The 52,051-nt window shown below is 65.5% G+C and carries 52 protein-coding genes and 7 pseudogenes; 23 read left to right on the top strand and 36 right to left on the bottom strand.

Going from position 1 to position 52,051, the window contains the following annotated elements:
- The first annotated feature begins 76 nt into the window (after nt 1-76).
- Complete coding sequence (locus tag GNX96_RS40615) at nt 77-913, top strand: IS66 family transposase (protein ID WP_279582799.1); 837 nt, start codon at nt 77-79, stop codon at nt 911-913.
- Between the two features lie 115 nt (nt 914-1,028).
- On the opposite strand, the gene GNX96_RS59020 is transcribed toward GNX96_RS40615, so the two are convergent.
- From GNX96_RS59020 to GNX96_RS40585, 7 genes are all read right to left on the bottom strand, one after another.
- On the bottom strand, nt 1,029-1,565 hold the full coding sequence (locus GNX96_RS59020; RefSeq protein WP_279582798.1) for a hypothetical protein: 537 nt from the start codon (nt 1,563-1,565) through the stop codon (nt 1,029-1,031).
- Nucleotides 1,553-2,341: a polymorphic toxin-type HINT domain-containing protein gene (locus GNX96_RS40610; RefSeq protein WP_163572938.1), complete on the bottom strand. Its 789-nt coding sequence runs from the start codon at nt 2,339-2,341 to the stop codon at nt 1,553-1,555. The genes GNX96_RS59020 and GNX96_RS40610 overlap by 13 nt, the downstream gene beginning before the upstream one ends.
- 1,935 nt (nt 2,342-4,276) lie before the next feature.
- Nucleotides 4,277-4,576, bottom strand: coding sequence for a polymorphic toxin-type HINT domain-containing protein (locus GNX96_RS66160; RefSeq protein WP_390624277.1), 300 nt, complete (start codon nt 4,574-4,576; stop codon nt 4,277-4,279).
- Nucleotides 4,507-4,767, bottom strand: a complete 261-nt coding sequence (locus tag GNX96_RS66155; RefSeq protein WP_390624276.1) for a hypothetical protein — start codon at nt 4,765-4,767, stop codon at nt 4,507-4,509. Before GNX96_RS66155 ends, GNX96_RS66160 begins: the two co-directional genes overlap by 70 nt.
- Complete coding sequence (locus tag GNX96_RS40595; protein ID WP_163572936.1) at nt 4,689-6,503, bottom strand: RHS repeat-associated core domain-containing protein; 1,815 nt, start codon at nt 6,501-6,503, stop codon at nt 4,689-4,691. Before GNX96_RS40595 ends, GNX96_RS66155 begins: the two co-directional genes overlap by 79 nt.
- A gap of 61 nt (nt 6,504-6,564) precedes the next feature.
- On the bottom strand, nt 6,565-8,475 hold the full coding sequence (locus GNX96_RS40590; protein ID WP_279582797.1) for an RHS repeat domain-containing protein: 1,911 nt from the start codon (nt 8,473-8,475) through the stop codon (nt 6,565-6,567).
- Complete coding sequence (locus GNX96_RS40585; protein ID WP_163572934.1) at nt 8,406-10,424, bottom strand: hypothetical protein; 2,019 nt, start codon at nt 10,422-10,424, stop codon at nt 8,406-8,408. Before GNX96_RS40585 ends, GNX96_RS40590 begins: the two co-directional genes overlap by 70 nt.
- A 255-nt stretch (nt 10,425-10,679) precedes the next feature.
- Here GNX96_RS40585 and GNX96_RS40580 point away from each other — a divergent pair, with 255 nt between their 5' ends.
- Complete coding sequence (locus GNX96_RS40580) at nt 10,680-10,907, top strand: hypothetical protein (protein ID WP_279582796.1); 228 nt, start codon at nt 10,680-10,682, stop codon at nt 10,905-10,907.
- Nucleotides 10,908-11,173: 266 nt separating this feature from the next.
- On the opposite strand, the gene GNX96_RS40575 is transcribed toward GNX96_RS40580, so the two are convergent.
- Complete coding sequence (locus GNX96_RS40575; protein WP_279582803.1) at nt 11,174-11,581, bottom strand: LamG-like jellyroll fold domain-containing protein; 408 nt, start codon at nt 11,579-11,581, stop codon at nt 11,174-11,176.
- A gap of 372 nt (nt 11,582-11,953) precedes the next feature.
- Here GNX96_RS40575 and GNX96_RS40570 point away from each other — a divergent pair, with 372 nt between their 5' ends.
- The gene (locus GNX96_RS40570) at nt 11,954-12,148 is read left to right on the top strand and encodes a hypothetical protein (RefSeq protein ID WP_163572902.1); all 195 of its coding nucleotides are present in this window, start codon (nt 11,954-11,956) and stop codon (nt 12,146-12,148) included.
- A gap of 47 nt (nt 12,149-12,195) precedes the next feature.
- Here the strand turns inward: GNX96_RS40570 and GNX96_RS66150 are convergent.
- The 6 genes and pseudogenes from GNX96_RS66150 to GNX96_RS40550 form a co-directional block, all read right to left on the bottom strand.
- Nucleotides 12,196-12,375 (bottom strand): annotated as a pseudogene (locus tag GNX96_RS66150) (hypothetical protein); the annotation flags it as partial.
- 67 nt (nt 12,376-12,442) lie between these two features.
- A complete protein-coding gene (locus GNX96_RS59015; RefSeq protein ID WP_279582795.1) occupies nt 12,443-12,925 on the bottom strand; it encodes a hypothetical protein in 483 nt (160 codons plus the stop codon).
- A gap of 584 nt (nt 12,926-13,509) precedes the next feature.
- Nucleotides 13,510-14,693, bottom strand: a protein-coding gene (locus GNX96_RS40565; protein ID WP_163572932.1) for an ISAzo13 family transposase whose coding sequence is annotated in 2 segments (ribosomal slippage) — nt 13,510-14,561 and nt 14,561-14,693 — 1,185 coding nt in all. Because the reading frame shifts where the segments join, the coding sequence is not laid out codon by codon here.
- A 53-nt stretch (nt 14,694-14,746) separates the two neighbouring features.
- On the bottom strand, nt 14,747-15,820 hold the full coding sequence (locus tag GNX96_RS40560; RefSeq protein WP_163572931.1) for a hypothetical protein: 1,074 nt from the start codon (nt 15,818-15,820) through the stop codon (nt 14,747-14,749).
- Between the two features lie 133 nt (nt 15,821-15,953).
- Nucleotides 15,954-16,253: a LamG domain-containing protein gene (locus GNX96_RS40555; RefSeq protein ID WP_163572930.1), complete on the bottom strand. Its 300-nt coding sequence runs from the start codon at nt 16,251-16,253 to the stop codon at nt 15,954-15,956.
- A 252-nt stretch (nt 16,254-16,505) separates the two neighbouring features.
- Nucleotides 16,506-17,423: a TrmB family transcriptional regulator gene (locus tag GNX96_RS40550; RefSeq protein WP_279582794.1), complete on the bottom strand. Its 918-nt coding sequence runs from the start codon at nt 17,421-17,423 to the stop codon at nt 16,506-16,508.
- Between the two features lie 155 nt (nt 17,424-17,578).
- Between GNX96_RS40550 and GNX96_RS40545 the strand changes: the two genes are divergently transcribed.
- From GNX96_RS40545 to cspE, 10 genes and pseudogenes are all read left to right on the top strand, one after another.
- On the top strand, nt 17,579-19,507 hold the full coding sequence (locus tag GNX96_RS40545; protein WP_279582793.1) for a putative Ig domain-containing protein: 1,929 nt from the start codon (nt 17,579-17,581) through the stop codon (nt 19,505-19,507).
- Between the two features lie 113 nt (nt 19,508-19,620).
- Nucleotides 19,621-21,207 (top strand): ATP-binding protein, encoded by a 1,587-nt coding sequence (locus tag GNX96_RS40540; RefSeq protein ID WP_163572929.1) that lies wholly within the window; start codon nt 19,621-19,623, stop codon nt 21,205-21,207.
- Nucleotides 21,147-22,436 carry a LuxR C-terminal-related transcriptional regulator gene (locus GNX96_RS40535; protein WP_279582792.1) on the top strand — a complete coding sequence of 430 codons (1,290 nt, stop codon included), beginning with the start codon at nt 21,147-21,149 and terminating at the stop codon, nt 22,434-22,436. Before GNX96_RS40540 ends, GNX96_RS40535 begins: the two co-directional genes overlap by 61 nt.
- A gap of 59 nt (nt 22,437-22,495) precedes the next feature.
- Nucleotides 22,496-23,308, top strand: coding sequence for a hypothetical protein (locus GNX96_RS66145; protein WP_163572927.1), 813 nt, complete (start codon nt 22,496-22,498; stop codon nt 23,306-23,308).
- Between the two features lie 729 nt (nt 23,309-24,037).
- On the top strand, nt 24,038-24,136 hold the full coding sequence (locus GNX96_RS66140) for a hypothetical protein (RefSeq protein ID WP_390624275.1): 99 nt from the start codon (nt 24,038-24,040) through the stop codon (nt 24,134-24,136).
- Nucleotides 24,133-24,348, top strand: a pseudogene (locus GNX96_RS67485) (methyltransferase family protein); the annotation flags it as partial. The gene GNX96_RS66140 and the pseudogene GNX96_RS67485, both read left to right, overlap by 4 nt.
- A 214-nt stretch (nt 24,349-24,562) precedes the next feature.
- Nucleotides 24,563-25,093, top strand: coding sequence for a methyltransferase (locus tag GNX96_RS40520; protein ID WP_163572941.1), 531 nt, complete (start codon nt 24,563-24,565; stop codon nt 25,091-25,093).
- Nucleotides 25,094-25,159: 66 nt separating this feature from the next.
- Entirely contained in the window at nt 25,160-25,768 is a 609-nt protein-coding gene (locus tag GNX96_RS40515; RefSeq protein WP_163572926.1) for an SGNH/GDSL hydrolase family protein, read from the top strand.
- Complete coding sequence (locus GNX96_RS40510) at nt 25,765-26,097, top strand: hypothetical protein (RefSeq protein WP_279582790.1); 333 nt, start codon at nt 25,765-25,767, stop codon at nt 26,095-26,097. The genes GNX96_RS40515 and GNX96_RS40510 overlap by 4 nt, the downstream gene beginning before the upstream one ends.
- Before the next feature lie 402 nt (nt 26,098-26,499).
- Complete coding sequence (cspE, locus tag GNX96_RS40500) at nt 26,500-26,703, top strand: transcription antiterminator/RNA stability regulator CspE (protein WP_163572923.1); 204 nt, start codon at nt 26,500-26,502, stop codon at nt 26,701-26,703.
- Nucleotides 26,704-26,915: 212 nt separating this feature from the next.
- On the opposite strand, the gene GNX96_RS40495 is transcribed toward cspE, so the two are convergent.
- Nucleotides 26,916-27,938, bottom strand: a complete 1,023-nt coding sequence (locus tag GNX96_RS40495; RefSeq protein ID WP_163572922.1) for a threonine aldolase family protein — start codon at nt 27,936-27,938, stop codon at nt 26,916-26,918.
- 84 nt (nt 27,939-28,022) lie between these two features.
- Here GNX96_RS40495 and GNX96_RS40490 point away from each other — a divergent pair.
- Nucleotides 28,023-28,788: pseudogene (locus GNX96_RS40490) on the top strand (dioxygenase family protein).
- Between the two features lie 43 nt (nt 28,789-28,831).
- Entirely contained in the window at nt 28,832-29,278 is a 447-nt protein-coding gene (locus GNX96_RS40485) for a GNAT family N-acetyltransferase (protein ID WP_279582789.1), read from the top strand.
- Here GNX96_RS40485 and GNX96_RS40480 read toward each other — a convergent pair.
- The 9 genes and pseudogenes from GNX96_RS40480 to GNX96_RS40440 all read right to left on the bottom strand — a co-directional run bounded on the left by GNX96_RS40480 (nt 29,275) and on the right by GNX96_RS40440 (nt 36,626).
- Nucleotides 29,275-30,635 (bottom strand): annotated as a pseudogene (locus tag GNX96_RS40480) (class II 3-deoxy-7-phosphoheptulonate synthase). The gene GNX96_RS40485 and the pseudogene GNX96_RS40480 overlap by 4 nt on opposite strands.
- A gap of 535 nt (nt 30,636-31,170) precedes the next feature.
- Nucleotides 31,171-32,196: a 6-phosphofructokinase gene (locus tag GNX96_RS40475; RefSeq protein WP_163572920.1), complete on the bottom strand. Its 1,026-nt coding sequence runs from the start codon at nt 32,194-32,196 to the stop codon at nt 31,171-31,173.
- A 64-nt stretch (nt 32,197-32,260) separates the two neighbouring features.
- The gene (locus GNX96_RS40470) at nt 32,261-32,779 is read right to left on the bottom strand and encodes a polyadenylate-specific 3'-exoribonuclease AS (protein WP_163572919.1); all 519 of its coding nucleotides are present in this window, start codon (nt 32,777-32,779) and stop codon (nt 32,261-32,263) included.
- Nucleotides 32,780-32,883: 104 nt separating this feature from the next.
- A complete protein-coding gene (locus tag GNX96_RS40465) occupies nt 32,884-33,519 on the bottom strand; it encodes a response regulator (RefSeq protein ID WP_163572940.1) in 636 nt (211 codons plus the stop codon).
- Between the two features lie 13 nt (nt 33,520-33,532).
- Nucleotides 33,533-33,847, bottom strand: coding sequence for an ATP-binding protein (locus GNX96_RS40460; protein ID WP_279582788.1), 315 nt, complete (start codon nt 33,845-33,847; stop codon nt 33,533-33,535).
- A complete protein-coding gene (locus GNX96_RS40455; RefSeq protein WP_279582787.1) occupies nt 33,844-35,025 on the bottom strand; it encodes a DUF5931 domain-containing protein in 1,182 nt (393 codons plus the stop codon). The genes GNX96_RS40460 and GNX96_RS40455 overlap by 4 nt, the downstream gene beginning before the upstream one ends.
- Nucleotides 34,953-35,609 (bottom strand): DUF5931 domain-containing protein, encoded by a 657-nt coding sequence (locus GNX96_RS40450; protein WP_279582786.1) that lies wholly within the window; start codon nt 35,607-35,609, stop codon nt 34,953-34,955. Before GNX96_RS40450 ends, GNX96_RS40455 begins: the two co-directional genes overlap by 73 nt.
- A gap of 28 nt (nt 35,610-35,637) precedes the next feature.
- A pseudogene (locus GNX96_RS66135) lies at nt 35,638-35,784 on the bottom strand (hypothetical protein); the annotation flags it as partial.
- A gap of 110 nt (nt 35,785-35,894) precedes the next feature.
- Complete coding sequence (locus tag GNX96_RS40440; RefSeq protein ID WP_163572915.1) at nt 35,895-36,626, bottom strand: lysophospholipid acyltransferase family protein; 732 nt, start codon at nt 36,624-36,626, stop codon at nt 35,895-35,897.
- A 953-nt stretch (nt 36,627-37,579) separates the two neighbouring features.
- On the opposite strand from GNX96_RS40440, the gene GNX96_RS40435 reads away from it, so the two are divergent.
- From GNX96_RS40435 to GNX96_RS40425, 4 genes are all read left to right on the top strand, one after another.
- Nucleotides 37,580-38,362 carry an alpha/beta hydrolase gene (locus tag GNX96_RS40435; RefSeq protein ID WP_163572914.1) on the top strand — a complete coding sequence of 261 codons (783 nt, stop codon included), beginning with the start codon at nt 37,580-37,582 and terminating at the stop codon, nt 38,360-38,362.
- On the top strand, nt 38,359-38,793 hold the full coding sequence (locus GNX96_RS59005) for a hypothetical protein (RefSeq protein WP_279582785.1): 435 nt from the start codon (nt 38,359-38,361) through the stop codon (nt 38,791-38,793). Before GNX96_RS40435 ends, GNX96_RS59005 begins: the two co-directional genes overlap by 4 nt.
- Nucleotides 38,768-39,193: a hypothetical protein gene (locus GNX96_RS59000; RefSeq protein ID WP_279582784.1), complete on the top strand. Its 426-nt coding sequence runs from the start codon at nt 38,768-38,770 to the stop codon at nt 39,191-39,193. Before GNX96_RS59005 ends, GNX96_RS59000 begins: the two co-directional genes overlap by 26 nt.
- A 96-nt stretch (nt 39,194-39,289) precedes the next feature.
- Nucleotides 39,290-39,685 (top strand): hypothetical protein, encoded by a 396-nt coding sequence (locus GNX96_RS40425; protein ID WP_163572913.1) that lies wholly within the window; start codon nt 39,290-39,292, stop codon nt 39,683-39,685.
- Nucleotides 39,686-39,984: 299 nt separating this feature from the next.
- Here the strand turns inward: GNX96_RS40425 and GNX96_RS40420 are convergent, their stop codons facing one another.
- The 5 genes and pseudogenes from GNX96_RS40420 to GNX96_RS58985 form a co-directional block, all read right to left on the bottom strand.
- Nucleotides 39,985-40,578 carry an endonuclease/exonuclease/phosphatase family protein gene (locus tag GNX96_RS40420; RefSeq protein ID WP_279582801.1) on the bottom strand — a complete coding sequence of 198 codons (594 nt, stop codon included), beginning with the start codon at nt 40,576-40,578 and terminating at the stop codon, nt 39,985-39,987.
- 20 nt (nt 40,579-40,598) lie between these two features.
- Nucleotides 40,599-41,031: pseudogene (locus GNX96_RS40415) on the bottom strand (SRPBCC family protein).
- A gap of 107 nt (nt 41,032-41,138) precedes the next feature.
- Entirely contained in the window at nt 41,139-41,519 is a 381-nt protein-coding gene (locus GNX96_RS58995) for a metallophosphoesterase family protein (RefSeq protein WP_279582783.1), read from the bottom strand.
- The gene (locus tag GNX96_RS58990) at nt 41,426-41,785 is read right to left on the bottom strand and encodes a hypothetical protein (protein ID WP_279582782.1); all 360 of its coding nucleotides are present in this window, start codon (nt 41,783-41,785) and stop codon (nt 41,426-41,428) included. The genes GNX96_RS58995 and GNX96_RS58990 overlap by 94 nt, the downstream gene beginning before the upstream one ends.
- 177 nt (nt 41,786-41,962) lie before the next feature.
- Nucleotides 41,963-42,217 (bottom strand): hypothetical protein, encoded by a 255-nt coding sequence (locus tag GNX96_RS58985; RefSeq protein WP_279582781.1) that lies wholly within the window; start codon nt 42,215-42,217, stop codon nt 41,963-41,965.
- A gap of 266 nt (nt 42,218-42,483) precedes the next feature.
- On the opposite strand from GNX96_RS58985, the gene GNX96_RS40400 reads away from it, so the two are divergent.
- The 3 genes from GNX96_RS40400 (at nt 42,484) to GNX96_RS58980 (ending at nt 46,313) form a co-directional block, all read left to right on the top strand.
- Nucleotides 42,484-44,292, top strand: coding sequence for an AMP-dependent synthetase/ligase (locus GNX96_RS40400; protein WP_163572911.1), 1,809 nt, complete (start codon nt 42,484-42,486; stop codon nt 44,290-44,292).
- A gap of 183 nt (nt 44,293-44,475) precedes the next feature.
- Nucleotides 44,476-45,069 carry a hypothetical protein gene (locus GNX96_RS40395; RefSeq protein ID WP_163572910.1) on the top strand — a complete coding sequence of 198 codons (594 nt, stop codon included), beginning with the start codon at nt 44,476-44,478 and terminating at the stop codon, nt 45,067-45,069.
- Nucleotides 45,069-46,313 carry a helix-turn-helix transcriptional regulator gene (locus GNX96_RS58980; RefSeq protein ID WP_279582779.1) on the top strand — a complete coding sequence of 415 codons (1,245 nt, stop codon included), beginning with the start codon at nt 45,069-45,071 and terminating at the stop codon, nt 46,311-46,313. The genes GNX96_RS40395 and GNX96_RS58980 overlap by 1 nt, the downstream gene beginning before the upstream one ends.
- Before the next feature lie 235 nt (nt 46,314-46,548).
- Here GNX96_RS58980 and GNX96_RS40385 read toward each other — a convergent pair.
- Together GNX96_RS40385 and GNX96_RS40380 are read right to left on the bottom strand one after the other, a co-directional pair.
- Nucleotides 46,549-47,621 (bottom strand): annotated as a pseudogene (locus GNX96_RS40385) (glycosyltransferase family 4 protein).
- Between the two features lie 171 nt (nt 47,622-47,792).
- The gene (locus GNX96_RS40380) at nt 47,793-48,527 is read right to left on the bottom strand and encodes a M48 family metalloprotease (protein ID WP_279582800.1); all 735 of its coding nucleotides are present in this window, start codon (nt 48,525-48,527) and stop codon (nt 47,793-47,795) included.
- A 44-nt stretch (nt 48,528-48,571) separates the two neighbouring features.
- Here GNX96_RS40380 and GNX96_RS40375 point away from each other — a divergent pair, with 44 nt between their 5' ends.
- Nucleotides 48,572-48,721 (top strand): hypothetical protein, encoded by a 150-nt coding sequence (locus GNX96_RS40375; RefSeq protein ID WP_279582778.1) that lies wholly within the window; start codon nt 48,572-48,574, stop codon nt 48,719-48,721.
- Between the two features lie 145 nt (nt 48,722-48,866).
- On the opposite strand, the gene GNX96_RS40365 is transcribed toward GNX96_RS40375, so the two are convergent.
- From GNX96_RS40365 to GNX96_RS40340, 5 genes are all read right to left on the bottom strand, one after another.
- Nucleotides 48,867-49,610, bottom strand: coding sequence for a hypothetical protein (locus tag GNX96_RS40365; RefSeq protein WP_163572907.1), 744 nt, complete (start codon nt 49,608-49,610; stop codon nt 48,867-48,869).
- A gap of 1 nt (nt 49,611) precedes the next feature.
- Entirely contained in the window at nt 49,612-49,995 is a 384-nt protein-coding gene (locus GNX96_RS40360; RefSeq protein WP_163572906.1) for a hypothetical protein, read from the bottom strand.
- Nucleotides 49,996-50,326: 331 nt separating this feature from the next.
- Nucleotides 50,327-51,328 carry a C40 family peptidase gene (locus tag GNX96_RS40350; RefSeq protein WP_163572904.1) on the bottom strand — a complete coding sequence of 334 codons (1,002 nt, stop codon included), beginning with the start codon at nt 51,326-51,328 and terminating at the stop codon, nt 50,327-50,329.
- 19 nt (nt 51,329-51,347) lie between these two features.
- Nucleotides 51,348-51,593, bottom strand: coding sequence for a hypothetical protein (locus GNX96_RS58975; RefSeq protein WP_279582777.1), 246 nt, complete (start codon nt 51,591-51,593; stop codon nt 51,348-51,350).
- A 124-nt stretch (nt 51,594-51,717) separates the two neighbouring features.
- Entirely contained in the window at nt 51,718-51,969 is a 252-nt protein-coding gene (locus tag GNX96_RS40340; protein ID WP_163572903.1) for a hypothetical protein, read from the bottom strand.
- Nucleotides 51,970-52,051 lie beyond the last annotated feature (82 nt).

Below are 52,051 nucleotides of genomic sequence, written 5' to 3'. Positions count from 1 at the left end.
GCGGGTTGCCGCCAGTTTCTGTCAAAGAAGCGCACCGCGACCGCGCTGTCGGACTTGTTCGGCACACCGGTCTCGGGTGGAACGGTCGCGACGATGGCGCAGCGGGGCGACCGGGCGTTTGGGTGGGTTCATCGAGATGGTGCGGGAGCGGATCGCCGCTGCTGCGGTCGCGCATTTCGACGAGACCGGATTTCGAGTCGCCAGCCGGCTGCGGTGGGTGCATTCGGCATCCACCGGGAAATACTCGCTGATCACCGTGCACGACAAGCGCGCGGTCGAAGCGATGAACGCCGCCGGTGTGCTGCCGACCTTTACCGGTGTCGCTGTCCATGACGCGTGGGCACCCTATGACACGTACATCGACGCCGTACATGCGCTGTGTGGAGCGCACGTGCTTCGGGAACTGCAAGCTATCTGTGAACAAGCCGAACCGGGCGCCTGGTGTTGGGCCGGTCAGGCAGCACAAGCTTTGCGGGACATCAAGACTCTCGTGGATTCGCAACTGGCTCGCACACCGGGGTCGCTCGCAGGGATGGACCCTGTCGCATTGGCCGAACTCGCGCACCGGTTCCGGTCCGCGGCGGTAATCGGTGCGAATGACACTCGGTCGCGTTCGACGACCCTGATGGCCAAGGCGCATGCCCTGGCCCGCCGGCTAATCGACAGGGAAGCCGATTACCTCCGTTTCACCACCGATCCGCAGGTGAACTTCGACAACAACGCCGCCGAGCGTGAAATCCGCATGACCAAAATCCGCCAGAAAGTCTCCGGCTGCCTACGCACACTATCTGGTGCGGAGCAATTCTGCGCGATCCGCAGCTACCTCGCGACCGCAGCAAAACACGGAGTACATTTCTTCGAGGCACTCACCCGACTCGCCGAAGGCAATCCCTGGACGCCGGAAATCACCTGACCAGTTACGACCAGAGTTGCCTATCTATCCAAATAGGAGCTTTTGACCTTTACTTTCGATCTTGACAGCCAATTTCTGACGAGCGCTGCGATAGCGTTCCGCAACCTCCGCATACTTATCTTCGGCGCTTTCTCGGAGCTGTTCGATCCGATCCGTCGACGCTGTTGAACTCATCCCTAAGTGGCACTTCTTGTTGATTTAGCGTGTAGCTACCCAAGTTTCCTAAGAAGGTCTCGATCTGCTCAAGTAGCGGCAGACTATTCTGTGCACCTTTTTCGCTTGCAACAATAAGAAGATCGCAGAATATTCGAACGAGCCAGAGCTGACGAAAAGGTTCGAATTCGGGAAGTGCAATTCGATTCTCTAGGCGCCAATCTGAGCGGGTCAAAAAGGATCCGTCAACCACAGCCTTCCCATCAGTCAGGGCAGGACATATCCAAACTTCTTCACCAGTATCGTGAGCATAGCGATTCCGTTCCGAATCCAATAGCGCAGACGTATCGACTGGAGAAGTCCAGTCAGAGAATACTTTTAGGTATGCTTCCAGCTCCGAGGTCCGAGTTGGACAATATAGCTCGTTGAGCGCCAACAGAACCGATTCCCTGACTTTGGAAGCTTCCGAATCCGGAAACCTCTTGACTAACTCTGCCATAGTCCACCTCCTCTAGCGAACTGCAACGCCTCTCGCCACGAGCCCGATGGCGATACAGATCCCGCCCAATCCTCAAGATTCAGAGGTCCCGGAAACCTTTCAGTCATAAAACGCTCTGCGCCAAGTGCTTCAGACCTCGTATCAAAGTTTTTGATGATTTGCATTCGCGCACCCAATTGTTTTAGACAACCGCAACTATAGCGGGTCGTAGGGTTTTTCGAGATACCCCACTTCAGCAGTTCCCCTGTGTCATGCTTCACCAGCGCGTAGAGGGACGTTTGCCCCGCCTCAGGCAAGGGTCCGTCAACCAGGCCACCGCAGTTATGCACAAGAACTGGACCTGAGGCTCCAGCCGCAACATTGTAAGTGTGCACCTCACTGACTGTTAGGTTGTACGTTACGGCACGAGCCGAGTAGTTCTGGACGCTTTCGACGGTGCTGGCCGCGCCGTCTGCTTGGTGGAGTTTATCACTGAGGGTGAGCCATGCTGCTTGTACAAATGCGTGTTGGGTGGCGTCCCGGTAGGGGTGGCCCTGGGGTGAGGTGATCCTCTGTACGTGACCGTAAGAGTCCTTGATCGTCACATCGGCGAAGTCGGTGTCGGTCAGGGTCTTGATCGTTGCAGTGACCGTCTGGACCGAGTTCTGCCCGGTCGACGGGTCGGCGGTCTGGACCTTGTCACCGACGTGGACCTGGGCGATCGGTAGCAGCGCACCGCCGGCCAGCAGCACCATCGTGGCAGCGACAAAGCTGTTCGGACACACCTCGTTCGCCACCGTGCGGCCAGCGGAGCCGGCGGCTCCATCACCAGCGTCATCAGTCGCCGCCCGAGCAGCCGCCCGCGAACCAGCACCAACAGCCGTACGCTCAGCACTCGTAGCGCGCCGCGAGCACCAGCCGCCGCGGCGCCATCGGCGATCTCACCCGCGGCCGCCTTCGCGCCAGCACTAGCAAACGCCGAACCCAGGCCCGCCGTCAGAGCACCAACCGCAGCACCCGTGGCCCGGCCATCGCCAAGCCACCCTGACAGCAATACCAGCGATCGCAGCCTTATGGTCGATTTCTGCGCCGCACACTAATTATCGGGCTCGACGCGGTAGAGACTCATCAGATGCGCGCAACTGCCTGACCATTTCCACTTGGCCTGTGAAAGGTCAGCGGTTCAGTCAGATCCGCCACGTTTGAGCTGTTTCGCCTTTCCCCAGACACACGCGCCTTGCTCGTTTGGTTCTTGCTAACTCCTCAACCACGGCAAGGACACTATCGCTGCTCGAGCGCCCGGCAACACGCAGCTGAAGCCAATCAGACCACTCGCTCATTTGGAGCGAAATCTCTCTAGCCCCCATTGCCCCGTCGACGACTTCACAAAGGACGCTCAGCTCGCTCGCACGACGTTCCGCAAAGCGTCTCTGATCTACCGGCAGCTGCATGATCCATTTTTCACGATCACGCTTTTCCACCCGTTCAATCATTCGCACGACAACCGCTGATGCGAGAGCCCATGTCCTCCTCTAACCCGACGGCCTTGAACAGCAATTCGCAACCACAATCAGACTCCATCGCCAGCAAATAGAGCTGCCAACGACTATGGTCTGATCCAAGTTCTCCCGCCTGTTCGCCCAGGAGTGAACTCATTTCACCAAGAAGCATATCGAGACCAACTCGCATAGCTAGCACCCATTCACACGGTAGCGCGCCATATTGTCCCCCATCTTACCGCGGATCGTCTTGATATTTTGGTCGACAGCCGACTGCTGTCTCGGAGACAACTCGGGATCACCCGCCAACGGCTTGCCGTTCTGGCCGATTCTAACCTCACCCGGCGACCCGTCACGTGGGCGTGGGCTGGCCCGTGGTCATTGAAGTAGATCTGAATTCTCACACCGTCCCGATACATCAACTTCTTCGACGCACTCACCCAACTCGTCGAAGGTCAGCCCTGGCTACCCGAAACCACCTGATCAGTTACATCCAGCCTTCGTTAGACGTGGCCCACTGGGTTGGCCCCGGCTCCCTCGCCGTCAGCGACGACTCCAAGCCTCTGGCAGGGTTCGGACGGAGCACGTACTTGGCCTGTCAAAGCCAGCGTCCCTGACGTTGTCAACGAAATCGAACGCCGACAATCTGGCCCACTCCGGGAGGGAGGGGGGGGGGGGGGGGGGGGGGGGGGGGGGGGGGAGGGAGGGAGGGAGGGAGGGGGAGGGAGGGCCTGACCAGTCTACTATCTATGCATGTGCGGACTCCCCAACCACTATTCACAATAAGCATCATATGCGCTCCCGGAAAGGTTCCGGAGTTCGAACTCACTCAGCGATCGCCGGCCGATCGCCAGAGATGCAAGGAGATGCCCAACACCGCGCAGCATCTCCAAACTCTCGCTCTTATCTGACCCGATCTCCAGAAGTAATTTCACGCAAAGATCGGGTTCTATTGCCGAAAGCCGCACAGCGACCGAGAGCCGTTCTTGGGGATTGTTCGCCATGTCGCGAATGTATTCTTCCGAGGATCTCGGATCAATATTCATCAACTATCATCTCCAAAGACAGCATTCAGAGCACCCGTAACATCGTCCGTGATAGATTCCGGCAAGTGAACAGTATAGTGATAGGGGTTGCTTCCAGTCTTCTCGACCTGGAAACCCGCATCCCTCAGTTCTCCAACTGTAGCCGAACGATACTCTCCACTCGCAGCTATCCGACCGGGAAGCTTGCTCATCGTCGAGATTCCGTGTGGAAAATCGTGCTGCACTGCTCTAGCCGCATCAGCTTGCAAACCATTAGTTGTCTCAGGTCCCTTCCCGAAGCGAAAAAAAGCGCCCTCGAGATGTCCGGACAATTGTGTACGAGAATTGAGCTCGAACTGCTCGCTACATAATAGGTATGCGTGTCACCGATGGTCAAATTGTAGGTCGGTGCGCGGCCCGTTGAGTTGCTGATCTTCTCTACGGTGCTGGTTGCGCCGTCTGGTTGGAGCAGTTTGTCACCGGGCGCCAGCCATGCTGCCTGTACAATGCGTGTCGGGTGGCGTCCCAGTAGGGGTGGCCTTGGGTTGAGGTGATGGTCTGTACGTGACCGTGGGAGTCCTTGATCGTCACATCGGCGAAGTCAGTGTCGGTCAGGGTCTTCATCGTTGCAGTGACCGTCTGGACCGAGTTTTGGCCGGTCGACGGGTCGGTGGTCTGGACCTTGTCACCGACGTGGATCTGGGCGATCGGTACGAGCGCACCGCCGGCCAGCAGTACCATCGTCGCAGCGACAAAAAGCTGTTCGGACACGCCTCTTTCGCCACCGTGCGGCCAGCGGAGCTGACGGCTCCATCACCAGCGTCATCGGTGGCCGCCCGGGCAGCCGCCCGCGAACCAGCACCAACAGCCGTACGCTCAGCACTCGTAGCGGCGCCGCGGGCGCCAGCGGTGGCGGCCCGAGCGCCGGCAGCCGCGGCGCCGTCTGCTATCTCACCCGCGGCCGCCTTCGCGCCGGCTCCGGCGAACGCCGAACCGAGAGGCCCGCGGGTCAGGGCCCCGACAGCGGCACCGGTGGCACCGGCCATCGCCAGACCACCCCAAGAGAACGAACCCTTACCCTCGACCTTGGTCTCAATCGCGTACTGAGTCATCGACCCAGCAGCACCAGCCAACGCCGCACAACCAATCGAGCCAGCACCCGCAGTAGCCGCCTCACACGCCAAACCAACAGCAACACCAACCGCGATACCAGCAATCACAGCCTTGTGATCATCGATCCAGTTCGCCGAACCGTTCCAAGCGTCACTGGCCTTATGACCAAGCCACCCCAACCAACCACCATCATCACCATGGTTGCTACCCGAGGCATTCGTCGTCGGCGGCCGACCACCACCACCGCCGCCACCGCCACCGCCACCGGAAGGGCCAGCAGGCGGACCGATCTGCCGACAGTACTGCTCACAACCACCGCTGGCTTCCTCAGTCATGTTGCCCGACGGGTCACTACTGGTCACCGGCGACGACTGCGCGTACGAATATCCCTGCAACTGCTGCGGATCACCAATACTCACCACAGAATCAGCAGAAATAAACGCACCCAAAGTCGAGTCATAATCCCTGGCGCCGACCTGCTCCAACCCAGACGACTGAACCGTGCCACCAACAAAACCGTGCTGATTCACCCACGACTGCTTCGTGCCACGAGTCTCACCAAAAGGCGTCTGCCGACGCTCGGACACCGTCTGCGCAGCATCAGTACCAACAGTCGTGTTCGTCGTGCCCTGCCAGTCCGGCATCAACCACGTCACACCCGCAGCCGTACGCTGCGCCAACGTCGCACTACCGCCATCGGTGTAGAACCGCGTCCCACTGACGGTCTTCGACGTCGCATTCAGCCGCAACTCCTCGCCCGGCAAATACAACGTCGTCCCCGACGGCTCACGACTAATCAACGGCGTGCCATCGGTGCTATAGACGTACGAACTCGTCAGACCTGAATCAGTCTCGGACGCCAACTTGCCCTCGGCATCCCACGACAACTGCTGACCACCAGGCCGCGTCAACATCGACCCATCAGGGTCGTACGTGTAACCGTTCGTCGTCGACCCATCAGCATCCACCACAGTCGCCGACGCGACCGCGTGTGGCTGCACACCACTGGTGGGGTAGTGATAAGTCGTCGTCGAGTCGCCGCCGGTGCCAGCCTCACCAGTCAATTTGCGCAATGCCGGCGAACTGGTCACGTCATGGTCGGTCTTGGTCAGCCGGTTGCCGGATGTGTCATATGCGAACGACTGCCAATACGGCGACACACCACCAACCGTCGAAGCTGACGGCGAATCAGAGCAAGCCCCAGCCGACGGTGTCCATGCCTGCGTCATCCGCTGCACATAGTCGTACGAGAAACACTGCGTGTCAGCTGTCGGCGCACCCACATCGCCGTCTTTCGTCGGCGTCTCAGCGATCTTCGTCATATTGCCCGCAAGGTCATACGAATAGCGGGTGTCGGAAATTGTCTGGCTCGGCGAACCCGTCTCACGAGAACAGGGTGTCGACAATCCGGTGCGTGCCCACGTCGTATGTCAGGCCGATCTGGGTCACCGGCTTCGTGTCACCAGTCGCCATCGTATAAACCGACGGCTCACCGAAATCCGAATATTGCGTACCAGCTACATAACTGACCTGGTCGCTCTTCAGAGTTGTCGGCTCACCCAAGTCGTCATACCCATATGTCAAACTCTCCGCCGGCAAACCACCGGCCGCCGGCTCGGTATTTCCACCGAGCTTGCCGTCGATCGTGTACGACGAGCCGAAGGTGTATGTGCCCGCCAGCGCGCCAAGTGTCGTGTCACTCGACGGAATCGAAATCGCCGTTCCGGTCGGCCGATAGCCATCGTCATAACCGGTCACAGCCGTCTTGTACGCATTCCCGCCGGAATACCGCGTCGTACCGGTCGGCTGGCCCTTCATCAAGGTGTCGTAGGTCCAGTCAGCCAGCTTCGTTCCCGAGGTGCTGCCGTCGAACTCCGCCGACTTACGACGACCGATCTGGTCGTACGTGAAAGCCAAGGTGTGCTTTCTGGCATCAGTTGTCGTCAGCACATCACCAGCGGTGTTGTACGTCGTGGTGCTGGTGCCGCGGTCGGGATCCTGCAGGCTGATCTGCTGCCCGAGGAAGTTATAACCAAAGGTCCGAACGGTGTTGTCCGGCGCGGTCACCGTCAGCGGCTGGTTGCGAGTGTTGTACGTGTATTTCGTCGAATCGTAGGCACCGGTCGGCGTCGGGCCATGGAATTGGCGCAGTTCCGTGGTGCGGTCGTAGATATCGGTATACGTCGACGTTGGCGTGCCACCGGCAGGCGGCGTGACATCAGTGTGGTCTCCGCCGTAGGCGGTCGCCGTTCGCCACAGCTCCTTACCGAGGGAGCTGACCGCACTCACCGTCGGTCGTCCCGCGCCATCGTACGATGTAGCCGTTTGGTTCGGGATCAGGTTGTTGTCGGTGTAAGTCGCGAGATCTGGGCCGGCTGCCCCGGTCGCGGGATAGACGGCATTCTCCTTCACGACCCGACCAGCGGTGTCATAGAAGGTGTCGCTGATGAGCCGACCATATTTGGTGCCGGCCGCGGTGGCCTGGGTCTGCCGAGGCCTGAGCAACCCGTCGTAGATCGAATAGGTCGCGATCCGGCCACCGTTGGAATTAAGAGTGCTGGTCGTCACCGTGTTCACACCGCTGGTACGCACTGTGTACGAATAGAGGGTGTTCGCCGCCTCGGCACTCTTGTCCTGGCCTGGCAGCCAAACAGCGGTCAGCCGTCCCAAACCGTCGTAGGCCAGGTCCGTACGCTTGTTGTTCGGGTCGACCTGGTCAACCATCGAACCCGTTGCCGGGTCATAGTCGACGGTGGTTTTCCAACCCAGAGGGCCGGTCGACACAGTCGTCGTCAACGGTCCACCGGACGCCGGCGTGTACGTGGTCTGCGAGTGATTTCCCCGAATATCCCACGAGTCGCTGACACGACCGTAGAGGTCATACGCGGACTTCGACGCCGTTAGGTATGTGGGAGTGCCGTTGTTCCAATCGGAGAGGCTTTCGACCAACGTCGTGTCACCCTTGGTGGGCGCGACACCCCAGACCTGGCCGTCGAAAGACGTGCGTCCATCGCCCAAAACCTGGTCCGCGGTCGTCGCCGTCTGACCGCAAGGCAACGCGGTGGTCTGCATTCGGGAGACGTAAGACATCAGCCACGCAGTGGTATTGCGCGCGTACGTGGTGACCGCGCATTTTTCGTCACCGGTCTTGGCTTCGTCACCGGTGTCGTTGACCTGTGTCTGCATCCCGTAGGCGTCGTACGTATTGGTGACCGTATTGCGCATCAGGCCGCGGCCACCGTCAAGATCCGTACGCTTGTGGATGCTGCCAGGGGCCACGTATCGCGAGACCACCGTGTCGCCGTTGATCGTGCGTGACCCCGTCGGCGCGGACGCCCACGGGTCCGTGATGGTTCCGGAGACCTCGGCGGTGCCGTTCTTGGAGATCGTCTCGTCTCACGGGCCATACCCGAGAAAGGATCGCTGTCCGGCCAGGTGCCGCCCTGTGAGTCAGTGAGTTGGACGTTCTTGCTACCGCTCGACGTTTTGTCGCTGTTCATACCACGGAAGTAGAGCGTTTCTCCCGTTGTCGCGTCGGCACCTGTGCCTTCAGTGACCTTGACCCGGCCATAACCTCGCCAAACCGACCAGGTTTTGTCCTGTGTAGTGATAACGCCGTTGTCGTCTGTGTAGTGCCAGGCGCCGCCGCCGTCATATTCGTAGCTAGTCACCTTGTCCGGTGAGGCCCCGACCTGGTCTGTCTCGGTTACCTGACTGACGACATATTTGTGGAACCAGTCGGTAATCGGGTCCGTGTAACCATCAGGTGTCCACCGCACCGGATAGCAGCGCATCGTGTTCGAATCGGCGGACGACGGCATGTGAGTTCCGGCAACACACTCCGCAGGTGCGTACGCGACGCCGATCTTGCCGCCAGTTTCCGTGCTGATGCTCGAAATCCGCCACCAGTTCATGGCTGGCCGCTGATCGGTGGGTGTGTCAACGCGGTTGCTCATCTGCACACCGTCGAATGTGACGTCCGGCAACGTCGTCGCAGGCTGCCCTGCCGGTACATCCAGACCGACGTGGCTAATCCCGGCTAACCACAGCCCGGCCCGGGTCGAGTCACCAGGATCTCGATAGGACTGGTTGAGGGTCCATCGTTCCACGTTCCTCAGGGCTGTCCCACTAAGAACCTGTGTGGTGATGGTTGAGAGGCGTTTCTGTGTGAAGAAAGTAGGACCAGTCTGGGTGCAGCTAGTTGTCGACGTACAGGACTGGTCCCAGGGCACGTCGGGCCAACTGGTCGGAGTCTTGGCGCTGCAGTCCTTTCCGGCCACACAACGGTCCGCGTTGGCGAAAGTAACCTGCATCGGCGGTACGCCGAGGTTGCTGCCCGGCCCGGAGGTAATGCCCTCGCGGGTGCCATAGTGAATCTCATCAAGAGTCCCACCCCGGACGTACTGGGAGACGGCAGTGGAAGTCAGGTCACGGCCGTAGTTGTTGAGTTCCTTTGTGTACCAGTACGACATCGAGTTTCCGTGTGGATCCACGACGTAGTCCAAGTTCCATCGCCATGCCTGGTCGCAGTACGAGGCATCGAAAGTCGGCTTGTTGCACGGCTCGCCCGCGTCGTTGCCGAAGACCGGGGCGGTCCATACCGAATTGGTTTGCCGCGCGCCGCTTGTCCAGCCTGGAATGCGGTTCCGGCCAAACCAGTACTGCGTGCCGTTGGGCGTGGTGACCTTCCAGTATTCGCCATCGTTGTCGCCGTTGCCGAGTGAAGTGTCGGTGAGGTGCTGAATGCGCGAGCCGTCGTCCTGCCTCGGATGCCAGGCATCACCACTGTCCGCCTTGATCAGCTCGACCGTTTTGCCGTTCAAGGTCATGGTGGCGTTGTCGGTCACCCAGCACTCGTCACCAGTTTTGGTCTTGTTGTTCGAAGTGGTCCGCATGTCCTCCCCACACGAGCGGTAGCTCCGCTCGATGTAGCCGGACCACATGTCGAAACCCTCACCCACCCACGAGGGCTGGTTGTTTGTCGCCGCGGTCCGCCCGTCCACACTTTGCGCGGAGTACGAAAGACTCAAACTCGGGGTCGGACCGCCGAGGCTCGGCGGCGTACGCAGCGGGTACGACCACGTGAAATCACCAGACGGTCCGCCGCCCTCCCAGCTGCCAGACGGCGAAAGCGAAGTAGCACTGAAGGAGCCCGAGCCACCGCTGGCACCAGCGGCGAGCGCGTACAGGGCACCAGTCGGCGCAGCGGCCCCCGTGGCTGTGGACGGCTGGCCAGCGGCCACGACAGTGGCTCGTACCCATCCGCTGGTCAGGTTTGTCGACGGAACCGGGGTGCCAGCGCACGTGCCGCTGCCGGGCGTTGTCAGCGCACAGTCGGGCAGCTTGAGCAGCCGTAGCCTGTTCCCGAAATCCGCCCCATAGGCGTTGCGGAATGAGAGTAGTTGACGCTGAAGTCGATGTTCCCAGGGCTGGTGCCACCGTCGGCTCGCACCACCCGCAGCAATACTGCCGGGGTGTTCGCAAGGGCTGTGCCAGCAGTGTTGACGACCTCTACGCTCACTTTGGTCGCAGCCGCGACCTTCGCCGACGCCGCGCCAGTGGCTGGGACGGCGTTGACCGAAACCGGCAGGGATCCGACCGACCCGGTCGCCGTGCCGCTGGCGGCTGGCGCCTTTACGGAGGTGCCGCTCGCCGGCGCGCCGACACTCATCGTCGCTATGGCAGGCGATGGCCACGCGGAAGTCTTGGGTGTCTTCAAGTCGTGAACCGCACCCGGATCAGGCTTCTGCGCGACGGGAGGGGCGTTTTCCGTCGGAACCTGGTTGTACTGCCGCGGTTTCAGTGGCTGGTAGCCGTCAGCGGCGGCCGCCGACTCAGTGCCGGTGAGCATCGCGGCGACGACTGCGGCAGCAACAGTTCCCGCGGTCACAGCCCGAAGAATTCCAGCTTTACGCCGAGTGAATACGGACATCAGATCCTCCGAAGAAGGCTGCGGTACGGGACAGAGACCGGCATCTGTGCGTCGACCGGCCTACGCATTAGGGCTCACTGAGAAGTCGTTGATCTGCCGCCCGGAAAGTACGCCGCTGTACACTTCGACGGTGTCAACAGCGCCATGCACATAGTCTCCGAGAACGCCACCATTCTTCCCGCGACCAATCGCCAATGACCCGGTGGCATTCCAGTTGGACGACATTGCGAGGGTCCCGGCCAACGTCCCGTCCACATAAATACGGATCTGCCGCGCGACCGTGTCATATACGCCAACCAGGGCCGTCCACCTGCCGACGATGGGATTGACGTCCGAGGACACGTACTGAACCGGCGAGGTGTCGGTGTCGTTGGTTCGGAAGGAGAACGCCCATTTCTTGCTGTCCGTTCGATACTGAAGATAGAAGTTACTGTTCCGGACCCCGTCCTGGCTGACGAAAGTTCCCAGGATGAGGTGGCATCCAGCCGTACCCAGGCGGCGACCGAGAAGCTTTGGTCAGTGTGAATCACTGGCCCGCTCGTCTGGGCATATCCCGAAGTCCCATTCAGGGCCATCGCGGTCGCGAAGGAATCCCTGTCTGGTATCCACGACGCACCCGGCGACAGGGTCACGTCGTGGCCGCGCCCGCTGGCATCCGTGCTGGTGGTGCCAGTGTTCTCATCGAAATTCCAGCGACCCAACTGCGAATCGCTGTCCACCATCGCCACCAATTCGTCCGCGAGGACAATGCGATCCCAGATACGAACATCATCGATGTCCCCGGCGAAGAACTCGGCGGGTTGCCCCGCGAGCTGAGATCGACCAATCAGAAGTGGCCCCATGGCGTTCCAGGAGTTCGCCACCGTGACCGGTGGCCCTGAGGTCCCGTTCACATACATCCGAGCCTCGTTCTTGACCGAGTCGTACGTGCCGGCCAGATGCACCCAGGTTCCGGCCACCGGCGCGACACCCGAGTCGGCGACCACCACGTCGGCGGCATCGGAGTCTGTCGCCGTCATCGCGAAAACCCAATGATTGATACCGGTTCGATATTGGAGGGAGAATGCGGTTCCGCTGTTCCCGGCTTGGCTGAGGACGGTTTCATTCGCCGTCGGAACCGCTGGCACCTTCACCCACGCAGCCACGGTGAAGGTCGCATTGGTCGTCAACGCCGGACCGCTGCTGGTCCCGTACCCGCTGGTTCCATCGAATTGCAGCGCTTTGTCGGCCGAGTCGGAGGTGCGGCCGCTTACCCACGACACGCCGTTCACTACGTTCGCGCCATGGTTGTTCCCCGACGAATCGGCGACCGTCGTGCCGGTGCCCTCATCAGCGGGGTAACTGATCGTCGGGTCGGTGGCAGATTTGGTGTAGAACCGGTAAAGCAGCGGGTCTGAGACGTTGCCTGCTCGATCTTCCGATCGTACGCACAGAGTCGCCTGTCCTCGAGTTGGTCGGGGTGATCGCGACCGTCGCAGAGCTACCAGGTGTCCCGACCTTTACCTCTGTGGCGCTGGTGGGAGCGCAGCTGGTAAGGCTGTATCGATATCCGACGATGTCGTTGACACCGTGGTCGGACACCCCATTGGAACCGAAGATGAACCGTCCCGTACGACCCACTCCGCCGTGGGAAGAATCGTCGTTCGGGTAATCAGTTGAGGAAACCGTCGGAATTTTGTCCGGCAGCGTGGTGTCGACGGTGAACTCACAGACCTTCGACCAGGGACCGGTGTCGATCCCGTCGTTGGTTCGGGCCTGGAAGTAGTAGCTCTGGCCATCGGCGAGTTGGCTGGCCGGAACCGCGCCGGTCAACCTGGTCCCACTTCGCATGCTTGACTGGCTGATCGAGCCGATGAACGAGCTCGATCCAAGCGCACCGTAGTAGATTCCGGCGGAAAGCAGCTGACCCCCGTCATCGTCAGAGACCGCGGCCGACAGCGTTGGAGTGGAGTGGTCTCGCCCACGAACGGACGGCTGTCACCGCTCGCGCATCCCTTCCCGACAGCATCCAAATCGGTCGGTGCGTTGGGAACCGTGTTGTAGGTGACGTTCAGCCGCGCGGACGTAGGGTCAAAGGTCTTCCATTGGTCGTGAGTGCTTTCATTAGGAGCTTTCATGCCGAACGTAATGACCTTGTTCTGATTCGCGTACGACTGCACCTGGCTGACTAGTTGGCCTCCACCGAACTCGACAAACTTGTGTGCGTCATCGCAGGAAACACTGCTAGCCGAAGAGATCGCCGAGCCTGTCCACGAACCCGAGTGGTTGCGCCAGGTCGTCGAGGCGTCGAATGGCGCGACTACGCGCAGCTCATCGTATGAGGCCGTACAGGAATAAGAATGCGTGATGTAGACGGAGAACGTGACGCCGGTAAGGGGCTGGAATCATATAAGATTTCAAACAGTTGATTTGATTGTGTAGTTCCACTCGCCGTGGAATTCGTGCCTGGCTAGCGGGATTGATTCCTTTTGTTGTGTGGTGAGTTTGATTTTGGTGGGATAGAGGTTGGTGTCGATTTCGCAGCGGACGGTGAGTCCGGTGGTGGTTGTGGTGTTGGCGATGAGGTTGACGACGGTTTGGAAGGTTTCCAGGGGGCGGCCTCGCCAGTTGAGGCTGATGCGGGAGAAGAGACGGTGTTCGATCTTGTTCCATTTGCTGGTGCCGGGTGGATAATGGCAGACCTTGATCTCAAGGCCGGTTGCTTTGGCGAGTCGAGCTAGTTCGTACTTCCACAACCAGGGACGGGAACCGTTGGATCCGCCTCCGTCAGCGGTGACGAGAAGGCGTGTGGCGTTCGGATACTTCTTGTGTCCCATTTCTCGCCACCAGGCTTCGATGGTAGCGACCGCGAACACGGACGTGTCGTGGTTGACTCCGACCGATACCCATGCACTGTCGTCCGCGATGTCGTACACGCCATACGGGATGGCTTTGCCGTTCGCGTTGGGAAAGTCATAGGTCGAGACCTTGACCGGATTGCCACTTTCCCGCCATTCCCGCCCGGCCTGCGTGAACCTCCCGACCAGCTCCTTCTTCTTCGTGTCCACGCTGATCACTGGATCGCCAGTGGTCAGGAAATCTTCGGCGAGTCCGTTGATGTAACGGAACTGGGCGTCACGATCAGGATGCTGTTCACCCTCCAGGGTTTTCCGGGTTCCTTGCAGGCTGTAGCCCATCCCGCGGAGAATATTCCGCACGAGCGTATGACTAGCCGCATAGCCTTGCTCGGTTGCCTCCTTGGCGAGATTGCGAGTTGACTTCGTAGTCCACCGCAACGGGGACTCCGGATCACCTCGCGTTCCAGGCTCAATCAAGGAATCCAAGCAATCCATCAAATCCGGGTCGGCGTCCTCGGCCTTCTTGCGACCCCCGCCAGGAATCCGCACACGACCCCGCGGGACACCATCACCCGCGGCATCCAACTCCCGCACACCCCCGACGAATCGTCGGCATGGACACCGGTCGCGCGAAACACAGCGGAAATCCCACCATACCCCCACGAACAAGCCTCCGTCGCCAACGCCAACCGCCGCTGACGTTCATCCAAAGCCGGCAGCAAACCGGCCAGACGCTCCGCCATCGCAGCAAATTCAACAGATCGATCCTTGGGCACCCCGACATAATACCAAATAATCAGCCAACTTGAAATGTTATTTCATTCCAATTCCTAACGTGCTTTCCAGCGAACGCTGAGGTCCCGTAGCGCCACATCGACCGGTAGAGCTCGTTTCCATCACCAGGCTGTTCGATAAATCCGACTTTCGCACCCTCGTTCCGGTCGTAGGAAAGGTACGACTGATCGAGATGGTTGGCGTTGATCATCGACCAACCACCGACCACCGAGACAGACGGATCAATGTACACAGGAAAAACAGAGTCCGATCCGGTCAACAGCGTTTGACTCGGCGTGACCTCAACCGCGTTCGAGCTGACCGCCATTGGCATCGCCGCTTTCAGCGAGTCCGCCGGCGGGGCATCAGCCGGGCTAGCATTCTGCCTGGTCATTCCCGGCACTCTGGCCGAGGCGCTGGCGCCGACGGAGTCCCACATCATCGGGGTCCCGGAGCCAAAGATCTCAGCGCCGCTGCCGTCGACCGCGGAGAAGGAATTCCCGTCGCCGTGAATGGTTACGCCGCCGACCGCAGTCGTGAACCTGACCTTCGCCAGCGCTGGGTTCGATGCCGCCTGACGGGTCTTAACCACGAGGACTTCGGAGAAACCGTCAGCCCCGAGCGAAGCTCGCAGGTCCACGTCAGGCAGGACATTCGGATAGGTTGCCGTGGCGCCGGACAGGACCGGCTGCGGAAGTGATCCATTCGGCCAGCTCAATGACAACGTCTTCGTTCCCTGAGCCAGCTTGACCAGCGCACCAGTGCCCCCTCCCGACAGCACCGCGCCGTACGGGGAAGCCGCTGGCACGACGGAACCGTTGGCGGCCGTCGTCAGCGTGAAGTCCAGGTCGCCCCAACTACCGTCCGCATGACGAGCACGTACGGGAGCCGCAGCCACCTGATCGGTGAGAGTTCCATCCGGGTTGGCGAAGGTCTGCGAAGTCGCGGTTGTCAGATCCGGAATCTCCACGGGCTGGCCGGTTTGCGCGGCCTTGGCGGCCGCCCGCGCTTTGCTTGTCGTAGGCGCCGGCGGCTGCGGCGCCGCCTGGGCCGTTTCAGCGCCAACGACCTGAAGTGCTGCACCAACCAACAGCAAGCTAACGAACAGGCTGAGTCGTCTTCGGTTACTTCGATGTTGCGGAGCGCGATTTCGGTGGACAGCGGAAAGCCGAGCAGTCGTCATCATTTCCCCGTTCGTTCAAAACCGTGTGCGACGCAAGCCGAGAGACTCAGGCCGCGAGGTTGCCGATCTCTTCGTCGCTGAGCACGCCACCAAAGGCGTAAACGCTGTCTATTGCTCCGTGGAAATAGTCACTGCCACGACCGGCTGTCTTGCCACCCGCGATCGCCCAAGTGGTCGACGGAAAGCGGAACAACGACCGACAGAGGTCGGCGCGGTCCGGGCTGACACCGACCTTCGCGCCGCCGTCGCGGCCGGTCGTCGCGTACGACTGATCCGGATGACGTTGGTTGATCATCGTCGAGACGATGGCCGCTTTGGGCATGGTGCTAGAAATGCGGTTGGTCATGTTCCCCGTTCCCCGTTCTGACCCCCACCAGCAGAGCGACGGTAACAGGTTGTTTTGAGAAAGACACCCCCCGTGCGATTATCGGCCCGGAATGTCCACGTATTCGCCCAAAGAAAGCAGGGATCTTTCGCCTAATCGGGGCACGACAACCAAGAACGCGCGAGTAAAAAATTACATGCAGAAGCTAGATCCAGCGATTACGTACGGCATAAAGGGCCAACTGGAATCGATTCGCCGCGCCGGTACGGGACATCAGTCCCTCCAGATAGCGGAACAGCGTTCGCCTGCTGACGCCGAGGCTGCGAGCAGCCTGTTCTCGCCCATGCCAGCGGCGAGCAGGCCAAGCAGGCGGCGTTCGCTGGGCTGTAAGTACGGGCCGTTGGGTTCTCCTCGGAGGTCCAGGGGCAGCGCGGATCGCCAGCAGATCTCGAAAAGTCCGATGAGGGCGGACAGCAGACTGGATGGACGGATGAGCAGAGCCAGACGTCCGACATCGGCCTCTGGTTGGGAAAGGGCAACTACAGCACATTCGTCGTCGACGATCAAGAGTTTTGCCGGAAGTTCGGGAAGAGTGCGGGACTCCTCGCCGGCTTTGATGCAGGGACTGACATTTTCCGCGAGGTACGCCGACTCGACGAGCGCGGCTTTGGCATAGACCGCTCGATAGCGTACGCCCCGACCGAGGTTTTCCAGCTCGACGTCGTTGGCGTTCGAAACGGCGTAGTATGGCGGGGAGTCCAGGGCGCGGATCTCGGCACGGGCGCTTTTCTCCAGCTGGTGAATGCGATTGCGTACGGCCGGCGCCTCGATGATGACCTCGACCAGCTGGTCCGCACTGTCGCGCACCACCTCGCGGTGGAACTCGTCGTACGCGTTGACGGCGGCGATCCGGGCGCGGGCCAGCTCGGCTTCGCGGGAACGGATGAGCAGATCGAGGGCGGGCCCGGGGCGTACCGGAACAACGACCGCGGGATCATTCCCGACAAGACCTACTAATCCGCCTTCATTAAGAGAAGTAAAGGCCTTTTGTACGGCTTCTGCCGTATATCCGGTTAGTTGCGCGATTTGCTGGACGGCGGCGGTACCGATCAGCAGCAGATGCCCATAGATCTCCACCTCGGCGTCGGGCAGGCCGAGGGTCGCGAGATAGCGGGTTTGATCGGGAATCATCGACAACTCCAGGTACGCGCAGAGATGACACTTTAGTGCCAGTGACACTTCCGCGACACCGTTTTGCCAGGCCTGCTTGTACATATGTGTCACCCGTCGCGACATTCCGGCCGGTTTTAAGGCGGCGTTAAGGTCCATCCCCCAGGACAGGCATCGTGCGTATCCTCAAGCGTGCTTTACCAGTTCTTTACGGAGCTGCGTTGGTAGTGACCTGCCTCGCAGCACCCGCACAAGCCGCTACGCCCACCGCGACCCCGTACTCCGCCAATGCCGTCTATTCCTGCAACCAGGCCACAAAAGCAGGCCAGAACACCTGCTTCGCGATCAAGCGTACGGACATCAAACAGCCGCAGGTCAACTCTCCACAGGTGTCCGGCTACGGCCCCACGCAACTGACGTCCGCTTACAAAATCACCGGCGGCAGCACCGCGACGGTCGGCATCATCGACGCGTACGACGACCCGAACGCCGAGTCGGACCTCGCGGCCTACCGGTCGAACTTCGGCCTGCCGGCCTGCACCACCGCGAACGGTTGTTTCAAGAAGGTCAACCAAAGCGGCCAGGCCAGCCCACTGCCGACCGGTGACACGGGTTGGGCCGGCGAAATCTCGCTGGACGTGGACATGGTGTCGGCGATCTGCCCGACCTGCCACATCCTGCTGGTGGAGGCGACCGACCCGTCGGACAACCTCTACACCGCGGTGGACACCGCCCGGACAATGGGCGCGAAATTCATCTCGATGAGCTGGGGCGGCGGGGATGACAGCACCGCACCGTCGTACGACTCGCAGTATTTCAACCACCCGGGCGTCGTCTACACCGCTTCCAGTGGTGACAGCGGCTACGGCGCGATCTACCCGTCGACCTCGCAGTACGTGACCTCGGTCGGTGGCACCTCGCTGAACACCTCCAGCAACACCCGCGGCTGGACCGAGTCGGCGTGGAACGGCGCGGGCAGCGGCTGCGCGGCCAGCGTCACCAAGCCGTCCTTCCAGAGCGGCATCTCGGCCTGCACCACGCGGGCGGACACCGACGTTTCCGCGGTGGCTGACCCGAACACCGGTCTCGCTGTTTACCAGACGTACGGCGGAAGTGGCTGGGCCGTCTACGGCGGAACCAGCGCGTCCTCGCCGATCATCGCGTCGGTTTACGCGCAGGCCGGCACCCCCGGCGCTTCGGACCGTCCGAACTCCTACCCGTACGCCCACACCGCGAACCTGTTCGATGTCACCTCCGGTTCCAACGGTTCCTGCTCGCCTTCGGTGCTCTGCACCGCCGGCGCTGGCTGGGACGGTCCGACCGGTCTTGGTACGCCGAACGGCACCGCGGCATTCGCCGCCGGCGGCGGCACCAACCCCGGACTTTCGGTTAACAACCCGGGAAACCAGACCAGCACCGTCGGTACGGCCGCCAGCCTGCAGCTGTCGGCAACCGGTGGCACCGCGCCGTACACCTGGACCGCGACCGGCCTGCCGACCGGCCTTTCGGTCAGCTCTTCCGGCGCGGTTTCCGGTACGCCCAGCGCCGCCGGCACGTCTAACGTGACGGTCACAGCGAAAGACGCCACCAACGCCACCGCCACCGCATCGTTCACCTGGGCGGTCAACCCCACCGGTGGCGGCGGATGTTCCAGCCCTGGCCAGAAACTCGGCAACCCGGGCTTCGAGACAGGTACGGCCGCCCCATGGACGGCTACCGCAGGCGTCATCTCCGCCGCTGGCAGTGAACCGTCGCACAGCGGCGGCTACCTGGCGTGGTTGGACGGTTATGGCAGCACTCACACCGACTCGGTGACGCAGTCGGTGGCCATTCCGGCCGGGTGTCACGCCTCGCTGACTTTCTACCTTCACATTGACACCGCCGAAACCACCACCTCGACGGCGTACGACAAGCTCACCGTCAAGGCGGGCTCGACCACGCTGGCGACCTACTCGAACCTGAACAAGGCCGCCGGTTACTCGCAGAAGTCCTTCGATGTCTCGGCGCTGGCCGGTCAGACCGTGACCATCAGCTTCTCCGGCACCGAGGACGGCAGCCTGCAGACCTCGTTCACGCTCGACGACACGGCACTCACCACGAGCTGACCTTCAGCTCCCTGACCGAAGGCCCCTTGCGTCTGCGAACCAACGCGCGCAAGGGGCCTTCACCATTTCGCCCAACCGTTATCGTGGGATCTCCGAAGGAACGGGGGTCGTCGGTGCCGGCACTGGTAGGTCGCGATGCCGAGCGGCAGATGTTGTTGGCAGCGCTGGAAAGCGCGCGAGCTGCCAGCGGCCGGATCGTGCTGCTCTCGGGCGAGGCCGGCATCGGCAAGTCGCGGCTCGCCAGCGAAATTGCCGAGATCGCTGCCCAGAAGGGCAGTTTCGCCGTGCTCACCGGCCGCGGCCACCCACTGCACACCGGGCTCGCGTACGCACCGATAGTGGCGGCTCTGCGCCGGCACCTGACCTCGCTGCCTGACCGTGACGCCACCGAAATTCTGCGCGGGCTGGCGGACCTGAGCCGGTTACTGCCCGATTCCCGGTTGCCGCCCTGTGAGCCGCTCGGCGATCCGGAACTGGAACGCACCCGGATGTTCGAGGCGGTGGCCGACCTGATCGGCCGGCTCGCCGAGCGGACCGGAGTTTTCCTTTACGTCGACGATGTGCACTGGGCGGATCGCGGCACTGTGGAACTCCTGCATTTCATTGGACGAACGATCGCCGACCAGCGAGTGATGCTGCTGGCCACCTATCGCTCCGGCGAAGCCGAGGGTCCCCTGCGTGAGCTCGCGATGGCGGTCCGGCGCAACGATCCGGACGCCGAACTCATCCTGGCACCGCTGAGCGACACCGCGGTGGCGGACCTGACCCGCCAGCTGCTGGGCACCGATCCGACCGCCGAACTGCTGCGAAATGTGACCGTACGAGCCAAAGGCGTGCCGCTCTTCGTGACCGCGCTGGTCCACAGTGGACAGAGCCGGCTGCGGCCGGAGCGGCTGCCGGCGATCGTCCGCGATGTGGTGGTCGGCCGGCTGCATCGGTTGGCTGCCCGCGAACGCCGGCTGCTGGAAATCATCGCGGTGGCTGGCGACTCCGGCTCCGAGGACGTCCTTCACGAACTCTGGAGCGGCGACGATCTCGACCAAACACTACGGCAGCTCGTCATCGAGGGAATGATCGACGAGCAGGCGGGACGAATACTTTCCTACCGGGTAGCGCATCCGCTCTATGCCGAAGTCGCCTACGCCGAGCTCACGACCGCGCAAAGGCGCGCGCTGCACGCCGCACTGGCCACCGCCATCGACCGCTTGCACCCGGACGACGTGCTCAGCCTGGCCCCGCATTACCGCGCTGCCGGCGCCCTGGTCGATCCGGCCCGTACGATCGAAGTCCTCGCCAGCGCTGGAAAACGCGCGCTCCGGGTGGGCTCTGGCGACGAAGCGATGCGGTATTTGGAAGCCGCCATCGCGATTGCTCGCTCCACCGATGACGGCGCGAGGCTCGCGCCACTGCTGGGAGACCTGGCCCGCGCATACCAAGGACTCGGCAAGCTGGACGAGGCCGCGCGGGCCCTCGCCGATGGCGCGGCGGCCGCCGAAGAGCAGGGAGATTCCAGCCAACAGAGCCAACTCAGCTACGGCTGGCCCTGCTTCGTCGTTCCGAACGCGGTGGCTCGATCCCGAACACTTCGACGGTGGATCCGTTGGAGGTCTGGAAAACCGCTGACACCGTGCATATCTGGATGGTGGCCGATCTCCGGCACGGCACCTCCGACCAGTTGCGTGGCATCGCCGACAAAATGATCATCTTCGCCGAGCGAACGCCGTCAGCCGCCGCGCAGGCGGTCGGCTGCTCCGGCCGGGCCCTGCATGCCATGCTCGACGGTGACTACGAAATCGCGCTTCGGGCCGCTCGCGATGGCATGACTTTCGCCGTACAGGACGACAATCCGGTTGTCACCAGCGGAACCGCGCGATGGCTGTTCATGCTGTCGGTGCTCGCCGGTGACCTGGACACCGCGACCAAGTCCATCACCTTCGGCGACTCGCTGAACCAGATCCGTCTCGATTTGCCGTCGGCGGTTTCCTCGATCGCCGAAAGACTGGCACTCGTACATTATCTGGCCGGCGATCTGGAATCCGCGCTGGAAGAAAGCCAGCGCGGGCTCGACTACGCCAGGCGGACCGACATCAGCCGCTCCATCGGGCGCGGGCTTCGCATCCGGGCCTTTCTGCTCGCCGAACGAGGCGACCTCACTCAGGCCGGCAACTGCCTCAGCGAAGTCGCTGAGCGCTACCAGACCGACGAGAACCAGCTGGTCGCCTACTGGGAGCTTGCCGAGACCACGATCGCCCTGCAGTCTGGCCAGGCCAGCCGGACCGGGCCACTCACGTATCAGCGGCTGCGGTTCCTGCATGATCCAGTGGTTGGCTGCCTACGCTTGACGTTCGCCGGTTTCGCCGCGGTGGCAAGAAAAGACGTGGACAACGCGCGGGAGATCGCCGACTGGCTGCGAGAGCTGGGCCGGACCGCACCCTTTCCGCAGGCGTTGGCCGATCAGCAGCAAGCGCTCATGATGATCGCCGATGGCGAGCCGGACCAGGCCTGGCCGCTACTGACCTCCGCGGCGGATCGGTTGGCCGCCATGGGAATGCAGCTGCTTTCCGCGCAGGCCCGTCTGTCCGCTGCCGAGTCGGCGCCCACGGACGAGGAAGCCCGTCAGGCGGTGAAAATCTGCCTGGCCGTATTCGAACGGGCCGGCGCCGTCCCGTGGTTGGACCGCAGCCGCCAGTTGGCCCGAAAGCTCGGTCTACGAGCGCCGACCACGCGTAAAACCGGGGAATTGACCAAACGGGAAGCGCAAATTGCCCGGTTGGTCGGCGACGGCCTGTCCAATCGGGAGGTGGCGGCCCAGCTTTTTCTCAGCGAACGTACGGTCGAAACCCATTTGCGTAATATTTACGCATGGCTGGAACTGCCCTCCCGGTGGGCGCTGACCCGGTGGGCGAACGACCATCGGCCGGCGGGGTGACGGATTTACGTGCTGATACCTATACCGCCGCAGCACGGCCGGCCAGCAGGATGCCGGTTATGAAGCAGCAAACCCTCTCCGCGCGTACCGATGTCGTGGCGCCGGCCGGATTCTGGCGGCGCGACACCGCCCACGCACCGGTGGCGCGTACGCCGATGACCAACTCGATGATGGACGAGGCGCCGGCGATGCTGGCGGCCTGCGAGGATTTCGGCCTGCTGATCAACCTGCGCCTGGCCACCATCGGCGGCTGGTTCTATGGCTCCGTCGAACCGGTCGGCGCGCCGCCGGACCGGGCCGCGCCGCCAGCCTGGCTGCTGCCCTGGCTGCTGCGGCTCTCGCCGGCCGCCAGCAAGCGAATGCGGCGGTGCCGTGAGGTCGTACGAACCGATTACGCCGGCACTGTCACCCGTCAGTGGTACGAGCGGTCCCGGCCTGACTTCCAGCACCGGATCGACCAGCTGCTGGCCACCGACCTGTCCACTGTGGACGATCGCGAGCTGGTCCAGCGACTGCATGACGCACGGCAGCTTTGCACGGACGGTGCCCGGGAACATTTCCGGGTGGTGATGGCCTATATGTACGGTGTCGCCGAACTCGGGCTGACCTGTCAGAAGCTGTTGGGATGGGGACCAGTTTCGGGCAATGCGGCTGGTGGCCGGGCTGTCCGCCAAGTCCACCGAGCCGAGCCGGGCACTGTCCACTTTGGCCGGTCAGCGGGGCGAGGCCGGCTTCACCGAGTCGGTGAAGGATTTTCAGCGCTCGTACGGCTTTCGAGCGGTGGTCATCGAGTTGGCCGAACCCACCCTGGCCGAGGTCCCCGGCCTGCTGACAGCTCTGCTCCGCGACGAGACCAACCTGCGGCACAGTGACCATGACAAAGCTTTGGCACAGGAGCGGGAAAAAGTCGCCAACCAGGCCCGGGCTGCCTTGTCCGGCGCCAACCTCGCCACTTTTGAGGCGGCTCTTGGCCGCGCGGTGAAGGCTTATCCGCTCCGCGAGGACAATGTCTTCTACACTATCGACGGTCCGGTCGGGGTAGCCCGCACGGTGGTGCTCGAAGCCGGCCGCCGGCTGGTCGAGGCGGGCCACCTGGAGTCCGTCGATGACGTGTTCTTCGTCGAGGTGGACGAGGCGGCCGAGGCGCTCTCCAGCGGTCGCGATCTTCGCCCCAGCGCCACCGAAAACCGGAACCGACACCAGGTGGCCCTGGATAATCCAGGCCCACCGTCGTACGGCCGGGATCCTGGGCCGCCCCCTTCCAGCCGCTGGCTGCCGCCGGCCATTCGCGAGATGACCGATCGGATGCAGTGGGGTGTCGAGCAGATTCTTGAGCAGCAGAGCAGCGGCCGCATGAAAGCCGAGGCGGCCGACCTGCTGACCGGAGTGGCCGCGTCCAAAGGCAGCTACCGCGGGAAAGTGCGGCTGATCCAGAGCGAGGCCGACTTCGACCGGCTGGTGTCCGGCGAGGTACTGGTCTGCCCGTCCACCCGGCCCAGCTGGTCGGTGCTCTTTCCGTTAGTCGGCGCCATTGTCACCGATTCCGGTGGCGCGCTCTCGCGCATCCCGCGATCATCGCACGGGAATACCAGATCCCGGCCGTGGTCGCCACTGGCTGCGCGACGAAGGTCCTCCGCGACGGGCAGCTGGTGACGGTCGACGGCGACCGCGGAATCGTCGAGATCGAGGCAGCGCAATGAATTCCGCGTTGTTCAACCTCAACGCCGCGGCCGCTCGGCTCGCCACTTTCTCCGCCGCCGTCCAGTTGGGCCTCTTGGACGCGATCGACCGGGAGCCCGCCACCGCGACCGAGCTGGCCAGCCGATGCGGTGCCAACGCCAAAGGCGTGCGGTTGTTGCTGGCCGCACTGGTCGCCGAAGAAATCGTCACCGAACTTCCGGGCGGGCGTTACCAACCAACCGAGCCGGGCATGGCGTCGCTACATCCGGTGTTGCCGATGTGGGACCACCTCACCGAAACCGTCCGCACCGGCGTACCAGCGGTGGACATGGACACCCCCGACACCGCCACCGAAATGTATCCGCAGGTGGTGACTTCGCTGGCCGCCATGTGGCTGGAGGCGGCGGACCGGGCCGCCGTTATTCTGCCGCCGGCCAGCAGCATTTCTGGACGTCGGAGCCGGCGCTGCGCCGTGGAGCATCGCGCTGGCCCGGGAAAACCCGGAAAGTCAGGTCACCGCGCTCGACCTGCCGGCGGTCCTGGTGAGCACTCGCCGGGCGGTTTCGGCCGCGGGCCTGGTCGGCCAGTTCACTTTCCTGCCAGCGAATGTCTTTCACGATCCGCTGCCGGAATGCTCGTACGACCTGATCGTGCTCGGCCAGTTCTGCCACCTTTTCGACGCGGCCACCTGCGCAGACCTGATTAGCCGGCTCAGCCAGCTGCTGAATCCGGGCGGCCAGCTGGCCATCATGGACGGCGTCCCCGGCCGCCCCGGCGCGGCCGTCTACGAACTTTCCCTCTATCTGAGGACCAAAGAAGGGGCTCTTCACCCACTCGCCGAGTACGAGCGATGGCTGCGCGATGCTGGCCTCACAACAAAAACTCCGGTCGACATCAATGCCGAACCAGCCATCATGCTCATAACAGGCGACAACCAGAACACCCCCACGGGAGGAAATCCACACCGCACTCGCTAACCCTTGCCGAATACTGCCCGTACCGGCACGATTACCCTCGTTGTCCGCGGCGAAGGGAGTTGGCTGATGTCCGCTCGAAAAGTGACCGTGGTGGTGGGTGTGCTGGCGCTGGCGGCCGGGATGCTGGCCGCGGTGCCGGCGGCCGCCGGCGCTGGGAAACCCACCGCGATCGTGTCGATGGGTGACAGTTACATCTCCGGCGAGGCGGCCGGCTCGTACGAACCGGGCACCGACCAGAGTGGCGACTTCTGCCACCGCTCCACGAAATCCGAGATCCACCGGACCAGCATCGCTGCCAACAAGCAAATCAACCTGGCCTGTTCCGGTGCCAGCACGGCGAATGTCGCGCTCGGCGGCACCCCACAAAACGGCGAGGCTCCGCAAGCCGAGCGGTTGCGCGCGGTCGCCCGCGACAACCAGGTCAAGCTGATCGTGCTGTCCATCGGTGGAAATGACGTGGGTTTCGGCTCGATCGTGCTGGACTGCATCAAGGCCTTCTTCAAACTTTCCGGCCGTTGCCAGGATTCCTGGGCGAGCAAGCTGCCGCCGGCGCTGTCCGCCGCGGCCCCGAAAAAATCGCCCACAATCTCGCGGATATTCGTACGGTCATGCGAGCGGCCGGCTATGCGGACTCCGACTACCAGCTGGTTCTGCAGTCATATCCGTCCGCGGTGACCGGCGACAACCGCTATTCCTTCACCAAGCCCTTCCAGGGCTGTCCGGTCCGCGACGACGACGCCAACTGGGCGAAGCTGAACGCGGTCGCACAGTTCTCGTCGACCATGGCCGCGGTGGCACGGTCGTCTGGTGTCCGGTTCATGGACCTGTCCCAAGCCTTTTACGGCCGTGAGGTCTGCGCCAAAGGCATCGACCACTCGCAGGAATGGGCCAACGGCATCACCATCGACCTCACCGAGCTGCGCAACGGCCTCGGCGGGGGCAGATTGTCCAACAAACCCTGCACCCGAACGCCAGCGGCCACACCGAATTCGGTCTCTGCCTGACGAGCTTCTACCAGCTCACCGCGGCCGCGGCCCGGTGCGTACGCGGCTCCAACGGCAACCTGGGAGCGGTCGCGATGTCGCTGGCCACCCTCGCCGCACCGACGGCCTCCCGTACGTATCCAGTGATCTTCGAGCCGGCGCCGGTCACCGACCGGAGTCTCGCCTTCCGGCTGGAGGCTCAGCAGCATCAATAAGGGCTGGTGGGTGAGTGTTTCCACACTCACCCACCACAACCCGGATTTACCTGCTAGAGTTCTCCTCAGTTGAAGTGCAGTTCACGTACGTCTTGACGCCCGCGAGTTGTAGTCGCGGGCGTTTCGTCGTTTCTGGGGCTGGTGAACACGTCAACGAGGTCACCCATAAGGTGTGGGTGCCCACAGTCTTAGAAGGAGACGGCTTTTCATGGTTCAAGGCTCAGTGAAGTGGTTCAACGCCGAAAAAGGCTTCGGATTCATCGCCCCCGATGACAACTCGGCCGATGTTTTCGTGCACTACTCGGCGATCGCCAGCGACGGCTACCGTTCGCTGGATGAGAACCAGCGGGTCGAGTTCGAGGTGACCCAGGGCCAGAAGGGCCCGCAGGCCGAGCAGGTCCGCGCTATCTGATTCACCACCGATGGCCGCGAGTTGCTTGCGCAACTCGCGGCCATCGTCCATTTTCACCCAAGGAAAGGTGACAACATTCCGAACACTGTACGAACAAAGGACCGAATGACCAACGGACGGCTTCGGCTCTCGGTGGCGGCCAGAAAACGGCTCGCCAGCCGACCGTTCCAGCCGCTCAAACCGCTGCGGGACGGCGTCGAAGGCATCATCGATTAAGTAAGAATGCCGGTCAACACCTTGATAGCCACGTCGACATCGTCGTCGCTGACATCGAGGTGGGTGACCAGCCGGACCCGCCGCTCGTCCATCGCGGACACCAGCACGCCGGCCTCGGCGGCGGCTCGCGCCACCGTGGCGGCATCTGGCCGCGGCGCCGGCAGGTTGATCATCACCAGATTCGTCTGCACCTGGGCCGGGTCGACCAGGCCGTAGGGCACCAGGGCATCGGCCAGCCGACGAGCCCGGGCATGGTCTTGGGCCAGCCTCTCCAGATTGTTCTTCAGCGCATAGCGGCCGGCCGCGGCCAACACGCCGGCCTGCCGCATCGCGCCGCCCATCCGGCCACGCAGCACCCGAGCCCGGCCCATCCGGTCCGCCGTACTGATCAGCAGCGACCCGACCGGAGCGCCCAGCCCCTTGGACAGGCAGACCGACACCGTGTCGAACAGCTGCCCGTACGCGTGCAGCGGCACCCCGGAAGCGACATGGGCGTTCCAGATCCGGGCGCCATCGCAGTGCACCGCGATGCCGGCGTCGTCGGCGACCCGGCGCAGCCCGCGCAGGGCCGCCAGCGGCTGGACACGACCGCCGCCCCGGTTGTGGGTGTTCTCCACCTGCAGGACGCGGGTCCCGACGGTGTGCCAGTCCCCCTCGCGTACCTGCGCCTCGTACGCGGCCGGGTCACAGATGCCGTCGGCCGTCACAATCGTGCGGCTGGTGATGCCGAAGAACGCGGCCGACCCGCCGCGCTCGTACGCGAGCAGATGCGCGCCAATGTCGCAGAGCACCTCGTCGCCGGGCGCCGCGTGCAGCGCGACCCCGATCTGGTTGCCCATCGTGCCGGTCGGCACGAACAGCGCCGCCTCGTGCCCGAACAGCGCGGCCGCCTCGGCCTCCAGCGCGTTGATCTCGGGATCCTCGCCATACACATCGTCGCCGACGTCCGCCGCCGCCATCGCGGCCCGCATGGCCTGACTCGGCTTGGTCACGGTGTCGCTGCGCAGATCCACGGTCACGAGATCCCACCCTACGTCCCCGCGTACGGGAATAGGCCGAGCTCACCAGTTAGTTGAAAGTTAAACTAACTATGGAGGCGAACGATGGACAAGATGCCGGCGCTCTATCTCGGTCACGGCGCGCCCGCCGCTGGTCGACAACGAGCGGTGGGTCGGTCAGCTGGCCGACTGGGCCGCCGACCTGCCGCGACCGAAAGCGGTGTTGATGGTGTCCGCCCACTGGGAGAACGCGCCAGTCACCCTGAGCGCCACCCGAACCGTGCCGCTGGTCTACGATTTCTGGGGATTTCCGGCCCGATACTACGAAACTCGCTACCCTGCCCCGGGCGCCCCGGACCTCGCGGCGAAGGTCGGGAAGCTGGTCCGTACGCCCGTCCAGGCGGACGAGGACCGCGGCCTGGACCACGGCGCGTACGTCCCCCTGACCGTCATGTACCCGGATGCCGACATCCCCGTCCTGCAGATGTCGATGCCCACCCTGGACCCGGCCGGGCTGATGGACCTCGGCCGCCAGCTCGCCCCGCTGCGCGACGAAGGCGTCCTCATCGTCGGCAGCGGCTTCCTCACCCACAACCTGAGCTGCGTGCACTTCGACCAAGGCCCGGACTACGCCCCGCCGGCGTGGTCGAGGGAATTCGACGCCTGGGCCGATGAGCGGCTCGCCGGCGGCGATATCGACAACCTGTTGGACTTCGCCCACAAGGCACCCGCGCCGACCCTCGCGCATCCGCGTACCGAACACCTGGCGCCGCTTTTCGTGGCACTGGGCGCCGCCGGCGGCGGCACACCGGCGGTCACCATCGACGGCTTCTGGTACGGCCTGTCCAAGCGGTCGGTGCAGTTCGGGTAGAGCACTCGAGCAGAATGACCGGATGTCTGTCGAACTGCGAGCGATGACCCCGGCGGAGTACGAGAAGTTCGCGACCCAGGTCATCGAGGACTATGCCGCGCAGAAGGTGCTGTCCGGCGAGGCGCATCCGGAGGCCGCGGTCGGGTATGCCCGCGAGGAGACCGAAAAACTACTGCCGGACGGGATCCGTACGGCGGACATGCTGCTCCTGACCGGGTACGCCGACAACCAGCCGATCGGAGCGCTCTGGCTGGCGCTGCCGTCGCCGCAGCGTACGCAGGCCTGGATCTTCATGTTGCTGGTCGACGAGACTCAGCGCGGTCGCGGTTACGGCCGCGCGATCATGGTCGCGGCCGAGGACGTGCTCACCGCTCGTGGCATCCACGAACTCGGCCTCAACGTCTTCGGCCACAACACGGTGGCCCGCCGGCTGTACGAGGACCTCGGATACCAGGTCACCGCCCAACAGATGGCCAAGCGGCTCGGCTAGCCGCGGAGCATTTCGGCTAGCAGGAAGCCCAACTCCAGAGACTGCTGGGTGTTCAGCCGCGGGTCGCAGGCGGTCTCGTACCGGCCGGCGAGGTCCGCATCGCTGATGTCCTGAGCGCCGCCGAGGCACTCGGTAACGTCCTCGCCGGTCAGCTCGACGTGGATGCCTCCCGGGTACGTACCCAGCGTGCGGTGCACCTCGAAGAAGCCGAGCACCTCGTCGACGATCCGGTCGAAGTGCCGGGTCTTGAAGCCACTGGCCGACTCGAACGTGTTGCCGTGCATGGATCGCACGCCCACACCACCTGGTGGCCGGTCGCCGCGACCTTTTCCACCACTGGCGGCAGGGTGTGCCGAACCTTGTCGTTGCCCATCCGGCTGATGAACGTGAGCCGGCCCGGAATCCGCTCCGGGTCGAGCCGCTCCACCAGCTCGACAGCGACCTCCGGAGTGGTCGTCGGTCCGAGCTTGACACCGATCGGGTTGGCGATCCGGGACACGAAGTCGATGTGCGCGCCGTCCAGCTGCCGGGTCCGCTCCCCCACCCACACCATGTGCGCGGACAGGTCGTACAGCTGGCCGTCCTCCGGCCTGGTCAGCGCGTCCTCGTAGTCCAGGATCAGCGCCTCGTGCGAGCAGTAAAGATCGACCTGCCGCAGCGCTTCGTCATCGACCCCCCCGCAGGCTCGCATGAAAGCCAGCGCGCGGTCGATCTCCCGGGCGATCGCCTCGTACCGCTCGCCGGCCGCCGAATGCTTCACGAACGTGTTGTTCCAGTCGTGCACGGTCGTCAGGTCGGCGAGGCCTGCGCGTGCGTACGCTCGGATCATGTTCATCGCGGCGGCCGAGTTCGCGTACGCCCGGACCATCCGGTTCGGGTCCGGGATCCGGGCCGCCTCGGACGCCTCCAGCGAGTTGATCATGTCGCCGCGGTAGCTGAACAGACCGAGCGCGTCCCGGTCGGTCGAGCGCGGTTTGGCGTACTGGCCAGCGACCCGACCCACCTTCACCACCGGCACGCTGGCGCCGTACGTGAGCACCACGGCCATCCCGAGCAGGGTGCGGGTCAGTGAGCGCAGGTGCGGCTCGGTGTTGTCGTCGAACGTCTCCGCGCAATCGCCGCCCTGCAACAGAAATGCCTTGCCGGTCGCCACCGCCGCGAGCTTCTCCCGGAGCGCGTCCACCTCGTACGGGGCGACGATCGGCGGCACCGTCGAGAGCGTCCGATGCACCTCCGCCAACGCCGCCGGATCGGGCCAACTGGGCTGCTGCGCGGCGGGCCGCCGCCGCCAGGTGTCTCGCGCGGAAATCAGGTCGTCGGCTACCGGGACAGTCTGTGGCGTACTGGTCACGGCCATCAGAATACGGCTACCCCCGATTTTCGATTAACGGGTCGCCCCTGGTCCCACCGGCTGACACTTGGTCGCTGTTGATCTTGCCTTCGGCGAGGCTGTCCGGGCCGCATCGTTGCCGCTGTTGATCATGGAGTCCTTCCCAACATGCGGGACCGCGACACCTCAGCAGTCACGTCAGCCCCACCGACAACAGGCCCATGGTCGAGTGCGGGACAAAACCCCACACTCGGCGTCGAGTGTGGGGTTTTGTCCCGCACTCGACGAAAATCCAGCCCGGACCCGCACCAGCCACCGCACTCCTCGCTGCACAATCGGATTCCGATTGTGCAGCCCTACACCAGGTGCGGCGCAAAACTGTCGTACCCTCTCCGAAAAATCACCCCCACCCAGTGACGGGGTGGGGGGGGGTTTGAGGACCAATGTTCAAACTAAAAAATAAGGTCTGCCTCTCAACCCACCCCCCCCCCGTCAAAGGGAGGGGGAAAGAAAAACAGACACGTACGACAGTTTCGCGCCGCACCAGGTCCAAACCCGGAAATCAGCCGAAGAAAACTTCAGCCTCGGCGTAGCGCTCCGGCGGGACGGTCTTCAGTTCGGCGGTTGCTTCCTCGATCGGCACTCGGACGATCGCGGTGCCGTGCAGGGCGACCATTTTGCCGAAGTCCTTGTCGTTGACGGCGTCGATCGCGTGCAGGCCGAACCGGGTGGCCAGCACCCGGTCGAAGGCGGTGGGGGTGCCGCCGCGCTGGACGTGGCCGAGGACGACCGCGCGGGACTCCTTGCCGGTACGGGTCTCGATTTCGGCGGCGAGCCAGGTGCCGATGCCGCCGAACTGGACGTGACCGAAGGCGTCCTTCTTGTCGTTGCGCAGCTGCTCGGCGCCGCCGGAGGGCATCGCCCCCTCGGCGACCACGATGATCGGTGCGTAGTGGCTCTCGAAGCGGTGTTCGACGTGCTTGACGACCTGCTCGATGTCGAAAGGCCGCTCCGGCACCAAGATCACGTTCGCGCCACCGGACAGGCCGGAATGCAGCGCGATCCAGCCGGCATGGCGACCCATGACCTCGACGACCAGCGCGCGGTGGTGCGACTCGGCGGTGGTGTGCAGCCGGTCGATCGCCTCGCTGGCGATGGTCACCGCGGTGTCGAAACCGAAGGTGTAGTCGGTGGCGTTCAGGTCGTTGTCGATCGTCTTGGGCACACCGACCACCGGGATGCCCTCGTCGGTCAGCTTCTTCGCCACCCCGAGGGTGTCCTCGCCGCCGATCGCGATCAGCGCGTCGACGCCGAGGGCGGCCAGGTTCTTGCGGATCGCGTCGACGCCACCCTCGATCTTGTACGGGTTCGTACGAGAAGAGCCCAGGATCGTGCCGCCGCGCGGCAGGATGCCCCGCACCTGGTCGATGCCGAGCGGGCCGCTGACGCCCTCGACCGGCCCCCGCCAGCCGTCCCGGAATCCGACGAACTCGTGCCCGTACACCGCCACGCCCTTGCGGACCACGGCCCGGATCACCGCGTTGAGGCCGGGGCAGTCTCCGCCGCCGGTGAGTACGCCGATGCGCATAAGTCTGAGGCCCTTCGTACTGAGTAATTCAGTTCAGCATCCGTCGAGGCTTACCGTAGCGTTCCTATGCGGAACCGATCCAGAGACGTCCGCCACGATGCTCCTCCATCGTCCGCCACCGGGCGAGGTTGTGCTTGGCGTCGGTCAGCGCGTCGTGCCGGGCGCCGCCGGCCTCCGGGAGCGCGGGGTTGTCCAGGTCGTCCCAGCGTTGCCGCAGATCCTTGGTGAAACGCGGGATCCGCCGCGGCAGCGAACGCATGTCGCCCCACAGCTGCGCGAGCGCCACATGGTCGTACGCGGCGTACCAAGCCCACAGCTCGAGCTGGCCGTCGGTCGCGGACAGGTATTTCCAGAATTCGTCCCGAATTCGCTCCCGCGACTGCCACACCGGGTCGGACGGCGACGGCAGCTGGTTCAGCACGTTCCGGCGCACCCACGGGATCGCGTCATCGGGGTTGAATTCGGTCGATACGGCGTAGAACTCCTCGCCGTTCTCGTCCACCGCACCGATCGACACCAACTCGATGGTCTTACCGTCATCCAGGAACTCGGTGTCGTAGAAGACCCGTCGAACCCCGCTCATAGAGCAACTCTCGCAGCCATGCACTCACCGTAACGACCCCGCTGTCGCTCCTCCCGCCCACCCTCGCGAACTCGACGTCTTCGCTGATGTCGACAGCGGAAGTCCTATGAGGACTCGGTGTCCAGGCCGGTCTCGATGGCATAGCGAACGAGCTCGGCGCGGTTGTGCACCTGCAGCTTGCCCATCGCGTTCTGAACGTGGTTTTGGACCGTACGGTGGGAAAGTACGAGTCGGGTGGCGACCTGTTTAGCGGTCATGCCCTTCGCGATCAGCCGCAGGACCTCCAGCTCACGCTCGGTCAGCTCGGGCCGCTCCGGCTTGGCCGGTTCGGTCGCCAGCCGCCGGTATTCGCCCAGCAGCAGGCCGGCCAGGCCCGGCGTGAAGCTGGCCTGGCCGGCGGCCGTCCGCCGGACGGCTTCGTAGAGCTCCTCCGCACGGGCCGATTTCAACAGGTATCCGAGCGCGCCGGCCTTCACCGCGTCCAGCACGTCCTGTTGCTCGCCGCTGGCCGAGAGCACCAGGATTTTGGTGTCCGGCAAGGCTTCCCGAATCGCCCGGGTGGCCTCCACGCCGGACACCGTGGGCAGTTGCAGGTCCATCAGCACCACGTCCGGCCGGGTGGCCAGTGCCCGGCGGATCGCCTCATCGCCGTCTGCCGCGGTGGCCACCACCGAGAACCCGGCGGCCTGCAGGTCGCGCTCGACCGCGTCCGTCCACAGTGGATGGTCGTCGACCACCATCACGGTGACCACCTCACTCGCGTGGGACACGCAGCTCGACCTCCGTCCCTTGGCCTGGCGCCGAAACTATCTCGACCGTACCGCCCAGCTGAGTGACCCGGCCGCGAATCGACTGCGCGACGCCCAGCCGGCCATCCCGGAGCGCCCTTTCGAGCCGGCCCGCAGCGATGCCGGGACCGTCATCTCGTACGGTCACGATCACCTCGAAACCCAGATCCTCGATCAGCAGCCATGCCGGCGCCTGCTCCCCGACATGTTCGCGGACGTTGTCCAGCGCCGCCGCCACGGCCGCGACGACCTGTTCGGCGACCGCGGCCGGCAACCTCACCGGCGCGGCCGGCGCGGCGCGGCGAGGTGGATCGCCGACGACCACATCAGCTCGACCAGCAGCTCCTTCAGGTCCGCGGTCCCGGAGGCCGGTTCGGCCACTGGCCGCGACTGTACGAGCTTGCGCAACGCGCTCTCCTGCTCACCAGCGAGCCGGCCAAGGTCCGCCAGCTCACCGCCATATTGCTCGCCTTTTCGGCTCATCAAAGCCAAAACCTGCAGGACCCCGTCGTGCACCTCGCGGGCCAGCCGTTCCCGCTCGGCGGTGGCCGCCTGCAGCCGTACGCCCTCGGCGAAGGCCTGCTCGGCTTCCCGGACCAAGCCCACCGCGTAGCCGACGACCCCGGCCGCCAGCAGGTAGAGGACGGTGGCCTCCAGCGTGCCCGGCGTCGGATCGCCGCGGATCAGGATGTTCGGCAGCAGGTTGACGCCGACCACGATCACGCCGGCGAGCGCACCGTCCGACAACGCCCAGGACAGCCCCGCGCAACCGACCCACAGGCCCGCGAGCGGCTGGGAATGTTCGTACGGGAACTGCCAACCGGCCGCCGGTACGGACATCAGCGTCACCACTATCGCGACCACCAGATCGCCGCTCGCGATGGTCCGCCGGGAGCCGCGCCGGTTCGTCAACGCGGCCGCGACCACCGTCCAGCCGGTCATGATCAGCAATCCGCTGAGCACCCAGCCGCCGGTCACCGCGCCGGTGACCAGCGACGCCCCGCTGATCGCCGCCGGGATCAGCGCGAGAACGCGAAAAGCCGCCACCGCGCGCCACAGCGAGGCTTCCAGTTCACCGGGCCGGCGCGAGCGCAGGGCCGGTCGTACGCTCCGGACCAGCCGGCCGGTTGTCCACTGTGGACGGTCAGGGGCCCTTGGGGACACGAAGCTCGACCTCCGTCCCCTCCCCTGGCGCGGACACCACCGACACCGAGCCACCCAGATCCCGGATCCGGCCACGAATGGACTGCTCGACGCCGAGCCGGCGCCGCCGGCGACCGCCTGCTCCAACCGGCCGGCGGGGATGCCCGGGCCGTCGTCCCGGACAGTCACCACAACCTCGTCGCCGGTGTCCTCTACCAGCAGCCAAGCGGGCGCATCGGCGCCTACGTGCTTGCGTACGTTGTCCAGCGCCGCCCGGACAGCGTCGGCGATCTCCGCGGCCGTACGAGCCGGCACCGGCACGGCTCCGGCCGGGGGGTGGACAGCGTGACCGTACGCGCCGAGGCCACGTCCGCGAGCGCCTCACGCAGGTCCCGTTCCCCGCTCGCGGTGTCCAGGTCGGCGGGACCGGACACGATGAGCGCCCGCAACGCCGCTTCCTGCTCGCCGGCCAGCACACCCAGCTGGCCGGCATCCCCGCCGAGCTGATCGCCGCGCCGGCTGACCAGCGCGAGGACCTGCAGCACGCCGTCGTGAATGTGCCGGGCGAGCCGTTCACGCTCGGCGGTAGCCGCCTGCAGCCGTACCGCGTCGGCCAACGCCTGCTCGGCCCGCCGGACCAGCCGGCCGGCGTACCCGACCACTACCCCAGCCAGGTATGCCAGCACGACGTTGTCGGCCACCGCGCCTGGTGCCCAGCCGTGCAGCACGATGTTCAGCGCGCTGATGACCGTCGCCGCCACGATGCCGGACCGGACGCCGCCGGCCAGCGCCCACGACAGGATCGCGGACGCCACCCAGATGCCCGGGACGGTGCCGGCGCCGCCGGCCGTGCAGCTGCTGCCAGCCGACCGCCGGGATCGACAGGAGCAACGCGCCACCCGCGATCGCCATGTCCGCGGCCAGCATCCACCACCGTGGCCGGCGTCCCCAGGTCAAAACCACGGCCACCGCGGTCCAGGCGGTCATCGCGGCGAGTACGCCGATCACCCACGGCAGCGAGGCCGGTTCGGAGCGGTTGCCCAGCGGCGTGGTGTTGATCGCGACCGCCAGCACCAGCGTGATCACCCGGTAGACGGTGACCGCCCGCCACAGCGACAGCTCCAGGCCCAGCGGATGCACCGAGCGGTCGGCGAGCCCGGACGGAACGATCCGCCGCAGCGTGCTCACGCCGCCGCCGTCACCGGGGTTTTCTCCTCGGTGGCGGCGGCCGCCGACTCCTTCTCCAGCAGGGCCTTGGCCTTGGAGCCGTACATGTCCACATACGGCTGACCGGACATCGACATGATCTCGTACATGATCTCGTCGGTCACCGACCGCGCGACCAGCCGGTCGCGCTCCATGCCCGCGTAGCGGCTGAAGTCCAGCGGCTTCCCGATCCGGATCCGGACCCGCATGATCTTGAGCATCTTGGCGCCCAGCGGCTGGATCTGGTTGGTGTTCAGCAGCGCGCACGGCACCACTGGCGCACCCGACTCCAGCACCAGCCGGGCCACCCCGGTCTTGCCGCGGTAGAGCCGCCCGTCCGGCGACCGGGTGCCCTCCGGGTAGATGCCGACCAGGTCGCCGTCTTTCAGCAGCCCCTTGAGCGTCTCGAGGGTGGCCTTCGCGGCCGAGCCGGACCCGCGGTCGATCGGGATCTGCCCAGCCGCGGTGAAGAACAGCTTGCTCAGGAAGCCCTTGAAGCCAGGGGCGGTGAAATATTCCGCTTTGGCGGGAAAAGTCACCTTCCGCGACACCACCAGCGGCAGGAACAACGAGTCCACGAACGACAGGTGGTTGCTGGCCAGAATCGCCGACCCGTCCGCTGGCACGTTCTCCAGCCCCTCCACCTGGGGCCGGAACAGCAGCCGAAGCAGCGGACCCAGCAGGATGTGCTTGCAGAGCCAGTAGAACAACTCGCGTCCCGCCCTTCCGCCACGCTGAAGGCCTAGAGCCTACGGACGCGACCGCCATTGAACAACGCGCACCGCCGCAATAACTGTTCGTACACCCCCCAGCCTCGCCAGTGGCCAGTTTCTCTCAAACCCAGCCCCGCGCCAGCTCTTCCCGCACCGAAGTGGGCCAACCTCCCTCAAACCCAACCCCGTGCCGCACCTCAGCACCGAAGTGGCCCAGCTTCCCTAAAAACCCAACCCCGCGCCCCTCCCCTCAGCACTGAAGTGCGCCAACCTCTCTCAAACCGAACCCCGCGCCGCACCCCAGCACTGAAGTGGGCAACTTCTCTCAAACCCAGCCCCGCGCCGCACCTCAGCACTGAAGTGGGCAACTTCTCTCAAACCCAGCCCCGCGCCCGCGCCCATCGGCCGCCAGGCCGATGATGTGTCCCCCTGCGACGGTCGACACTCGTAGCCGTAGTCGAGCGCGCCGCGCCGAAGGCACCAGAAGACACAGAGTTACTGGATCGTTGGCAGTAGTGGCTCGGCAGGCCCGCCCCGGTTTTTGGGGCGGGCCTGCCGAGCCACTGGTAGCCGAGGATTCCGGTCCCCAGCGCCCACCGCCCCTAACCAGGCCGGTCAACGGCCTTCCGGTGAGTACGAGCGACACCCCACCCAACGGCACCCGACACTCAACGCCGGCCCGACTCGACGGGACGGACTCCGGGCAGGATTCACCAAGCCACCCACCACCCCCCCCGCAGCCATCTCCGTCCAGTCGGCGCCCGCAAGGTCCCAGCCCCCGCAGCCGCGCGGCATCCACTCGTACGCCCGCCGGAAGTGTCCCGCTACGACCAATTAGCCTGTTCTGTGCAGGGATTCCTATCCGGTCGGTGGATACGGAACTGTTCGCCGAACCGGTTGGCGACGTGTCACGATAGTTCCCACGAGCGGCTGGGAAAGGGGTGGTTCTGGTGTCGGTGTTGCCCGGGGCTGAGCCTTTCGTGCTCGAGCCGGACGGGCCGGGCGACGCCCTCGCGGGGGTGGTGTTGTGCCATGGCTTCACCGGCAGCCCGCAGAGCATGCGGCCCTGGGGCGAGGCGCTCGCGACGGCCGGTTTCCCGGTCCGCTGCCCGCGGCTGCCCGGCCACGGCACCCGCTGGCAGGACCTGAACGCGACTCGCTGGGAAGACTGGTACGGGGAGCTGGAGCGCGCGTTCGACGCGATGCTGGACCGCTTCGCGGTGGTCGTGGTGATGGGCCTGTCGATGGGCGGCACGCTGACCATCCGGCTGGCCGAGCAGCGGCCCACCGAGGTGGCCGGGATCGTGCTGGTCAACCCGTCGCTGACCACGCTGCGCAAGGACGCGAAGTTCCTCCCGGTGCTGTCCCAGGTGGTCGGCTCGGTGGCCGGGATCGGCAGCGACATCAAGAAACCCGGGGTCAAGGAGCTGGCGTACGCCCGGACTCCGTTGCGAGCCGCGAACTCGCTCTCGCACCTGTGGCGGCTGGCCCGTACCGAGTTGCCCAAGGTCACCTCGCCGGTGCTGCTCTACCGCAGCCAGATCGACCACGTCGTGGAAAGCGTGAATTCACAGCTCCTGCTGGACGGCGTCCGCTCGGAGAACGTCACCGAGGTGGTGCTGAAGGACAGTTATCACGTCGCGACCCTGGACAACGACGCCGAGACGATTTTCGCCGGCAGCGCCGAGTTCACCCGCAAGCTCGGCACTGAGTTCGCCGGGGCCTCCTCGTGAGCCCGGCCGGCGCCGGTGGCTCCCGCGGCCGTCGCGACAACGGGCTCGACGCGGCGAAGTTCACCCCGGCCGCCGACGTGGACCCGCGGGTCGGCGAGCACCTGCTGGATGTTCTGGGCCTCGCCGGCATCGCCGCCTACCTGGCGCCCAGCTCCGACCTGCACCCGATCACTCGTACGACGACCACGCTGCCGTCCCGACCGACCGACCGGCTCTGGGTCGACGAGCGGCACGTGGAGGAGGCCCGGGCGCTGATCGGCCGGCTGGACCTGGACAACGTGCCGGACCCACTACCGGCCGAGGCCGCCCCGCCGGCCACCGGCCAGTCGCCCGCCGCCGGCAGCGGCGGCGCGGTCCGCTCCAGCGGCGGCAAATCTGGACGTCGAGGCCGCGTGGGCGCAGATCGTGGCCGGCTGGGACGACACCGCTGAGCAGTCCGGGTCGGCTCAGGCCGCGGCCGCCGAGCCCGAAGCGGCTCCGGTCTTGGAGAAACCGGAGCCTGAGCCGCCGAAGCCAGCCAAGCCCGCCCCGATCATCGGCCTGGACGTGGCGTTCGACCCGTCCCAGCTGATCCGCGACCCGGACGGCGAGGACACCTATGTGCCGCCGGTCCCGCCGCCACTGCCGAAACTGACCAAATACACCGCGCTCGCGCTCGGCCTGGTCGCGGTCGGCCTGGTGCTCTTCTTCTGGCCCACCATCCTGCCGATCAACCAGACGCTGGTCGTCCTGCTCGGCCTCGCCGGCGTGGTGACCGGCTTCGCGATCGGCATCTGGCGGATGCGCGACCGCGACGACGAGGACCCCTTCGACGACGGCGCGAAGGTCTGAGCGACGACCGTTTCTCAATCGAGACAGATCGTTTGCCAAGGTGTTACCTGTCCGCATGGCGGGAGTCGTCTGGTACGAGGATGCTTTCCTGCGGAGGTGACCAGCTATGCGTACGACCGGGTTCGTCCCGCGTACCAAGCAAGCTCACATGACGGCATCCATCGATCTGACCAGCGCACCCACCAGGACCGCCCCGCCGCACACCCCCGCGAGGCCGAGGTTTTCGTGCTGTGGTGCACCCTCACCCGTACCGACTCCACCGAGTTCGACGCGGACGACCGGTCGGCGTTCTACGCCCGGCCGCAGATGTCCGCGCTGTGCTCCACTCCCGACTCCGTGCTCAACGACGCCGCGATGGTACGCCCGCAAGGGGCGGTCGCTGCCGCTGGAGCGCTGGCTGGCCGCCGTCCAGGTGGTCCGGCCGGCCGCGAAGGCGCACTGACCCGTACGTGTGACGCAGTCGTTGTGCGAGCCGTCACGATGCGTTTCTGAACCGATCCAGGTATCGTGGTCCCTGTCAGCGAGAACCAGCCTTCAGCAGGGAGGACAGCCAGCCATGATGCCCCCGATCACGTTCAGCGCCAACTACCCCCCCCCCGCCGGCGGACCACCCGCCCGACGCCGAACACCGCAACTATCGGCCGCCGGATCCGGCGCATCTTCGCCCGCTAGATCTCACCGAGGCCGCGATGTCGCATCGCGTGCGCGATGAGTCGTCGCGGTCTACCGGAGGGCCAGCTCAGCCAGGATCGGCAGATGGTCGCTGGCCCGGCGCGACAGCGGTGTGTCGATCACCTGATAGTCGGACACCGTGACCAGCGGATCCACCCATAGGTAGTCGAGCCGCTGGTGCGGGTAGTAGAGGTCGAGTACGTCTTCGCCTCACCTTGCTCCGCGACAGTCGCGACATCGCGCCACCTGGCCCCGAAAATCCGACTCACCGGCCCGCCGGGGACCTCGTTGAGGTCGCCGCCCAGCAGCATCGGCACCTCCGCCGGAATGTGCTCGCTCAACAACCTGGCCTGGGTTTCCCGCTCTTCGTCCCACAGGCTCAGGTGCGTCCCCACCGCGAGGAACTGCCGCTCACGTACGGACAACCGCGCGATCGCCGCGCCCCGTTGGTGCTTGCCTTTTTGCAGCGGCAGCAGGAATTCGCGGGTCTCGTGCACCTTGGCGGCCAGCGAGGACAAGATCACGTTACCGCCGGTGTGTCCACCGCCGCACACGTAGACGAGCCCGCTGCGGCGGGCCAGATCAGCCGCCCGGGCCCGCCACCGGAACAGCAGCGTCGACTCCTGGACGAAAACCACGTGCGGCCGCGCCTCGCGAATAACCGCGGTCAGCGCGGCGTAATCGTCACGCATGCCGCGAACGTTGTACGACATGACTCGTACAACAACGGGAGTCACCCCTCGACCCGCTTCTTCAACTCCTTGAGAGCGGTGTCCATGATGACCTTTTCGGCCTTGCGCTTGAACATGCCGAGCATCGGGATGGTCAGGTCGACAGCCAGGCTGTAGGTCACCTCGGTGCCACCGTCCGTCGCCGCGAAAGCGTACGAGCCGACCTGGCTTTTCTGCGTCTCACCACGGACGGACCAGGTGCCAGTCGACCCGGTCATCCGCGTACGAGTATTCGAGCACGTAGGTGTCCTTGAAAACACCCGCGTCCAACACGAATTCGACCTGTTGCGCCCTGCCGTCGTCGTAGCGCGAGAGCACCTTGACGCTCTTGGTTGCCTTGACCCATTCCGGGTAGGCCTCGAAATCACTGACGACCGCGGCCACCTGCGCCGGCGGTGCCTGCACGACCAGCGACTGGGTTGACGACTCTGCCATATCGAAAGAGGTTATCCGACCGGGCCGCGTACGCGAACGCCGCGCTCTCCATCCGCCATGCCCACCCCACGTAACCCACGCCCCGCTCGGCTACTCAGCGTCGCCGGTTACCAGGTGAGGGCGTAGGGAAGCTGGGTTTCCCGGAAGTGGCCGACGTTGACGCATTCGGTACGCCCGATCCGCATCCGCTGCTGCAGCGGCTGGTGGACGTGACCGAACAGGGCCACCCGCGGCTGATGCTCGCGGATCGCCGCCAGCAGCGCCTCGCTGCCCTTCTCAAAGCGGCGGGCCACCGTGTCGTAGCAGAGCTCCGGCGCCGCCGGCGGGATGTGGCTGCAGAGCACGTCCACCGGCCCGAGCGCCTCGACCTTGGCCGTGTAGTCGTCTTCGGGCATCAAGTACGGATAGCTGCTGCGCCCGCCGCCGATCCCGCCGCCGACGAACCCGACCCGGATGCCGTCGATCTCCGCGACGCCGCCGTCGACCACCTGCACGCCTTCGGGCAGGTAGTCCGACCAGAACTCCGCGCGTCGACGTTGCCGTACGTACACCAGGCCGGTGTCGGCATCGCGGCGAAAACCGCCTCGTAGTTGGCCCGGATCGCCTCCGCCAACAGCTCCTTCGGATCCAGGTCCCGAGCGGCCGCGACCTCGGCGAGCAGGGTGCGGCTGAAGGCGCGCGCCTCCTCGAACCGCCGGGCGGTGCGCAGCTCGATCCACCGAGCGGTGCCCTCGGCGCCGTACAGCTTGCCCATGATCCCGCCGGCGGCGGATTCCGGTAGTCCACGGCGTCCAGCAGATCACCCAGCACGAACACGGCGTCCGCCCCGTCACCGGCCTTGGCCAGCGCGGCAGCGTTCCCGTGCACATCCGACACCACGTGCACGCGCATGATCGCCAGCCTACGACGCGCGAACCCGATCAGGATCAGGTCAGCGGACCGCTGACTCCCCCGGCCGGCGCCCGGCCTCGACGCTGTCCTTCAGCTCCCACAACACCCTTTTGGCATATTTCGCCCGTCGCTGCAGCTCCCGTACGGCCGCCCGCGGCGACACCTGGACGGCCTCGGTCGGCGCGTTCGGCCGGGTCGGGTCGCAGCGTAGGTACGTGTGCACCAGGACGCCGTCGCGGTACGCCTGCAGCCAGATCTCCGTCGACCCCCCACCAGCGCGCCGCTGGCCGTCCACCGCAGCCCCTCGACGCCTCGGTCCGCCTGCACCTGCAACCGCAGGTCAGGCCACAGCCGAGCGGTGAACGCGGGTTGCCGGATCCGCGCCTCGACCAGCGCCGGAGCGGCCGCGATGAAGGTCTCCTCCACCAGATCCACCTGTGGCATACCGGACACCGTACTCATGGCGGCACTGCCTGCCGCGAGGGTAGGTTCGGCGTTACCGGGCGGTAGCCTGCCGGAAACGCTCCGCAGAACCCTGGCACCTCAGGAGGTACGAGACCCGTGTCCGAAGTGACCGTCCCACCCGCCGGGGCCGTGCCGGCCGACGCCAATCTCGCCGATCTGGCCTGGGACAACGTTGCCCAGTACCCCACCGACGTGCTGCTCTCCCGGCAGGTCGACGGCAAGTGGGTGGACGTGACCGCCGCCCAGTTCGGCGAGGATGTCGCGGCGGCCGCGAAGGGGCTGATCGGCGCCGGCGTACGCCCCGGCGACCGGGTCGGCGTGATGAGCCACACCAGGTACGAGTGGACGCTGCTGGACTTCGCCATCTGGACCGCCGGCGCGGTGACCGTCCCGGTCTATGAGACCTCCTCCGCCGAACAGGTCGAGTGGGTGCTGGGCAACTCCGAAGCGGTCGCGGTGGTCGTCGAGGACGCGGCGCTGCAGAAGACCGTCGAGTCCGTACGCGCCAACCTGCCCACGCTCGCGAACCTGTGGCAGCTGGAAGACGGCGCGATCGACAAGCTCGGCGAGCTTGGCGCGGACGTGCCGGACGGCACGCTCGACGAGCGGCGGCACACCGCCGGCCCGGACGACCTCGCGACCATCGTCTACACGTCCGGCACCACCGGCCGGCCCAAGGGCTGCCAGCTCACCCATCGCAACCTCTACTCGAACGTGCTGGCCACCGCGGCGACCCTGAGCCACGTCTTCTCGCCCGGCCAGTCCACCCTGCTTTTCCTTCCGCTGGCCCATGTTTTCGGCCGGATCATCCAATGTGGATCGATCTACAGCCGAGTCCGGCTCGGCCACCTGCCCAACGTCTCGGACCTGCCGACCGCCTTCGCCGAGTTCTCCCCGGACTTCATCCTCGCGGTGCCCCGGGTCTTCGAGAAGATCTACACCGGCGCGCAGCAGAAGGCCCGCACCGAGGGCAAGGGCGGGATCTTCGACCGCGCCGAGAGGGCCGCCATCGCGTACAGCCAAGCGCTGGACACCGGCCGCATCCCGGTCACTCTCAAAGCCGAGCACGCACTCTTCGACCGGCTCGTGTACGCCCGGCTGCGGGAAGCACTCGGCGGCAGCTGCCGAGCCGTGTTGTCCGCCAGCGCCCCGCTCGGCGAGCGGCTCGGGCACTTCTTCCGCGGCATCGGGGTGCCGGTCTTCGAGGGGTACGGGCTGACCGAGACCTCACCGGTGGCCACCGTGAACACGCTTGGCCAGACCCGGATCGGCAGCGTCGGCCGGCCCATCCCGGGCACTACCGTACGGATCGCCGAAGACACCGAGATCCTCATCAAGGGCGAGCAGATTTTCGCCGGTTACTGGAAAAATCCAGAAGCAACCGCGGAGGCGATCGACTCGGACGGCTGGTTCCACACCGGTGACCTGGGCGCGTTGGACGCCGATGGCTACCTGTCGATCACCGGCCGCAAGAAAGAGCTGATCGTCACCGCCGGCGGCAAGAACGTCGCACCGGCCGTGCTGGAGGATCGCGTACGCGCGCATGGGCTGATCAGCCAATGCATGGTGGTCGGCGACAAAATGCCTTTCGTGGCCGCGCTTGTCACCATCGACGAGGACGCTTTCGGCCCCTGGAAGGAAAAAGCCGGCAAGCCGGCGGACGCCACGGTGACCGACCTGCTCGACGACCAGGACCTGCTGGCCGAGGTGCAGACCGCGATCGACGACGCCAACAAGGCGGTGTCGCGGGCCGAGTCGATCCGCAAGTTCCGGATCATGCCGGCCGACTTCACCGAAGAGTCCGGCGAGCTGACTCCCACTCTCAAGCTCCGCCGCTCGATCGTCGCCACCGCCCGCGCCGCCGACATCTCTCGCGCTCTACTCCTGAGCTCCACTCACCTGTGAATGGCAGGCCGTTGGGGCAGAGCCGGCCGCGAAAGAGTGCGGAAAATCATAATGAAGCCGTACGTTTCGCCTATGCCGGGCGACACGCACGATGACCGCTCACAACGTTTTCAGCGACATGCCATATGGTGCCGGTCTACAGTCAACAAGCGATCACCACCGCGACCAACCAGCGAGGGAAGCGTGCCCGGACAGCAGCGGGAAGCGTCGGCCGACTACGCGCAGGCGACCCGGCTGCTCACTCAGCTGCGTACGGTGGCCCGCCAGCTCCCCGGCACGCTGGATCCGGGCAGCATCGCCGAGCGGTTGCTGGACGAGATCCGCGCGGTCGCACCGGCCGACCGATCCGCGGTCCTGATCGGCAGCGGCGGCGGCCGACTGGTCGTTTTTTGCGCAGACCGGCATGGCCGGCACACCGCGCGCCGACTGGGAAACCTCGCTCGCCAAGGACGCCCCGATCGCCGAGGCCTGGCTGTCGCAGCAGCCGCAGACCTCCGGCAGCTCGGTCACCCGTACTCCCGTCAAAGGCGCCGTGACGTCGATGGTGCTGCCGCTGGTCACTGGCGTACGCACCGTCGGTCTGGTGTGGTCGCCGAAGCCGATCGCGCCCGGGCTTTCGACTCGTCGATGGTGTCCGCCGCGGCCACCGTCGCGGCTTCTTCGGTGCTGCGACTGGAAACCGCACTGCTCTTCGACGACGTACGCAGCCTGGCCACCACCGAGGAACGGCAGCGCCTCGCCCGGGAAATCCACGACGGCGTGCACAGGAGCTGGTGATGGTCGGCTACGGCATCGACAACGCGCTCGCGCTGCTGCCGGACGAACCCACGCAGGCGACCACCATGCTCAGCTCGCTGCGCGACGAGGTCACCCGGGTGATCACCGAGCTGCGGCTGAGCCTTTTCGAGCTGCGCAGCGACGTCGACCCGCATGGCGGGCTGGCGGCCGCGATCGCCGAATACGCCCGAACGATGGGGGCCGCCGGCGGGATGCGCGTACACCTCTCCCTCGACGAAGGCGGCGCCCGGCTGCCGGCCGCGGTCGAGGGCGAACTTCTGCGTATTGCCCAGGAAGCGATCACCAACGCACGTAAACACGCGCGCGCTCGCAACCTGTGGGTGAGCTGTGAAATCGATCCACCGTACGTGAAGCTTCAAGTAAGCGATGATGGTCGTGGCGTCGGCGCGGAAGCCCGCGAAGACAGCTTCGGAATGAGCATCATGGCTGAGCGGGCCCAGCGGATCCGGGCCCGGTTGGAGGTGGACCGCGCAAACCGGCCGGGACAACCGTCTCGGCAGTGCTCGGATCCCGGCCGCGAGGCGGTAGCGTCTCGGCACCGAAGGAGGCGTAGGGCAAGCATGACAACCGATGAGAACACCGTGACCACCGTGCTACTCGTCGATGACCATGAGCTGATCCGGCAGGGTTTGCGGCACGCGTTCGAGCGCGACCCCCAGTTCCGGGTCGTCGGCGAGGCTGGCTCCGTCGCCGAGGCGCTCTCGCAGGCTGATGAGACTCGGCCTGACGTGGTCATCATGGACCTGCGGCTGCCCGACGGAAGCGGCCTGGACGCCACCCGCAAGCTCCGGTCGGCGATGCCGGCCGTCGGCATCGTGGTGCTGACCATGTACGCCGGCGACGAGCAGCTGTTCGGTGCGCTGGAGGCGGGCGCGAGCGCGTTCGTACCCAAGAACGCCCCGTCCGACGAGGTCGTCGCGGCCGCCCGGCACGCCGCCTCGGCGCCCACCGCGTTCACCGCCTCCGACCTCGCCGAGGCGATGAAGCGCCGACTGGCCCCCACCGGCCCGCAGCTGTCGCCGCGCGAGGGGCAGGTCCTGCAGCTGCTCGCGGACGGCATGAGCGTGGCCGGCATCGCCAAACACCTCTACGTCAGCGAGTCCACAGCCAAGACGCACATTTCCAAGCTGTACGAGAAACTTGGCGCCGGCAACCGCGCCCAAGCCCTCATGACAGCCCTGCGCCTCGGCCTCCTGGAGGCCCCCAACGCTCCACGCTTCTGAGGTCACCGCCTTCGTAGGCAGCCACCCCGGCTGCCCGCGCGGCTCTTCCCGCTGCTGCACAATCGGATTCCGATTGTGCAGGTCTACCTAGGGTGCGGCGCGAAACTGTCGTACCGACGTGAAATTTTGAGCCCCCGCCCTTTCAGAAGGGTGGGGGGTGGGTGGCGGGTTTCATTACGTAAGCAAACGCGCGCGCGAGATAAGCGCGCTCAGTCGCCGTGGAGCAGCAAGGTGGTCATCCGGGGGCGAGGGTGTCCCAGCGCCACTCGGCTTCCACCCACGCGCGGCCTGCCGCGCCCAGGTCGGCGGCGAGCGTACGGTCGGTGAGCAGGGCGGTCACCTTCTCGGCGACCGAGGCCACCGACCGGCCGTCGACCACGTAGCCGGTGATCCCGTCCTGGACGGCTTCCGGCGCTCCGCCGGACCGGCCGGCCACGACTGGGAGGCCGCACGCGGAGGCCTCCAAATAGACGATGCCGAGCCCTTCGACGTTGAGCCCGCCAAGGCGCGTACGGCATGGCATCGCGAAAACGTCACCGGCGGCGAAATACTCCGGCAGCGCCGCATCCTCGACAGCGCCAGCGAAAAAAAGACATCGCGATCGGCGAGCCGTCGCAGTCGCCGCTCGTCGGCCCCGCCGGAAACCAGCAGCAATGCCACGTCCGGCACCTCGCGACGGATGAGCGGCAACGCCTTGATCAGCACGTCCTGTCCCTTGCGCCGCACCAGTCTCGACACGCAGACAATCACCGGCCGGTCCCCGAGCCCGTACAGTTCCCGCACCGACTTCCCGGAAACCGACGGCTGGAAAACCTCAGGGTCAACACCGGGCGGCAGCCGTACGAGCCGACTGCCCGCCATCGCTGTTTCCAAGGCGCCGAAGGTGAAATCGCCGAGAAAGGTCACGGCGTCGCAGGCAGCCGCGATCCGTTTCAACAACGGCCGCGCGACCGGCGACCACGCGGCCTCATGGCCGTGCGTTTGCGCGACGATCCAGGTGATCCCTGCGGCCCGCAGTTTTGGTGCCATAAGTGCCAAAGGAAGGGCCGCGCCAAACCAGACAGTGTCACATTCGTACCGGCCGGCCACAGCGATCACGTCGCGCGTCAACGCAGCTGTCGGCAGCGCGACGGATCGCCGCCGGATCACCGGAAAGGGTTGCGCGGCATCAAAATCCCGGTCGCCGTCCTGTCGCGGCGCCAGCACCACCAGCGATCCGGGCGGTTGCCGGCGGGCCAGCGCGTGGACGAACGTCTGGATTCCCCCTACCTGGGGCGGAAAGTCGTTCGTGACGAGCAGGGTCGTCACGAGGCCAGGCCGGGCGGTGGCGGCACGTCGTGCCGGCGGGCCCAGTCGCGGGCATGCGCGCGATCCGCTCCGGAATGCTCGGGTGAGTGCCGAAAAGCAGCACGTCCCACCGGCTCGGACTCAGGCTGGCGAGGTTCCTCACCGCCAAAGACCGTTGCATGGCAACGAAATTCACCGGATCGCCGGTACGCTCCAGCGCGTGCTCGTCGGCCCGCGCCTCCACCCCCGCCGGGAACTGACCGTCTCAAACGGCAGCATGACCACCCCACCTACCGCGGCCAGCGCCAGCATCAGCGCCACCGCGGCCGGATCGGCGACCGTGCTCACCCCAGCGATCCCCAGCAGCCACCGCACGTGCAGCGCGAGGAAGAGCGCGCAAGCCGCCACCGCCGCGCCGGCGACGCCGAGCAACACTCCCCGACGCACGTCCCGGTTCGCCGCGTGGCCGAGCTCGTGCGCCACCACCAACTCGGCCTGCACCTGCGCCGCCGGATCGTCCAGCAGCGTGTCGAAAAGAACGATCCGGCGGCTTGCGCCAAAGCCCGACACATAGGCGTTGACGCCGGTCGTACGCCTGGACGCATCAGCCACCAGGACCGTACGCACCGGCACCTCGTCCAGCGCCGCCAGCTCGAACAGCCGGTCCCGCAGCGGGCCCTCCTGCAGCGGCTTGAACCGCATGAACAGCGGCTCGAACACGAAGGGTTGCAGGAAGGCCATCAGCGCGAGCAGCAGCGCCGCGCCCGCACCGGCCGGCACCCACCACCACTGCGGCAGCGACCAGATCAGGGCGTAGAGGGCGAGCAACGCCAACTCCCCCAGCACGATGCTGAGCAGCCAACCCTTCACGGTGTCGGACAGCCACAATCCCCACGATCGCCGGGACAGCCCGAAGCTGCGCCGCAGGATCTCCCGTCGTACGTACGCCGATGGGCATCACGATGAGGTCGATGAGCAACGTCAACAGCGGCACGGCGACCACCAGCCGGGCCAGCAGGCTGCCTCCGAACGGATCGGCCACCGTCCGAATCAGCCAGCCGCCCAGCGGCGTGAACCCGAGCACGATCGGCACGGCCAGCCCAAGAGCGGTGCTCACGTAGCCTAGTGGCTTCATCGCCGACACATAGCGGCCTGACAACGCGCGCTCCTCGGCCGTGAAGTCGAGGTCCGGATCCGGCTTCGACCGGCCGCCGGCCGGCACCGGCACGGCCCGCCACGGCACCGTCCGCGCGCTGTAAACCGCCATCACCACGACCAACGCCACCAGCACCAGTGCCGCAAGCCCCACCGACATCGCCATCTCCCCATTCTGCCCTTCCCCGGACTCGACGTTTTCGCCGGTGACGAGGGGGAAAACGTCAGGTTCGCGGTGGGGTCAGTTGCGCTCGTACGTACGACTGCCAAGCGGCGACGAACGACGAACTGCGGCGTGGTCATGCCGAGCACCTCGCGTAGCCCGGTGGCGGTCGCGGTGTCCGGGTCGGTGCCGGCCTCGCTCACCATCCGGTAGAAGCGGATCAGTCCGGCTTGGCCGGCGCGGGCCGCGATCAGCCGGCACGCCAGCCACGCTTTCTGGTACGTGCTGGCCAGCCGCGGGTTGCTGCCGTCGAAATCCGACTGCAGCGGCAAGTCGCCAAGGGGACGCCCGGCAGCGAGATCAGCGGCCAGCTCGCGGGCCACCGACCGGGCGGACAGCCCAGTCGACAGATAGCCGACATAGTCCGCGAACCCCTCGGCCAGCCACAGCGGGGTCGACTGGCTGGTGGTCCGCCGAGCCGCCACGTGGGTGATCTCGTGGGTCAGCAGTACGTCCGCGCCGAATCGGCTCAGCGTCCGAAAAGCTGGCGGGTTGATGACCACCCGGGTGCCGGTCGGCGGGCCGCCCGCGCCGGTCGTCTCCGCGGTGGTCATCGCGGCGATCTGGGTCAGGTCAGAACCAGAGCTGGTCAGCTGGGCGACCATCGACGGCTCCGGGACGATGATCACCACCTCATGCGTCCATCCAGTCGACCAGACGGCGGCTACTCGACGGACCGCCCGCCCGCTGCGCGGCGGCCAGGCATTGAGCGGCCAACGCCCGCTGGTCCGGCGCGTAGACCACGGCCACATTTTCCGAGGTCAGCGTGTCGATCGGCGCGAGATCCCACAGGCCACGAGTGGTCCGCTGGTCGGTGCTGTCCAGGTCCGAATCGGCCGCCAGATACCACCGCGTGCCGCGCTGCACGAAGGTCAGATACTGCACCTCGACGCTGGGCACCAGATCGAAGCCGGTCAGCGCGGACGTGAACTGGACCAGCCCGACGTACGTGTGCGCCGCCCCGTAGTGGGCCGCCGCGGCGGCCGGCAACCGCAGCCGCTGACTGGAGTCCAGCACGTACGACAGCGTGCTGAACGGCAGCTTCCCGAGGTTGTCGTAGAGCCGCTCCTGGGTGGCCCGAAGGCGGTCGAGGCCGGATCTATGCCGGCCAGGAACGCGGCCTTGCTGCGCCTTGTCAGGGCGACGCCGCGGCTGGTCAGGATGCCCTGCATCTGTGCGTACGCCTGCGCCGAATACGACGGCTCGACGCTCGCGGACGACTCGTCGACCGGCGCGCTCAGCCGGGCGACCAGGAATCCGATGCCAAGCGCGAGCTGGACCGCGATCACCACTGAAGCCACTTGGAGCAGCCAGCGCGGTGGCCGCCAGGGCACCTTCGGGGAAGTCGTCAGGACGGGCGCACCGCCCCGATCACGCCGCCACCGGCTCTCGCCATGGGTACGCGGCGTACGACATCGCCAGCCTGCGGTGCGTGCACGACATACCCGTCGCCGGCGTAGATCGCGATGTGATGCGGGTAGTAGACCAGGTCACCCGGTCGCAGGTCGGACAGCGCCACGTGCGGGAATGCGTTGTACTGCCCGCTGGCGGAGTGCGGCATCGAGACGCCCGCGGCCCGCCAGGACGCCAGCGTCAGCCCCGAGCAGTCGAAGCTGTCCGGTCCGTCCGCGGCCCACTGATACGGGCTTCCCATATGCGCATACGCGTAGGTGAGCGCGATCCGAGCGGCGCCGGTGGCTGGCCCGTCGTACACCTCCGGGTAGATGTCGGCGGTCCGACCGGCATCCGGGTAGTACGTGTCGCGCAGGTGCTGCCAGCGGGCCAGGTCCGTCTGGATCGCCTGCTGCTGCGTGGCCATCGCGTGCATGCCCCGATTCTGCGCGCTGACCGCCGCCAGCAGTGCGGCCTGTTGTGCGGTCAGGGTCCGGCGTACGGCCAGCAGCTGGTTCAGGCCGGCCCGGCGCTGCCGGTTCAGCACCTGCAAGGTGGCCAACTCCGCCAGCAGTTCGTCCGGCGAACCGCTGGTCAACAGCGTCGTCATGGTCCCCACCCCGGCGCCACGGTAGACGGTGGCGGCGAACTGGCCGACCCGCTCGGTCTCGACGGCCAGCCGCGGCTGCAGCGCGGCCATCGACCGGGTCAGTCGCAGGCGGGAGTTCTGCGCCGCGGTCATCGCGTCGCGGGCCTGGTTGTACTGCTCAGTGGCGGTCTGCATCTGGGCCTGCAAGGTCCCGATGGCCAGCTCGACCTGCCGGAGGGTGGGCGCCGGATCGGCGCGGACCGGGGCGGCCGCCAGCACGACAGCCGCACCGACCAGGAAGGCCAGCACACCGGCTCCGTGCCTGCTTTCCTTAAAGCACAGTTTTTCCTTGGACCGCAGAGGACTCATGAGCGCCGTTGCTCCTTCTTCACCTCTTGGGGAAGGCGCCTGAAAGTATGCCCGAACCGGCCAACCGCGGCAAAGCCGACACGGCCCTTTCCCACTGGCCGGAACCAAAAGGGCCGCGGATGACCGAGTCGGCGCGTCGTTGATCAAGGCGGTGACGAGGCTGCGCGAAGAGGGGGCGAATGAGCGGAACGGTGTCGCTGTCGGTGATCAGCGCGGTGAGCTCCGGCGCCCAACCGTCGAACTCCCGGACCAGCCGCGGCCGCATCGGTGAAATCGATCTCGGCGAACCACCTCGGGCCGCTCCGGGTTCCTTTGGTACGGCGGCGAAGGCATGCGAAGAACTCGACCCACCACGGAGTGATGCGGTGGACGGACAGCGCCTCGGAACGTCAGTTGACGGAGATGTGGACGTGGTTGCGGTGGTCGCCGCTGGGCGTACCGTCGCCGCTGTACGAGCGCCAGCCGGTGCTGGGCATCCAAATCCGCTTGAACCAGATGACGTAGAGCACGTCGAGCGGGCCGGCGTTGGCGATCGCCCAGGCCGCGAGCCGGTTGCCGTAGTCCTTCTCGGCACCGGTCGCTTCCCCACCGAAGTCGCTCACCGCGGCCGCGAAGTCGCAGGCCGCCCTGGGGATGCTCACCGAAAGGACGCCTGCCCGAAGCAGTGCGGTAGTGCTGGAGCCGGCGCCCGCACTTCATGATACAGGCAGCCCGGCCGGCGTC

This window comes from Fodinicola feengrottensis (genome assembly GCF_010993775.1).
In the GTDB taxonomy this organism is placed as follows: domain Bacteria; phylum Actinomycetota; class Actinomycetes; order Mycobacteriales; family HKI-0501; genus Fodinicola; species Fodinicola feengrottensis.
Note: the sequence above shows the minus strand (reverse complement) of the source record. Positions and strands in the feature narration are given on the sequence as shown.

What these genes read in the sequence shown, in the direction of transcription:
- cspE (WP_163572923.1), top strand. Translation starts at nt 26,500, where the DNA reads ATGGTTCAAGGCTCAGTGAAGTGGTTCAACGCCGAAAAAGGCTTCGGA.
- GNX96_RS59020 (WP_279582798.1), bottom strand. Translation starts at nt 1,565, where the DNA reads ATGGCAGAGTTAGTCAAGAGGTTTCCGGATTCGGAAGCTTCCAAAGTC.
- GNX96_RS58990 (WP_279582782.1), bottom strand. Translation starts at nt 41,785, where the DNA reads ATGGGCAAGCTGTACGGCGCCGAGGGCACCGCTCGGTGGATCGAGCTG.
- GNX96_RS40375 (WP_279582778.1), top strand. Translation starts at nt 48,572, where the DNA reads ATGAGCAACGTCAACAGCGGCACGGCGACCACCAGCCGGGCCAGCAGG.
- GNX96_RS40420 (WP_279582801.1), bottom strand. Translation starts at nt 40,578, where the DNA reads ATGTCGTACAACGTTCGCGGCATGCGTGACGATTACGCCGCGCTGACC.
- GNX96_RS40550 (WP_279582794.1), bottom strand. Translation starts at nt 17,423, where the DNA reads ATGATTCCCGATCAAACCCGCTATCTCGCGACCCTCGGCCTGCCCGAC.
- GNX96_RS40485 (WP_279582789.1), top strand. Translation starts at nt 28,832, where the DNA reads ATGACCCCGGCGGAGTACGAGAAGTTCGCGACCCAGGTCATCGAGGAC.
- GNX96_RS58975 (WP_279582777.1), bottom strand. Translation starts at nt 51,593, where the DNA reads ATGCGGCCGCGGCTGGTCCGGGAGTTCGACGGTTGGGCGCCGGAGCTC.
- GNX96_RS66145 (WP_163572927.1), top strand. Translation starts at nt 22,496, where the DNA reads ATGAAGCAGCAAACCCTCTCCGCGCGTACCGATGTCGTGGCGCCGGCC.
- GNX96_RS40535 (WP_279582792.1), top strand. Translation starts at nt 21,147, where the DNA reads ATGGTGGCCGATCTCCGGCACGGCACCTCCGACCAGTTGCGTGGCATC.
- GNX96_RS40465 (WP_163572940.1), bottom strand. Translation starts at nt 33,519, where the DNA reads ATGGTGGTCGACGACCATCCACTGTGGACGGACGCGGTCGAGCGCGAC.
- GNX96_RS40515 (WP_163572926.1), top strand. Translation starts at nt 25,160, where the DNA reads ATGTCCGCTCGAAAAGTGACCGTGGTGGTGGGTGTGCTGGCGCTGGCG.
- GNX96_RS58980 (WP_279582779.1), top strand. Translation starts at nt 45,069, where the DNA reads ATGGTCGGCTACGGCATCGACAACGCGCTCGCGCTGCTGCCGGACGAA.
- GNX96_RS40570 (WP_163572902.1), top strand. Translation starts at nt 11,954, where the DNA reads ATGGCGTTCCAGGAGTTCGCCACCGTGACCGGTGGCCCTGAGGTCCCG.
- GNX96_RS40350 (WP_163572904.1), bottom strand. Translation starts at nt 51,328, where the DNA reads ATGAGTCCTCTGCGGTCCAAGGAAAAACTGTGCTTTAAGGAAAGCAGG.
- GNX96_RS40470 (WP_163572919.1), bottom strand. Translation starts at nt 32,779, where the DNA reads ATGAGCGGGGTTCGACGGGTCTTCTACGACACCGAGTTCCTGGATGAC.
- GNX96_RS40555 (WP_163572930.1), bottom strand. Translation starts at nt 16,253, where the DNA reads ATGACCAACCGCATTTCTAGCACCATGCCCAAAGCGGCCATCGTCTCG.
- GNX96_RS40595 (WP_163572936.1), bottom strand. Translation starts at nt 6,503, where the DNA reads ATGACGAAGATCGCTGAGACGCCGACGAAAGACGGCGATGTGGGTGCG.
- GNX96_RS40475 (WP_163572920.1), bottom strand. Translation starts at nt 32,196, where the DNA reads ATGCGCATCGGCGTACTCACCGGCGGCGGAGACTGCCCCGGCCTCAAC.